This is a genomic window from Mesorhizobium sp. LNHC229A00 (assembly GCF_000502415.1).
Classification (GTDB): domain Bacteria; phylum Pseudomonadota; class Alphaproteobacteria; order Rhizobiales; family Rhizobiaceae; genus Mesorhizobium.
Window position 1 is genome coordinate 1 of record NZ_AYWQ01000015.1, and the last position, 56,489, is coordinate 56,489.

Sequence of the window (56,489 nt, forward strand, 5' to 3'; positions counted from 1 at the left end):
GTCAGCCTATATCGCCGGTTCTTGAACGCGCCCATCGTCTAGCGGTCAGGACACCGCCCTCTCACGGCGGGAACAGGGGTTCGATTCCCCTTGGGCGTACCAAGCAACGGTCCTGTCGTTGACCTCCAGACAATCCTGCAGTTTCGGACCCTTTCCGCATGGGCTCCGCATACCTCGAAAGAGCACGCAAAGCCTGCGATAGCGGGGGCTTCCCATACCCCGAATCCAACCCAATTTAAGTCAAGCCGCGACGCTTGAAAGTAGTGCGTTCTTGAGACTTGGGGCGCGGGGATAGCTTTCGCGGCAACCCGGGTCTTGGGTCGGGTAGAGTTTGGAATGGCCTCTGTTAGGACGACATGCACGCACTGTCATGGCGGTGGAAAGGTTTTCGATTGCTCGAGATGGCGTGCTTCAAAAGGGTATTGCTGCCCGCACTGGACACATCAAAGCGGTTGCCCGGGAAAGACCATGATATGCGCGCAGTGTGCCGGGCTTGGAACGATACCAGAAACCGAGTTCAGGGCCGTCGCATAGGCCGTTCTATCGCGACAATCGTGGGCTTCGCGGCCATCCATTCCTGGCATTGTGGGCAGGGGCGGCGGGCAGGTTAAGGTTTGGTTCACCAATAGCCTGTCTACTGGGGACAATTCGCTTTGGGCCTGCGACCACGGATGTACTGGCGCAGCTGTCGAGGCGGAAAGGAAAGGTCGGCTCTGTGCCGGCCTTTTTGTTTTCGGGCTACATCGCTCGCATCGGCCAGGCGCCAGGGCGGCTCCGGAGTCGGCTCTCTTCGAACAACTTTTTGGCAGGGATATTGTCATTGCCCGTGTCGGCTCTACCATCGATCCCAGCAGTCCGGCGCGGGTTGCCGGACTGTTCGTGACGATGAGGGCTTGCGGTGAAACATGTTGCAAAACTGGCGATTGCGGGTGTGATATCGGTGGGTATCGCATGCGCATGGGCCGCAACGCTCAACACCATGGACGATGTCGGGACCGCGATCCAGTCCTGCTGGACACCGCCTGCCGGTGCCGGAGATTCGACTGTAACCCTGAGTTTCAGTTTCAAGCGCGACGGTACTCTGATAGGGCCGCCGCGACCAACCGCCGCCAAGGTGGCTGGCGACGACAAGGCGCGTAAGGCGTTCATCGATGCGGCAATAGCGGCGGTGAAGAATTGCACGCCGCTGAGTCTATCGCCGCAGCTATCGCAAGGAATTGCCGGCAACGTGTTTACGCAGCAATTCGTTTCGCCCAAGCACTAGCGGTATGCCCAAAAAACGCCTGCCATGGAATGGGCATCGGCACGGGTGGTTCGTCGGACCGGAGAACCTGGTCGGGCGTCTTTCCCGCGCCGCGGATCAATGGCTCAGGCGCCGTGCTTCGGCATGCCGTGCCAAATCCGGAGTCTCGAAGACGTAGTCGCTCCAGGCGGATTCCGGGATTTGCCCGGCCAGATAGCACTCCAGCAACAGGCTTTCCTCGGGACTGAGCGGCCGTGGGGCACGCCCGTGATCCAGCCCGAGAGAGTGAAAAAGATTTCTTGTTAGCTCCGATACGGTGAAATGCATCGACATCCCGCGTTCTCCTTTGCGCTTCAACGCAGCAGCACGGGCAAAGGTTTCAGCACCAGACACCGTAATGCCTGATTGATCGCAGGCTCGACGGTGCGTGTGGTCGGCCCCGCCTTTTTCCCGGCTGAATGACCCACGAGTGTTTTCGCGGGAACGTTCGTCTTCGGAACGGGGTCCGCCTCCCGGCGTTGTGGTCGATATCAGGCAGGGAGAACGCCATGGCCACGTTCAGGGAAATGCGGGTACTGGAGATCGTCGAAGACGCCTCACTGACTACCGACCAGAAGATCGCCGAATTGCGCAAGATCGAATCCGAGGCGCGCGGGCTGCAACGGGCGGCGTCGGAGAGCCCGATGGGCGACGATGACGGCTGGCAGGACGATCTGCGCCAGGTTCGGCTTGCGCTCGACAAGCTCGGCGCCAAGGAACCGAGGAAGGGCGCGGCATCGCTATAGACCGTTCTAAAGCACGTCGCGTCGAAGCGGATTCAGGCCTTTGTTTTATGCATTAATCGCAAACCATGCGAACTCTTTGACCGGGAGCGCTTACGTTCCTGCATGCCAATTGTTTTTCGGGGCCCGATGACGGAGGAGAGGGCGGTGACACCCTGGCCTGAGACCGTCTGTGGGGCGCAGGCTTAACCACCCTGCGCTCGTAAAACCGCCCGGGAGGCTGGGGTGGACCCGGGAAGGCGCCGTTGTCGACCGGCGGCTGGTAATCGACATTGGGCGGCGGCCGGTCCCAGATCCGCCTGGCGTCGAGCGGCCGCGGGATAACCACCGTGCCGTCATAGCTGCGAGAGCAGCCGCCGCCGAAAAGCAGCGCCACGCCCAGCAAGAAAGGCCCTATCCGTCCGTACATTAGCAACACCCCTGCGCATGCTTATAGCGCGGCCTTGCTCCGCGCCACAACCGGACGGAATAACGCAGCAGGAACAGGCCGGTTGCGCCGTTAAGGTTAGCGGATCGTTAATGCTTCTGCGGCACATTCCGCCGACGAACCGCGGAGGGAGGGTTCGGCCTTGATTTTCGGGGTGGGGACAGCATGGCGGAAACGGACGAAGCAATCGGCGCGCGGGGCAAGCGCAAGCCCGGCAAGGCAGCCGCGCATGGCGGCGATGGGTCATCCGGCGTCGACATGGATTGCGTCGACGCGCTGCGCCAACTCGTCGAAGCGGGCTCGGACTGGATTTGGGAAACCGACGCGGAACTGCGCTTTTCCTGGCTTTCCCAAGATTATCAGGCGGCAACCGGTATCGATCCGGCAATCGTGCTAGGCCGGTTCCGCTTCGACTTTCTCAACCAGGTCCTGCAGGGCAACCGCGGTGCGGCGGCGCATCTGGAGGATTTGCAGGCGCACCGGCCGTTCCGCGACTTCGTCTACGAACTGAAGGGAGGCCGCCCCGACTGCCGCTGGGTGCTGACGTCAGGCGTCCCGCGTTTCGACAGCGAAGGAAAATTCGTCGGCTATCGCGGCCTTGGCCGCAACGTCACCGCGCTGGTGGCCAGCGCCTTCGAGTCCATGCAGCCGGCGGCTGGCGGCGACACCGTCCAGCATCTCGCCGATCTCGAGCGGACGATGGATGCCATGCATATGGGCGTCGTGCTTCTAGACGCCAGGCTCGATACGCTCATCGTCAATAAGGCCTATCGCGATCTCTCCAGGATTCCGGATGGGGCCGTGACGGTAGGCGCGCCGTTCAGCCTGCTGATGGAACTCAATCGCCGCAACGGCATCTATGGCGACATCGACGAAGAGCAATGGCAGCGCTACCTCGCCACGCGTATCGAAGAGATCAAGAACGGTACCGTCGCGCCTCGGGAGTTTGTCCACACCGACGGGCGCACCATGATGTTCTCCGTCACGGCTCTGTCGGGAGGCAAACGCCTGCTGACCTACTATGAGGTCACCGAGGTCAAGCGGCGCGACGCCGAGATCGAGAACGCCAACGCAAAGATAGCCGAGACTTTCGCCAATCTCCGCACCATGGTCGATCAGATGCCGATCGGTGTTCTCGTCCTCGATGCCGACATGCGCGCCGAGGTCATCAACCGCGCCTTTTACGATTTCTGGCAGATCGACGCCCGGCGCGCCGAGACCGGCTGCAGCTTCCGCGATCTGATGGAAGCCAGCCGCGACATCGACCCGTATGGTTCGGACGACGCGACATGGCAGCGGCATGTCGCCGAACGCGAGGCTGAAATCAGGGCCGGCACAGCTGGAGCGAGGCAGTTCCCGCGCAATGACGGCAGGACGCTGATCTCGTCGATGGCGCCGCTGGCCGGCGGGAAGCGGTTCATTTCCTATGTCGATGTCACCGACATGAAGGATCGCGAGGCCGAACTTGCCGAAGCGCTCGAAAAGGCGCGGCTGGCGGAATCAGTAATCAACGGGGTCAAGGATCCGATCTTCGTCAAGGACGACAATCTGCGCTTCGTGTTCGTCAACAAGGCCTTCGCGGCGCTGTTCAAGCAGGCGCCGCAAGCCATGCTTGGCAGGCCGGGAAGCGATTTCCTCGGGCCGGACGAGGTCGCGCTGTTCGAAAGCAGCGAACGCGAGGTGCTGGCCGGGGGACAGCAATACGAAGTGGAAGAAAGCTTCGAGGCCGGCGGCGGCACCCGTTCGCGTATCGTCAGGAAGAACCGCGTCCGCATGGCAAGCGGCCGCGACTATGTCGCCGGCTTTCTCTTCGACATCTCCGACATGAAGCGGCGCGAGACCGAAGCCGAAGACGCGCGCAAGCATCTCGCCAGCGTGCTGGAATCGCTGCCGGCGGGGGTCATCATCTACGACCGCGACGACAAGTTCGTCTTCGCCAACCACAGACTGCAGGATACGTTGCCGGCGCTGAAGCCCTTCTGGCAGCCCGGCCGCACCTTCCGCGAAGCGCTGGAGTTCGGCCATTCGGTGGGTTATTTCCGTTCGAGTGGCGATCCTGAGATCGACAGCCTGTACGAAGCCGATTCCGAACGCTGGCTTGACGGCATCCTGGCGCGTTACCGTCTGCCGAATTCCTCCTATGAGCGCCTCAACGCGGATGGCCGCTGGTACCAGGTCTACGATATGCGCACAGGCGACGGCACGTTCATCGGCGTGCGCGTCGACATCACCGACCTCAAGAGCCGCGAGGCGGCGCTTCATGACTCGATGCGCCAGATCGATCTCTTCCGTCATGTCATGGACGAGTTGCCGGTGGCCGCCTTCATCAAGGCGCAGGACCTGAGCATCGAATTCGTCAACAAGGCCTGGTGCGCGCTGACCGGTCTCGCCAAGGACGATGTCATCGGCCGAACCGACCGTCAGCTGTTCAGCGGCGAGGAAGCGGAAGGCTTCAGCCAGGACGACACCGATGTCGTGACGAACGGGAATGTGCGCGAGGTCGAGGAGCCCGTCACTCATCGTGACGGAACGGTGCGGCAGTTGATGACGCGCAAGAGCCGCCTGGTGGCCACGGACGGATCGGTGCATCTGGTCGGATCCAGCACCGACATCACCGACGTCAAGGCGCGCGAGCAAGCTCTGGAAGAGAGCATGCGCGAGAACGAGGTGTTCCGCAGCCTGATCGACAACGTGCCGGTGTCGATCTACGCCAAGCGCTCCGATCTCAGGCAATTCTATGTCAACAAGGGCTGGTGCGATCTCACCGGCTTCAGCAAGCAGGAGGCGATCGGCAAGACCGACGTCGAGATCTTCGGGCCGGATGGCGAGGCCTTCGTGGCCAGCGATCTCGCTGTACTGCGTACAGGCGAGACCCAGGAGATCGAGGAGACGGTGCGCCTTGCAGACGGCAGCGTCAGGCATCAGTTCGCGCGCAAGGGCGCAATGATCGCCTCCGACGGTTCGCTCTACCTGATCGGTTCGACCACCGATATCACGGAACTCAAGCAGCGCGAGGCGGAGCTCAGCGAGGCGCGCCAGCGCGCCGTGCTCGCCGACCGCGCCAAGTCGGAGTTCCTCGCCAATATGAGCCACGAGATCCGCACGCCGATGAACGGCGTACTGGGCATGGCTGAACTCCTGGCCAAATCCAATCTCGATCCGAAGCAGAAGACATTCACCGACATCATCGTCAAATCGGGCAACGCGCTCTTGACCATCATCAACGACATCCTGGATTTCTCCAAGATCGATGCCGGCCAGCTGGTGCTCGACCCGGCGCCTTTCAATCTGGCCGAGGCGATCGAGGACGTGGCGACGCTGGTTTCGACACGGGCCAAGGAAAAGGATCTCGAGCTCATCGTGCGCATCGAACCACGGCTCGAAAGCCTATTCATCGGCGATGTCGGCCGCATCCGGCAAATCGTCACCAACCTGCTCGGCAATGCGGTGAAGTTCACCGATGAAGGCCACGTGCTGGTCGACGTGACCGGCGAACGGGTTCCGACGGGAACCAGGCTGACGATCTCGGTCACCGACACCGGCATAGGCATCCCCGAGGAAAAACTGAAACTGGTGTTCGAGAAATTCAGCCAGGTCGATACGTCCTCGACAAGGCGCCACGAGGGCACCGGCCTTGGCCTTGCCATCACCTCGCGCCTGGTCGACCTGATGGGCGGCGACATTGGCGTCGAGAGCGCCGAAGGCAAGGGGTCGACCTTCTGGTTCACCGTAACGTTGCCGGGGGCCGGGCAGCAGAGCGGGCAGCGCATCACGCCGGTGGACGTGACGGGCGCACGCGTGCTGATCGTCGACGACAACGCCGTCAACCGCGCCATCCTGACCGAGCAGATGATCTCGTGGACGTTCGATTCCTGCGCGGCCGAAAGCGGCGCCGAAGGTCTCAAGGTGCTGATCGCGGCCGCCGCCTATGGCGTGCCTGTCGATTGCGTCGTGCTCGATTACCAGATGCCCGAGATGAGCGGCGCCGAAATGGCGCGCATCGTGCGCAACACCGAAGGCCTCGCCGACACGCCGATCATCATGCTGACATCGGTCGACCAATCGCTTGCCAACACCAGCTACCGCGATCTCGGCATCGATGCCCAGCTGATCAAGCCGGCGCGTTCCTCGGTGCTCCTGGAAACGCTGGTCGCGACCATCCAGCGCCATCGCCACACCACCAGCGGCCACGCCGTTCAAACGCTCGCGGAAGAGGCGCCCGAGGCTTCCTGGCCGCCGCCCCTGGCGCCATCGGAGCAGCGCGCGCAATTGCAGCCGCCACAGGTTCGCCCGAGGCTGCCTGCGACGGCCGGCGGGCACAGGCTGGATATACTGGTGGCCGAGGACAATGAGGTGAACCAGATGGTGTTCACGCAAATCCTCGGCGAGACCGGCTATGGTTTCGAGATCGTCGGCAACGGCCGCAAGGCGCTCGACGCCTTCGGCACGCTCAATCCGTGCATGATCCTGATGGATGTCTCGATGCCGGAGATGAGCGGTCTCGAAGCGACGGCCGCGATCCGCCGGCTGGAGCAGGAGACCGGCACGCATGTGCCGATCGTCGGCGTCACAGCGCATGCGCTGAAAGGCGACCGCGAGCGCTGCCTGGAGGCGGGCATGGACGACTATCTGCCCAAGCCGATCAGCCCCAGGGCCCTGCTCGAGAAGGTCGAGCGCTGGGTCGGCGCCGGCCGTCAGGTCCACCGCAACGCGGGATAGAGCCCGCGTCGCCTCGATTGCAGGATCAGGCGAGGCAATCAAGGAATCAGCGGGAGATTCGCTGCTACCGCTGCGTGCAATGGCTATGGTGCGATCGCGCCATATCAAAGGCCGTGTCCAGCCGGAACAATAGCGAAATCGAATTCCGCTCTTCTCAGTTACGGGCGGGAGCAGCGACCGCCTGCAAGAAACAGTGTCACTCTACCCCAACGGACCTGTTTTTGGCGATGGCCCGGCCATGACACGCTCTGGCTGCGAGCAACGCGCTCCCGTCCGGATTTTCTTCATTTGGGAAAAGCCTGGTCGAGTACGGGGTGATTCCAGCCGTCGGTCGGCTCAAGCCCCTGATTCCGGCGGTAAACTCGGACCGCGCCGCGAGCGCCCGAGATCAGCGTCTTTCGCGTTGCCGGCAACGCGTTACCGGGCTGACATGAAACTGTCATGCGACTGTTATAATCGAAGGCTATTGGCCTCAGCGGGCGCCGGCTAGAAGTGGCGCCGAGAGACCATCTTCCGAACAGGAGCAGGCCACATGAGACATTTCATCCGCTCGGCGGCCGTTGCGATTGCAATGGCTGCGGCGTCCACCCTCACCCTTTCCGCAGCAATGGCAGCTGACCTTTCCGGCGCCGGCTCGACCTTCATCTATCCGGTGTTCGCCAAATGGGCCGACACCTACAAGAAGGATACCGGCATCGGCCTCAACTATCAGTCGATCGGCTCGGGCGGCGGCATCAAGCAGGTCATCGCCAAGACCGTGACCTTCGGCGCCACCGACAAGCCGATGTCCGACGCTGATCTGCAAAAGAACGGCCTCGTGCAGTTCCCGATGGTGATGGGCGGTATCGTGCCGATCGTCAACCTCACGGGCATCAAGCCGGGCGAACTCGTCCTCGACGGGAAGACGATTGCCCAAATCTATCTCGGCGCCATCACCACCTGGGATGACGCCGCGATCAAGGCGCTGAACCCCTCCCTCACCCTGCCGTCGACCGCTATCGCCGTCGTGCATCGTTCGGACGGCTCGGGCACGACGTTCAACTTCACCAACTACCTGGTGAAACTGTCACCCGACTGGAAGGACAAGGTTGGTTCGGACACGGCCGTCGAATGGCCGACCGGCGTCGGCGCCAAGGGCAGCGAAGGCGTTGCCAACACCGTCAAGCAGACCGACGGCGGCATCGGCTACGTCGAATATGCCTATGCCAAGCAGAACAATCTCTCCTACTCCAAGATGCTGAACGCCGCCGGCAAGGTCGTCGAGCCGTCGCTCGAATCCTTCGGCGCGGCTGCTTCGAACGCCGACTTCAAGGGCGCCAAGAACTTCAACGTCATCATCACCAACGAGCCCGGCGACGCCAGCTGGCCGATCGCTGCCTCGACCTGGGTGCTGATCCACAAGGCCCCGGACGATGCCGCGGCCACCGGCGAAGCGCTCAAGTTCTTCGCCTGGGCCTACAAGGACGGCAAGGAAACCGCCAAGGCGCTCGACTACGTGTCGATCCCCGACAGCGTCGTCGACCTGATCAAGGCTTCGTGGAAGGCCGACATCCAGGCCGACGGCAAGCCCGTCTACGCCGGCGAGTAACATCTCTCTGGAGGAGCGCCGCCCCGCGGCGCTCCTTTTCAATCAACACAAAGAGCCGAGCTTGACATGAGCGCTGCCCAGGAAGCCTTGCCAGCCGTTCGAGGTTCACGTGACGCCACCGTCAGACGGTTCGCGTTGACCGATTCGATCTTCCATGGGCTGACCCGCGCCGCCGCCATTCTCGTGTTGGTGCTGCTCGGCGGCGTCGCCATCTCATTGTTCGCCGGTTCCTGGCAGGCCCTGTCGACCTTCGGCTTCTCCTTTCTGACCACCGAGAGCTGGAACCCCGTCACCGAGAAATTCGGCGCCCTGGCGCCCATTTATGGCACCATCGTAACCTCGGCCATCGCCATCCTGATCGCCGTGCCGCTCGGCATCGGCATCGCCATTTTTCTCACCGAGCTTTGCCCGCGTCCGCTCCGGCGCCCGATCGGCATGGCGGTGGAACTGCTCGCCGGCATCCCTTCGATCATCTACGGCATCTGGGGCCTGTTCGTGTTGGCGCCGTTCCTGCAGACGACAGTGCAACCATTCATCATCAGCGTGTTCCATGGCATTCCCGGCCTTAGCAGTCTGTTTGCCGGCCCGCCCTACGGCATCGGCCTGCTGACCTCGTCGCTGCTCCTCGCCATCATGGTGCTGCCCTTCATCACCTCGATCACCAAGGACGTGTTCGACACGGTGCCGCCGGTGCTGAAGGAGTCCGCCTACGGCATTGGCTGCACGACCTGGGAAGTGACGCGCCGCGTCGTCATCCCCTACACCCGCATCGGCATCATGGGCGGCGTCATGCTCGGCCTCGGCCGCGCGCTTGGCGAAACCATGGCGGTAACCTTCGTCATCGGAAACGCGCATCGCATCTCTACCTCGCTGTTCGCGCCGGCAACGACAATCTCCGCGACCATCGCCAATGAATTCACCGAAGCCGTCGGCGATCTCTACACGTCGTCGCTGGTGGCGCTCGGCCTGATCCTGTTCGTCATCACCTTCCTCATCCTTGCCATCGCACGCTACATGCTGATGCGCATCGACGCCCGCACCGGAGCCTGACCGATGTCGACAGCCTCGTCGCTTCACAGCCGCCGCAAGACCAGAAACTCGGTGATGATGACGCTGTGCGTCGTCGCCGCGGGCATCGGGCTTGCCTGGCTGGCACTGATCCTCGGCGCACTGGTCTACAAAGGCGCCGCCGGGCTGTCCCTTGACGTCTTCACGCGGATGACGCCGCCCCCCGGCGATGCGGGCGGCCTGCTCAACGCCATCTATGGCAGCGTGGTGATGACCGTCATCGCCGTCATCGTCGGCACGCCGATCGGTGTCCTCGCCGGCACCTACATGGCCGAATATGGCCGTTTCTCCAAGCTCACCACCGTGGTGCGGTTCATCAACGACATCCTGCTGTCAGCGCCGTCGATCATCATCGGCCTTTTCGTCTACGAATTGATGGTGCGGCCGATGGGGCATTTCTCGGCCATCGCCGGCGCCGTCGCGCTGGCTATCCTGGTCATCCCCGTGGTCGTGCGCACCACCGAGGACATGCTCAACCTGGTGCCGAACGCCTTGCGCGAAGCCGGCACCGCGATCGGCGCGCCGCGCTGGGTGGTCATCAAGTCGGTCGCTTACCGCGCGGCACTGTCCGGCATCGTCACCGGCATATTGCTGTCGATCGCCCGCATCTCCGGCGAGACCGCGCCACTTCTTTTCACGGCACTGAACAACCAGTTCTGGTCGAGCAACCTCAACGCGCCGATGGCCAGCCTGCCGGTCACCATTTTCCAGTTCGCTCTCAGCCCCTACGAAGAATGGCAGCAACTGGCCTGGACCGGCGCACTCATAATCACATTGACGGTTCTCGCGCTCAGCATCTTTGCGCGCAGCCTGACCGGACGCAGAGAGGACAAATGAGCCAGATGTTGTCTCCAGACATGACGATTGCCGCCGAGGCAGCCGCCAAGGCGAAGATCGAGGTCAAGAACCTCAATTTCTACTACGGCCAGTCGAAGGCGCTGAAGGACATCACCTTGTCGCTGCCCGAGCGCAGCGTGACTGCCTTCATCGGACCGTCGGGTTGCGGAAAGTCGACGCTGCTGCGCGTCTTCAACCGCATCTACGAGCTCTACCCCAAGCAGACCGCCGAGGGTCAGGTGCTGCTCGACGGCCAGAACGTTCTCGACCGCTCGCAGGACCTCAACCTGTTGCGCACCAAGATCGGCATGGTGTTCCAGAAGCCGACGCCGTTCCCGATGTCGATCTATGAGAACATCGCCTTCGGCGTCCGGCTCTATGAGAAGATCGGCAAGGCCGAGATGGACGGCCGTGTCGAGCAGGCGTTGAAACGCGCCGCGCTCTGGAACGAGGTCAAGGACAAGCTCAATGCCAGCGGCCTCAGCCTGTCCGGCGGCCAGCAGCAGCGGCTTTGCATCGCCCGCACGGTGGCGGTGAAGCCGGAGGTCATCCTGCTCGATGAGCCGGCGTCGGCGCTCGACCCATTGTCGACCGCGAAGATCGAGGAATTGATCGACGAGTTGCAGGCCGACTACACAATCGTCATCGTCACCCACAACATGCAGCAGGCCGCGCGCGTCTCGAAGCAGACGGCTTTCATGTATCTGGGCGAGCTGGTCGAATTCGACAAGACCGAGAAGATCTTCACGTCGCCTCGCGAGAAGCGCACGCAGGACTATATCACCGGCCGCTTCGGCTGATCTCACGCATACGAGGACCAGGATCATGGCCGAACACACAGTCGCAGCCTTCGACGAGGATCTCGGACAGATCAGCAGGCTGATCAGCGACATGGGCGATCTCGCCGGCATTATGGTCGGCGGCGCCACCAAGGCGCTGCTGAATTCCGACAACGCGCTGGCACAGCGCGTCGTCTCCGACGACGCCATCATGGACGCGCGCCAGCGCGAACTCGATGATCGCGCCATCACCCTGATCGCCAAGCGCCAGCCGATGGCCGACGATCTGCGTCATGTGGTCGGCTCGATCCGCATGGCGGGCGATCTCGAACGCATCGGCGACCTTGCCAAGAACATCGCCAAGCGCGTCGGCTCCGTCGGCCTCACCGCCACGCCGCGCGACCTGTCGCATTCCATAGACTCCATGGCGCAGCTGGTGCTGATCCAGGTGCAGGGCGTGGTCGAGGAATATGCGGCCGGCGATGCCGCCGCCCTCGCCAAGCTCAGGAATGACGACGAACGCATCGATGTCAAATACACTTCGGTCTTCCGCGAACTCCTGACCTACATGATGGAGGATCCCCGCAACATCACGGCTTGCACGCATCTTTTGTTCTGCGCCAAGAATCTCGAACGCATCGGCGATCATGTGACCAACATTGCCGAGAATGCGTATTATGTGCTGACCGGCACGCAACTGCCCGCCAACCGTCCGAAGCAGGACGAGACGGCGATGTCGGTGCCGGCGGCTTGACGGCAGGGATGATCAATCGATGATCGCGCCACGCATCATGGTGGTGGAGGACGAGGAGCCGCTGGGCGTGCTCCTCCGCTACAATCTGGAGTCCGAGGGTTACCAGGTCGAGGTGGTGACACGCGGCGACGAAGCCGAGATCCGCCTCCAGGAAAACGTGCCCGACCTCCTGGTGCTCGACTGGATGGTGCCGGCGGTTTCCGGCATCGAACTCTGTCGGCGCCTGCGTATGCGGCCCGAGACGGAGCGGTTGCCGATCATCATGCTGACGGCGCGCGGCGAGGAGAGCGACCGCGTGCGCGGCCTCTCGACCGGCGCCGACGACTATCTGGTCAAGCCGTTCTCGACGCCGGAATTCATGGCCCGGGTCAAGGCACTGCTGCGCCGCGCCAAGCCGGAAGTGTTGTCCAGCGTGCTCAAGGTCGGCGACATCGTGCTCGACCGCGAATCGCACCGGGTCTATCGCAAGAAGAGCGAGATCCGGCTCGGACCGACCGAGTTCCGCCTGCTCGAATTCATGATGCGCCATCCCGGCCGCGTATTCTCGCGCAGCCAGTTGCTCGACAATGTCTGGGGCGAGACGATCTACATCGACGAGCGCACCGTGGATGTGCATGTCGGCCGCCTGCGCAAGGCGGTAAACAATGGCCGCATGCCCGATGTGATACGCACCATCCGTGGCGCAGGCTACGCGATCCGCGAGGATTGAGATCAGGCCACGTTCTTGCCGGATCTCACCTGCACGCCCGGCGCGAAGATCTCCTGGTCGACGAAGGTGAGCGCGCGCATGGCGCAGCCCTCGCGGATCAGCGGCAATTCGTTCGGCTCTGTATCGAAGGAAATCGACGTCGAATGCTGGCCGCCGGCGGTCTGGGCGATGGCCTCGCGCAAGGCCGGCTCGATCAGATCGAAGGCGGCGGCGCTGACGCCGACCATCGCAACGGGCGCCGGATCGATCAGCGCGAACAGGCTGCCAAGCCCATAGCCCAGCGCCTCCCCGGCCTTGCGATAGGCCTCGCGTTCCGGTCCGTCTCTTTCGCGCGCCGTGGCCGCCAATGCACGCATGTCGGCGTCGCTGACGTCGACCGGTTTGGCGTCCTCACCCATCTGTCCTGCATTGCGCCAGATGGCATAGTTGCCGGCATAGGCCTCGACGCAGCCGCGCCGCCCGCAGCGGCAGAGCGCGCCGCCCGGGCGATGGATCATGTGGCCGAACTCGCCGCCCGAGGAATGGGTGCCTGTGAACAGCTCGCCCTTCAGCACTAGGCCCATGCCGATGCCGTGCGAGAGCAGGATGGCGATGAAGTCGTCGCGGTAGCGCTCGGGGTCGCGCCAGCGCAGCGCCACCGCCATCATGTTGCAGTCGTTCTCCATGGTGGCGGGGATGCCGAATTCGGCTTCGAGTATATCGGCGAAGGCAATGTCCGTCTGGGGCGTGATCGGCGACCACAGCATGGCGCGCGCCTCGGTGTCGGTGATGCCCTGGATCGCCAGCGCGATGCGGGCGATGCTGGCGACGTCGAGGTCGGGATCCTCGAGGCGGCGCCGGACGATGGCCACGCATTCGCCGATCAGCGCCTCGCGCGACATGGTCAGCGTGTCCAGCCGGCGCTGCTCCTCCGATATCACCTGGCCGGCGTAGTCGATGACGGCGACGGAGAGGAAATTCAGCGACAGCACCACGGTCATGACCGCCGCGGCCTCGGGGTTGAGGCCAAGGCCAACCTGCGGCCGGCCGCGTTTCAGTGAGCCGGCCTCGTTCGGCTTGCCTTCGCTCAGGATACCTTCGCCGATCAGGTCGGCTGATATCGCCGATATAGTCGAGTGGCTGAGGGCGGTGGTGGCGGCGATCTCGGTGCGCGAGGGCTGGCCACCCCGGCGCACGGCTCCAATCACCATTGCTCGATTGCGCCGGCGCAGATCGTCGTGGCGGATTCCGACCGACATGATTTCCCTCCCCGTCGCCGCGGTTCTTGACGCCTCCTCGAACACCCTCGGCAACAGGTCGAATACTGGCAGAAGCGGCTGGGGCTGTCATTTATTTATTGCGAGGCTCGAAAAAAGGCTTCCGGCACCTCAAAATCCGTCATAATCGATGTTGACAGGGTTCCGGCGATGGACCAGTGTTTTTTCGAGGCTCGAAAAAATAGGGCCTTCGTGCCGGCCTTGGGGCCAGTTTGGTCGCGCCACACGCGGGCGCAGGGAGGATATCATGAAGAGATTCACAGTCGCCATTCTGGCGGGTGTCGCCATGTCGCTGACGCTCGCGTCGGTCGCTCAGGGGAAGGACAAAGTGATCGGCGTGTCGTGGTCGAACTTCCAGGAAGAGCGCTGGAAGACCGACGAGGCGGCCATGAAGAAGGCCATCGAGGCCGCGGGCGACAAGTACATTTCCGCCGATGCGCAGTCCAATCCCGGCAAGCAGCTGACCGATGTCGAGAGCCTGATTTCGCAGGGCGCCAGTTCGCTGATCATCCTGGCGCAGGACGCGTCGGCCATCGGCCCGGCGGTACAGAAAGCGCTCGACGAGGGCATTCCGGTCGTCGGCTATGACCGGCTGATCGAGAACAAGGACGTCTTCTACCTGACCTTCGACAACAAGGAAGTCGGCCGCATGCAGGCCCGCGAAGTGTTCAAGGCGAAGCCTGAGGGCAATTACGTCTTCATCAAGGGCTCGGGCGCCGATCCGAATGCCGACTTCCTGTTCTCGGGCTCGATGGAAGTGCTGAAGGCAGCCATGGACAGCGGCAAGATCAAGAATGTCGGCGAAGCCTATACGGACGGCTGGCTACCCGCCAACGCCCAGAAGAACATGGAACAGTTCCTCACCGCCAACGACAACAAGGTCGACGCCGTGGTCGCCGCCAATGATGGCACCGCCGGCGGCGTGGTCGCGGCGCTGACGGCGCAGGGGCTCGCCGGCACCGTGCCGGTCTCTGGCCAGGACGGCGACCACGCCGCGCTCAACCGCATCGCGCTCGGCACCCAGACCGTGTCGGTGTGGAAGGACGCGCGCGAACTCGGCAAGAACGCCGCCGAGATCGCCTCGCAACTCGCCGACGGCAAGAAGATGACCGACATCGCCGGCGTGAAGGACTTCACGACGCCTGGCGGCAACACCGTCAAGTCGCTGTTCCTGACCCCGGTGGCCATCACCAAGGACAATCTCAACCTCGTTATCGACGCCGGCTGGATCAAGAAGGACGAAGTCTGCACGGGTGTCGCCGCCGGCAGCGTCGCGGCCTGCAACTAAGCTTGATCGCCTGAAAAGTCGGAAGCGCCGCGGCTCATGAGTCGCGGCGTTTTCTCAACGAGATTTGTGTTTCGCTAACTTCTGGGCTCTGGTCCGGCTCCGCGTCAGACGGCAAGCCGCTGGGAGGACATCATGACCGACACGACCTCAACCTCGCGGGCCGATACGGCGCGTGCGTCGGAACTCGGCGCGGTCGCCCGGTTCCTCAAGGCGACCGAGATCGATACCCGTATGCTTGGCATGATCGGCGCGCTGCTGTTGATCTGGGTCGCGCTGCATGTGATTTCGAGCCTGCGTCTTGGCGTCGATCCGCTCGATTTCGACAGCCGCACGTTCCTCACGCCACGCAATCTGTGGAACCTGTCGGTGCAGACGTCCGCGGTCGCCATCATGGCCTGCGGCATGGTCCTGGTCATCGTCATGCGCAACATCGATCTGTCCGTCGGTTCCGCCGAGGGCCTGATCGGCATGGTCATGGGCTTTGCCCAGGTGCATTTCCTGGTTCGCTTCGTGGGACTTGAACTTGGCGACCCATGGATCTGGGTCCTGGCACTGGTCATCGGTCTGGCGCTCGGGCTTTTGATCGGCGCGTTCCAGGGCTTCGTCATCGCCTATCTGGAAGTGCCGGCCTTCATCGTCACACTGGGTGGCCTGCTGGTCTGGCGCGGGGCAGCCTGGTGGGTCACGTCAGGCCAGACGGTGGCACCGCTCGACGCCACTTTCCAGTTGATGGGCGGCGGACCGACCGGATCGATCGGTGCCACCTGGAGCTGGGTCGTGGGCATCGTCGCCTGCCTGGCCGTCGTGTTCGCGCTGTTCAACGGGCGGGTTCAGCGCAAGCGCTTCCGCTTCCCCCTGCGGCCGATCTGGGCCGAGACGCTGCANCTGATGGCGGTCGCCGTCGGTCTGGTCATGACCTTCATCACCAACCGCACCCGTTTCGGCCGCTATGTCTTTGCCATTGGCGGCAATCCGGAAGCGGCCAATCTCGCCGGCATCAACACGCGCTGGATCACCATGAAGGTGTTCATGATCATGGGCGTGCTGGCCACGATCGCCGCCGCCATTTCGTCGGCCCGGCAGAACTCGTCGACCAATGTGCTGGGAACATTGGATGAGCTGCTCGTCATTGCCGCGGCCGTCATCGGTGGCACCTCGCTTGCCGGCGGATCGGGAACCATCATCGGTGCCATGCTCGGTGCATTGCTGATGCAGTCGCTGCAGTCGGGCATGGTGCTGCTCGGCGTCGACTCGCCGTTGCAGAGCATCGTCGTCGGCGCCGTGCTGGTCATCGCCGTCTGGCTCGACACCGTCTATCGCAAGCGGGTTTAGGGGTACGACCATGGCTGACAAAACCGCTCCCGTAACGGCCCTCACAACTGCGCCTACTGGCACGCCGCTGGTCGACATGCGCAACATCTCGATCGCCTTCGGCGGCATCCGTGCCGTCGACGACGCCTCGATCGATCTTTTCCCCGGGGAGGTCGTGGCGCTGCTCGGCCATAACGGCGCCGGCAAGTCGACGCTGATCAAGATCCTGTCCGGCGCTTACAAGCGCGATGCGGGGCAGATCTTCGTCAATGGCGAGGAGGCAGCGATCTCCAACCCGCGCGACGCGAAGAAATACGGCATCGAGACAATCTACCAGACGCTGGCGCTGGCCGACAACGTCGATGCCGCCGCCAACCTGTTCCTCGGCCGCGAGCTGATGACCGCCTGGGGCACGCTCGACGACGTCGCCATGGAGGCCGAGGCGCGCAAGGTGATGGGGCGGCTCAATCCCCGCTTCCAGCGTTTCAAGGAGCCGGTGATCAAGCTGTCGGGCGGTCAGCGGCAGTCGGTGGCGATCGCACGCGCGATCCTGTTCAACGCCCGTATCCTGATCATGGACGAGCCGACGGCGGCACTCGGCCCCCAGGAAACGGCACAGGTCGGCGAATTGGTCAGGCAGCTCAAATCCGACGGTATCGGCATCTTCCTGATCAGCCACGACATCCACGACGTGTTCGAGCTGGCCGACCGTGTCTGCGTGATGAAGAACGGCCAGGTGGTCGGCACCGCCCGCACGACTGACGTCACGCAGGACGAGGTGCTTGGGATGATCATCCTGGGCAAATGCCCTCCAGGTGCTATTCCGGGGCCGGGTGCGCTGAGGATCGCCGCCTGAGGCCGGCCAGGCCGTCTCGGGCAACGCCGTTGCCGCTCACGTGATATGCCAGTGATGACGATGGTTTGGCCTGACCATTGTGTTGGCCCGGCGACTTCCCCATAAAAGGTCTGTTTTGCTCATGGACCGCATCATCCGTTGAAGAAGCTTTTTCCAATCGTCGCCTTCATTGCCGTTGCACTGATCAGCATGACCATGGCGGGGTTCGCTTATTTCGCGACCCAGGAAGCCGCCCGCATCAAGTTCGAAGGGGCGGCCGATGACGCCCTCAACCGGATCGAGAGCCGTATCGACCTGCACCGGTCGCTGCTGCGCTCGACCCAGGCCCTGTTCGACGCGCGCAATGGGGATATTTCCCAAAACGAGTTCAAGGCATTCTTCAAGGCGCTGGATGTCGACAACAATTTCGCCGGCCTGCGAGGCATCGGCTTCCTGCGGCTGGTCAGGACGGGCGACGAGGCTGCGGTGGAACGCGACATCCTCCACGATTTCGGCGCCAGTCATCCGGTCTATCCGGAAACGACGCAGGCCTGGCGCGCGCCGATCGCGCTTTTCGAGCCGCTCGATCCGTCCAACCAGACCATCATCGGGTACGACATGTTCAGCGAGCCGGTGCGGCGTGCGGCGATCGAAAAAGCCATGGCCGACGACCAGCAGCATGCGAGCGGGCTGGTGCAACTCGGCCAGGGCACGGGCGTGGCGCAGACGTTCACGGGCTTCCTGGTTTATGTGCGGCTCAACGTCGAGACGGCACCGGAGGTCATCAACGCATCGCGGTCCTCGACCGCCGGCTTTCTCTATGCGGCCTTTCGGGCCCGGGACCTGTTCCAGATCGCGCTTAGCCGTACGCCGCTGCTGCCAGTCAACACCGAGATCTATGATGGAGCGGTGAACGGCGACAATCTGTTGTTCCGCTCGGAGACGCCACCGGCTTCGTCCTTGGGAGACCGGCTGCTGGTCACCCGCAAGATGACCGTGGCGGGACGCCCTTGGACCGTGTTGTTCAGGCCAACCAGCGCCTTCTCGCAGCCCTCTTCGCGCGCCATCCCCGTAATGCTGGGGCTGTTCGGCCTGCTCCTGGCAGGCGCCATCGCGCTGGTGGCGCGCTATCAGGAGCGAGCCTATGACGCAGTGTCGGCCTTGCACGAGACGATGGAAAAAAGCCTGCTCGAAAAGGACCTGATGCTGCAGGAGATGAAGCATCGCATCAAGAACTCCATCACCAGGGTGCTGGCGATCGCGCGGCAGACGGCTTCGCGGGCAACCGACGTCAATGAGTTTTCCGCTTCCTTCTCGGCCAGACTGCAGGCGATGGCCGCCTCGCAGGACATGTTGACGCGCTCGCGCTGGCAGAAAGCCGACCTTGCCGATCTGCTGCGCATCGAGCTTGGCCAGGTGTTCGGCAAGGAACTGCCGGACGGGCTCCTGTCAGGCCCGGAGGTGCTGCTCGATGAAACCACGACGCAGGCGCTTGGCCTGACCTTTCATGAACTCGCCACCAATGCGCTGAAATATGGCGAAGCCGGCAATTTCGTTGGCGCTCTCAAGGTGAACTGGTCGCTGGAAGGGCGCGGGCGCGAGCGGACGTTGGCGCTGAACTGGCGGGAGGCGGGGAAGAAGAGGGTAGAGGCGCCGTCGCGGACGGGATTCGGCACCAAGCTGATCGATCTCAATGTCACGCGCGAGTTGCGCGGCACGATTAGACGCGATTTTCGGTCCGATGGCCTCAAGGTGGAAATCAAAATTCCACTGACCGGCTGAAACCCACCCGTCAGCGGGCCTAGCGGCAGACTCCCAGCCACGAAAATCCGGAGGCCGTTGAGCCTCCGGATTTTGTCTTGTTATCGCTGAATTAGTTACAGCGTGCCGTGTAGATCCGGCCGCGATGGTCGCGATACTGGCAGTAGCCGTTGCGCAGGTTGCGAACCAGCAGGCCGGAGCCGGCACCGACGGCCGCGCCGATCAGGGCACCCTTGCCGCCGCCGACCAACCCACCCACACCCGCGCCGATCAAGCCGCCGCCGACGACGTCCTGCTCGGTCGAGGTACAGCCGCTGACGGCGACCACCGCAACCATGGCAATAAGTATTTTCCGCATAGAGTCACTCCTCACTTGTGTCCACACTTTGGTAAGCTCCAACAGCCATTTAGCACGAAATGACGGCCTTTGCTGCTGCATTTATTGTTGGCTAAGGTAGTCCTTTTCTGGGCGGATCGTGTTCGATGCCATGACGAAGTTGGATATGGCCAACGAAGCGTCAAGACTACCATCTGGCCGCACCTTCCAGACAATCTGATCGTAGTCATCCTCCAAGGCGGGATCGACCGCGAGGCATTTGGCGACGACATGCTGCGCCTGCCCCTGCACGTCGCCCAGTGCGAAAGGGCGCTCAGCGGTGCATTCGTCAGCAGTCGCAAAAACACTGACAGGGACCTGCAATTCCCGACATTCGGCCATCGTGTTCGAGCAACCGATCACCAGTAACAACGCGGCTATGTGTTCCATGACGAATGTTCCTCTGGCCGCATTAACGGCCGGCATCGTCAAAAAGTTCCTGTCATTCCAACAGCGTTACGCGAATAGTTAGCAGAAAGCCGCGGCTCCTCACGGTTGGAGGTGCCGCGCTTTTTGACCCGCCCGGCGACTTCGACTGGCGCGAACAGTGAGGAGGGCTGATTTTATCAGGTCAAGTGCCAGAAAAGGGCCAGCACCATGATCGCGGCCGCGGCAAGAACGATCCCTTTCATCAATCCCCTACCTGCAGGGAGTGCCTCCACGGAGGGTTCGGAATCAAGAAATTCACCCATCGAAATGCGGGCGGCTTGTTCCAATCTGTTGATATCGGCAACCGTCAAGACATTCCTCCCGTACCGTGCTTCAAGCCTGCCAACAATCTCCGAAGGCAGGGCAAGGTTCCGACGGCATCTGGCAAAAACAGAGTCCCATTTATGGTGAACAGCCGGTTAAGGATCGTTGTTTGCCACGCTCTCACTGCGTCTCGAAATTGCTGTGCGGCACGACAAGGCGATATTCGAGGTGACCCTCGCCGATATCCAGGTTCGCGGTTCCGTTCAGGGATGCCGGCACCACCCGCTCCAACGCGACGCTGCCGAATCGCCGTTGACCGCCGCCACCGCGATTGGCTTCTATGGTTTCGGCCCATGTCAGCGACAGGGCAACCTCCCCCGTGGCAGCAGCGTCGAGTTGGGCGGTGACCTCGACGAAGCCACCCGGCCGGGACAGGGCGCCGTAACTCACCGAGTTGACGGCGAGCTCATGCATCGCCAGCCCGATATGCAGCGCGGCGTTGGGATTGAGGTAAGGATTGGCGCCGCGAAAACGGAGACTTTGCGACGGGTTCGCGCCATAGCGGCCGACCTGGCCCGCCACCAGTTCACGAAGGGCTGCCCCTCGCCAATTGGAGGATGTCACCAGATCCTGGGAGGAGGCCAGCGATTGCAGCCGGCCGCGGAAGCGCGTCAGGAAGTCGCCGATGCCGTCGGAATAGCGACCGGTCTGGGTCGCGATGCTCTGGATGATCGCCAGGAGGTTCTTCGAGCGATGACTGACTTCCCGCAGCAGCGTCGTCAGCGTCTGTTCGCGCCGCTTTTGCTCGGTCGTCTCGACCATGGTGGTGACGACGCCCTGGACATCGCCATCGTCGCCTCGGTCCGCGTCGACCCAAATCTGAAACCAGCGAACCCCATTCTCGACCGGGACACTGATTTCAAGGCGCTGGGGATTGCCGGTCGCGATCACATCGCGCTTGGCGGCGCCGATGCGGTCGGTCTGCGCCGTCGGCAAAATGCCGTTGCCATCGACATCGTCGGAGGCCCAAGGGGCGCGCATGTTGCGGGCCCATACGGTCTTCATCTCGCGATCCTGATAGAGGACGGAAATGCCGGCATTGTGGAGCGCGTGGAGAAGAGCCCGGCCAAGCTGCATGCCGCTCTCGGCGGGATGCATGGCGATCGCTTCATCGCCCCGTGCGCCTTCCTCTCTATTTGAAGTCCTCGAGCGCATCGGTCAACCTGTCCACCCAACTCAGACTGAACCGCTCATCTGCCACATCGGTTCCAAATGAATCTGGATAACTACCCCTTCTAAAGCGGTCCGCCGGACGGTGTCCATTAAAGGACACCGCCCGGCGGTGGCTGGAAACCGTTTGAGGGGTGCGGCTTCCAGTGTTCCTCTATTCAGCCGCCAGGCTCACGCCCGTCTGAAAAGGCCGGCCAACAGCGAAATGACCAGGAATGCGAGGAAGATGAAGAACAGAATCTGCGCGATACCGGCGGATGTGCCGGCGATGCCGCCGAAACCAAGCGCGCCGGCAATAATCGCCACGACGAGAAATACGAGCGCCCAGTAAAGCATGGTTCATCTCCTTCCTATGATACGATAAAAACGTGGGTAAATGCGGTTTGTTCCACCATTCGCCGAAAAAGGCGATGCTTGCAAACCGTTCCGCTAGCGTGGGCTGGAAATTCGCCGGCGGCCGATCCGGCTTGTCAAGAAGGCCACCGAATGCATCGCACCCAGTGGCCTTTTATGTCTTTGTCCGGCTCGCGAGGCCGCGACTTACGCAGCGGCCTTGGCCTGCCGGTCGAAGAACAGCGCCTGGCTGATCAGCGCCTTCACCATGTCGGGATTGAACGGCTTGGTCACGAGGAAGGCAGGTTCGGGACGCTCTCCGGTCAGCAGACGCTCGGGAAAAGCGGTGATGAAGATTACCGGCACCGATGTCGACGACAGGATTTCGTTCACCGCCTCGATGCCCGAGCTGCCGTCGGCGAGCTGGATATCGGCGAGCACCATCTTCGGACGGGTCTTGCCGAACATCGTCACCGCTTCGGCATGGGTACGCGCCGTGCCCACGACCCGATGGCCGAGGCTCTCGACCATCTCCTCTATATCCATGGCAATGAGCGGCTCATCCTCGATGATCAGCACGTCGGTCGCCACCTGACGGGAAATCTCGTTGCTTGCCTGGGCAAGCAGCTCGGAGAATTGCTGGTCGCCGACATCGAGGATCTCGGCCGCCTCGTCCTCGCTGAAACCTTCGACGGCAACCAGCAGGAAGGCCTGGCGGGGAAGCGGCGCGATCGCATTGAGATTGGCGGCCGCGCGCTGTTCCCAGCCCGCCTGCGTCTGCTCTTGCGGAACGCGGATGGCAACCGATGTGAAGAGCTTGGCGAAAACCTTGTATAGAGCGATCCGGTCACTCGACGCCTCCGGGAAGATGTCGACATCGGCAATGATAGCCTCCAGCATCGCGGCGACCAGCGCGTCGCCGCTCTCTTGCGATCCGGATACGGCACGCGAAAAGCGCCGCAGGAATGGCAGATGCGGAGCGATGGTGGCGGACAAGCTCATAATAGACGTCTCCCTCAGATGACGCATTGGACGGATTCGGGCTATGCCGATTGCAAGCCCCGTGGAAGACAACGCCGCTTTTCTGAAAAAGTTCCGCCGGTATGGAACGAATCAGCGGCAATGGCGTTTCAACGTCGGGATGGGCAACCAGACGAGGGTGCCGCTTGCCTTGTGTTGTGTTGTGAGCGGCTTGAGTTCTGGGAATACTAAGGGCGAAATGAAGGATATGACCAAAGATATTCTGGCTGGCGTCACGGGCAGGCGCCGGAACGGTGCTGGCGACCCGTTGGGGCCGAACTCCGAAATCGGACGCAAACTCAAACAATATTACGACGAGCTGGTCTCTGACAATGTGCCGGATCGCTTCGCCCAGTTGCTCAGCCAACTGGAACAGGCCGAACCCGCACAGAAGAAGGACTAGGACATGGCAGCGGTGTCCCAAGGCTTCAAGACCGATCTGCTTGGGGCAATCCCGAGCTTGCGGGCCTTTGCCGTGTCGCTGACGCAGAATGCCGACAAGGCCGACGACCTCGTTCAGGAAACGTTGGTCAAGGCCTGGGACAAGCATGAAAGCTTCCAGCCCGGCACCAACCTCAAGGCATGGCTTTTCACGATCCTGCGCAATGAGTTCTATTCGCAAATGCGCAAGCGCGGCCGCGAGGTGCAGGACAGCGACGGCATCATGACGGCCCGGCTTGCAGTGCACCCGGCCCAGCACGGCCAACTCGACCTCAAGGATTTTCGCGGTGCGCTCGAGCAATTGCCGGAGGACCAGCGCGAAGCCATCATCCTCATCGGCGCATCGGGCTTCTCCTACGAGGAGGCCGCCGAAATCTGCGGTTGCGCGGTCGGAACGATCAAAAGCCGCGTCAGCAGGGCTCGCACGCGCCTGCAGGAAATCCTGAAAATCTCAGGTGAGGACGAGTATGGCCCCGACGCGATCTCGGCTCAGGTCACGGGGACGGCCGCGCATTGAAATGAGGGCCGAATAACGGCGCTTCGGACGTGTCGCGTCAGTCTCGGCCAGGGGAGCCGCGACCATAGGCCAGCGCCAAGGCTTCGACGAGGTCTTCGCCCGAATAGGGCTTGGTGACCAGCCTCACCCCCGGGAAGGACGCCTTGATCTCATCCGCATCGGAGTAACCGGACGCAAACACGAACGGGACGCCGGTCTCACGAAGGCCCGCGGCAAATTCAAGCGTCGAGGCGCCACCCAGCATCAGGTCGACAATGGCCGCGTCGAAATCCTTCGCGACCTTCCGGCCGTCGACCTCGGCCAAATCGCGGGCAACCACCACCTCGCCTGCACCGTGGTCACGGCAGAGTTGCTCGACATCCATGGCGATGAGGAATTCATCCTCCAGGACAAGAATGCGCAATCCATCAAGTAATTGGGGCACAGGCAATTGCTCCTTGAAACGCCGGGAGTCATGATCGTAATTTGGTGTGTTGTCATTTAAAAAAGACATCCGCCGACAGGCCGATCTCGGCAACGCGCAAAAACAGACCTGCTCACGGCAGGCATTCGCAAGAGGGTCGAAATGCCAAGCCAGACCGGGCGCTCTTCCTCAAGCCGTCAATACCCGTGCGAGCGATGCCCGTTAAGGTCCCTGCCGGTGTTCCGGGAGTTCGAGAAGCCGGAGCTGGCCTTCATCAGCAAGCTCAAGAAGGGAGAACTCGCGGTCGACAAGGGTGCCACGGTCCTCGTGGAAGGAAGCCACAGCGCGCATCTCTACACGGTGCTGTCCGGCTGGGCGTTCCGCTACAAGCTGCTGCAGGACGGCCGGCGGCAGATCCTCAATTACCTCATGCCCGGCGATCTCATCGGTCTGCAAGGTAGCGTCATGGGGGAAATGCAGCATTCCGTCGAGGCGCTGTCGCCAATGCTGCTTTGCGTGTTCGAACGCGACAATCTGCTCGAGATCTACCGCAACCATCCGGGCCTCGCCTACGACATCACCTGGATCGCTTCGCGGGAGGAGCGAATGCTGGACGAGAACCTGCTCAGTGTCGGCCGCCGCAGCGCGATCGAACGCGCCGCCTATCTTGTCGCCTTCATCGCCAGCCGTGCCAAGGTCGTGGGCCTGAACGGCACGCAGTCCATCCAGATACCGATCACGCAGCAGCACATCGCCGACACGCTTGGCCTGTCGTTGGTTCACACCAACAAGACGATCCGCAAGCTGATGGACCGCCAGCTGATCGTCTGGCGCGACGGCGGTTGCGGGGTCGTCGATATTGAAGGCCTCAAACAGCTCGCCGGCTGGGAGGGGCTGGCCGAGGGCCGTCGGCCGCTGATCTGACCTGCACCTTGCCGGGGGCGGATCGGGTGCGCGTGACCGGGTTTTCGGGTAGTTTGTCCCGACATCGGAACCTTGAGACGCAAGGCGCGTTTGAAATCGAGCAATCACAAGGAGTTAAGCAATGGCCACCGTCGCAGGGAAGACAGCCAACGAAGCGCGGACGAATCCGGATCTGGAAGCCGACATCAGGCAGTTGAAGGCCGATATCGACAAGCTCACCAAACAATTGGCCAAGACCGGCGAACACGGCTATGGCACAGCGCGGCGCGCGGCGGCCGAAGGCGTCGACCAGTTGCGCGCCCAGGGGGAGGCCGCCTTCGACAGCTTGCGCGGTAACGCCAGGGATATCGAGGCGCAGATGGTGGCAAGCGTGCGCGAAAAGCCGGTGACGTCGCTGGCTATCGCCGCGGGCGTCGGCTTCCTGTTCGCGCTGCTCACGCGTCGCTAGTTCCGCCGAGATGGGACTGCTGGCATCGTTGCTCTCGGGTTTCGCCTCGGGCGAAACCGTGGCCGCCTTACGTCGAGCACGGACTGCGGCCATCGTCTATACGCTTGCCGCGCTGGCGGCGTTCTGTGGCATCGGCTTCCTGATTGGCGCGGCCTATATCTGGACATCGGCCCGCTACGGATCGCTGGCTGCGGCGCTTGGTTTCGGTGTCGGCTTTCTGGTCATCGCGGGCCTCGTTCTTTTGATCCATCGGCTGATGTCGGGCACGCGGATCCGCCGCGAGGCTAGGCGGCGCAAGACCGACATGAAAGCGATCGGCATTACGGCCGCGCTCGCTGTGCTGCCGTCGTTGCTCAAAGGTGGGCTCAAGGGAAAAGGTGGGCTCGGGATTATTGTGGGTCCGGCCGTGGCGCTCGCGGCCTATGCCATCTACCGCGAGAATGTGAAGTCCGACACCAACCACCACCCGGATGCCGGCGAGGGGTAGTCGCGCCAGCGGCCATGCTCACGTCATCTCGACAGATCTTCCAGCGGCATCGATATTTCGGCGAAGACCCCATCGCGCCGGAATTCGTGGGTTACTTCGCTCGAAATCACCTTGGCCAGACTGCGCCGGATGAGGATCGAGCCGAAGCCTTGCCGCTCGGGCGGCGTAACGTCAGGACCGCCGCTTTCGCGCCAGGTGAGCACCAGACGCCTGTCGCCATTCTTGCCTTGCGCTTTCCAGTCGAGATCAACCTTGCCTGACGCAACCGACAGGGACCCGTATTGCAGCGCGTTGCTGGCCAGCTCGTGCAAAATCAGCCCGAGGCCGACGGCCTGGTCGGGCGAGAGCAACAGATCGGCGCCCGAGATTGCCAGCCGCGGCTGGGCGGCGCTGTCGAAAGGTCTGATTTCGACCTGGACGAGTTCGCGGATGCCAATGCCGCGCCACTCGCGGTCGGACAGCAGACCATGGGCGATACCCAGGGCCTGAAGCCGCGCGCTGAAGGCTTCGAGGAATTCGCTCGGCTGGCGGGCATGGCGCACGGTCTGGGTCGCCAGCGCCTGGACCGTCGCCAGCGTGTTCTTGACGCGGTGGTTGAGTTCACGCAGCAGGAGCCGTTGCCGTTCGTCACCGAGCTTGCGTTCCGAAATGTCGTAGTTGACGCCGAAAATCAGCGTCGGCTTGCCCTCGCCATCGCGTTCGATGACACGGCCGCGCGTGGCCACCCATCGCGGTGGATGGAAGCCTTTCACCCGGTATTCGCCAAAATAATCGTCACTGCCGGTCAAGGCATCACGAAAGCTGGTTTCGGTCTGGTAGACGTCGCGTGGATCGATGGCCTTCAGAACGTCGCGGGCCCGCAACCGTGTCGAGCGCGGCAGGTTGAACAATTCCGGCAATCGGACGTCGCAGTCGATGACGTCGGTGCGGACGTCCCAGGCCCAACTTGCCAGCGAAGCTGCATCAAGGGCGATGGCGCGCCGCTTTTCCTCACGCGCGAGCGCGGCTTCGGCGACAGCGCCAGTGCGGGTCGCGTGCTTCAGGGTGAACAGGCTGCCGGCGAGGCCGGCGAGCGTTTTCAACTGGTCGAGCCTGGACCGGGACGGGTGGGCACACGGCTTGCGGTGCATGACGCACAGGGTTCCGATTCGCGCTCCCGCGACAATGATCGGGACGCCCGCATAGAAGCGCACATGATGCTTGCCGGTCACCAAGGGATTGGCGTCAAAACGCTGGTCGGCCCCTGCGTCCGTCACCACCATCGGCTCATCGCCAGCGGCGATGGCGTGCGCACAGAAGGAGATGGCTGTCGCAATCTGTGTTTCTTGCATGCCAGAACAGGATTTGAACCATTGCTGATCGAGATCGACAAGCGTGACCAGCGCGATCGGCGCGCGCATCACAGCGGCGGCAAAGCCGCCGATGCGGTCGAAATCCGAGTCGGGCGCCGTATCCAGCATCTCAAGCCAGTGCAGCACTGCCAGCCGGTGCTCGTCCTGCACGGCGCGCGCAACCTCGGCCGGCAGACCGGCTGCTGTTTCCACCCTGCTATTCAAACCAAGTTCCCGTGCCTTGCCTTGATGTCCTTGCCGTCGCCGACCCGAGACAGCCCTGCACCCGGAACCATCCTTGCGAGGGACCGTTACCCGAGCGTGATTTGCCGATCGCGTCAGCCGACGCGAAACCAGACGAGGACCCGCCATGGCCAGGAACATTCCCGAAAACAAAGCGCGTCAGGGGCGGTGGGGTTGGCATGGGTTCCGAATCCTGATCGCCGGACTGCTCCTGGTGCTCGTCGCCTGGGGCGTCGCCGAGATATACGGCGTGTTGATCAAGGCGCCGAACAGCGACGAGCAACATGTCCCCACGCCGCCGAGCACCAGTCCGGCGCCCTCCGGCTGAAGTCAGCACCTTGATGGCTTCACACCGCATCAGGCGGCCTTCACCTGGGCGACGCTGGCCGGTACCAGCACATTGAGCGCTCCAGGTTTGATTTCGATCGTCGTCTCGCGATCGAGCCTGACCAGTTCGCCGTCCATGACGGCACGGAACTTCCTGCCGCCGGAATGGATTTTGAGGGTCGCCCTGTCGGCCTGGTGGATTTCGACATGTTCGTTGTCACGCCACTTGCCACGCGCCACGTTGAACAAGAACTTGACCAGTTCGGCGCGTTGCTGAGCTACGGTGACGTAAATGCCGAGCACGCCACCGGCCGGATTGTCGGCATAGGGCAGGTGACCTTCACCGAAGAGATTGTTGGTCACGCCGAGGCCGGATATGCGGGCAGTCATCTCCGCTTCACCGATGCCGAGCGTGACGTTCATTGCCGGCGGGTTCTTGATCGTTGCCCAGGCTGCCTTCGCGGAAGCGCCGATCTTGCCCAGGCGTGAGCCGAATTCCATGCCCTGGCGCAGTTGCACCATCTTGGCATGCATGCCGATCGAGAACTGATGAACGAAAGGCTGGCCATTGGCCGTAGCCATGTCGACCGCGATGATTTCGCCGTCGGCGAAGGATTTCAGCGCCGCATCGAGCGACTGCGGAATACCAAGGCCCCGCGCAAACAGGTTCATGGTGCCGGCCGGCAATATGGCGAGCGCCTTTTTCCTGCCCATCAGCCTGGCGGCCGCGGCCGAGATGGTGCCGTCACCGCCTCCGGCGAGCACGACGTCGACAGCGTGGCGCGACGCCGCGCTGTCGAGGGTGTCCACAACGTCCTTGCCGCCAACAATGTCGATGCTGAGAGAGTGGCCCGCCGATTCCAGCGTCTGACGCATCCGGTCCGAAAAGGCGGCGAGATCGGTGGTACGCAAGGTGCCGCCGTCCCGGTTCAGCACCGCTGCGAACTTCATGCCCGGCTCCGCTGCTCAGTTCTAACCGGCCGGAGTACCCCAGCCAACGGCTGAAACGCGCCAAATCCGGAATGGTTCCGGCAGGCCGGAATCTCTGGCCAGCCCCAGGTTTTCGGCAACGGGCGGTCAGATCCGCTTCTTGGGATTTGGCTCGGCCACAGCGGATTTGTCGGAACAACAGCATGGTCACGACGTTGTGAACCTGCAGAGATGTCGCGTCCGATCCCCAGTGCGGGGCTCAACCGGGCGCGGCATGTACGAAATCAGGCACGAGGAGAGAGTATCATGATCCGCACCCTTTTAGCGACGACCGCCCTTGCGACAATGGTTGCAACCGGCGCCTTCGCGCAGAGCGCTGCAACCCCAGCCCCCGCGAACCCGCCCGCCGCCCAGGAGCCGGCCGCGACGGCGCCGGTACCGCGCGCTGAAGGCAGCATCGTCACCAACATCATCGGCGAAACCGTCTACAATGGCACTGGCGACAATGCCGAAAATATCGGCAAGGTCACCGACGTGGTCTTCGACAAGGACGGCATGGCGAAATCCGTCGTCATAGGCGTCGGCGGTTTCCTTGGCGTGGGAACCAAGAATGTCGCCTTCGACTACGACAAGCTGCAATGGGCCGAGAAGAACGGCGATCGCTGGCTGGTAGCGCAGACGACGAAGGACGAACTGAAGGCGCATCCGGAGTTCGACAGCAAGGCTTACGCCTCAGCCCCGGCCGCAGCGACGAACGCCCAGGCCCCGGCCACGTCGACGACCGCACAGGCGCCGGCCACGTCGACCGACACCGCACAGCAGTCCACTAACGCCGAGCCGGTCAAACCGGCTGATGGCAACCTGGCCACAAACATCATCGGTGAAAATGTCTACAACGGCACCGGCGATGACGCCCAGAAGATCGGCGATGTGAACGACATCGTGCTGACCAAGGAAGGCAAGGCGCAGTCGCTGATTATTGGCGTCGGTGGATTCCTGGGCATGGGCGAGAAGAATGTGGCCTATGATTTCGCCAAGGCGAAGTGGGCACAGAAGAACGGCGACCGCTGGTTGGTGGCGCAGACCACCAAGGAAGAGCTGCAGGCGCAGCCGGATTTCGACCGCAAGGCCTATGATCCGGCGCCCGCAACGACGGCATCCAATGAACCCGCGGCAACCGCGCCGTCCGCCACGACAGCTCCCGCCGCCGCTCCGGCGAACAAGACCGCGGCGGCGCCGGCTGACGCCACGGCTCCTGACCAGACACAGACCGCGGCCATCGACAAGTCCAAGCTTACCGAGATGCCGGTTGGAGAGATCAGGGGCGACGATCTGAAGGGCACGACGGTCTATGGCGCCAACGACGCCAAGGTCGGTGAGATCGGCGATGTGGTGCTGACCCCAGACAAGAAGACCGACGCCGTGATCGTCGATGTCGGCGGCTTCCTTGGCATTGGCGAGAAGGAGGTCGCGGTCGGCATGGACAATTTGAAGTTCATGACCGACAAGGACGGCAAGAAGTACCTTTATACGACCTTCACCAAGGAGCAGCTCGAAAAGCAAGCGGCTTACGACAAAGGCTCCTACGCTCAGAAGCGCGACGAGCAGCGTCTGATCGTCCGGTAGGATACGTCGACAGGTCAGGATACTTCGATAGGCAAGGATATTCGATAGGCAAGGATAAGGGCGGTAGGGGAATCCCCTACCGCCCTTATTGCGACTTGGAATATCCAGCCACTCCGTTTTCCGTCAGTTCCAAGAGGGCAAGCGACTGGTCGAGATGTTCGGCGCGCCAGGCGAGCAGCCTTTCGGCGAATTCCAGTCGGGTGGAACGATGTGCCGGGCTGCCGGCGAGGTTCTTCGATTCGCCAGGGTCGTCCTCCATATCGAAAAGCAGCGGCGGCAGGCCGCCGCCAAAATGCACGTATTTGAATTTCTTCGTGCGGATGACAGCGAGGTTGCACTGGCGCGAGGTGATGCCGAAGTGTCGTTCGGCTTCACCGTCCGCGATCGAGCGAAAGTCGAACTCCCAGTGCGCGGCGTCGCGCCAAATGGCGGGCGTTCCACCGCTCAGGAAGGGTTTCAGCGAGCATCCGTCAAGGTGCGGTTCGGGAGACACTCCCAGCAGGTCGATGAGCGTAGGCAAAATGTCCACCGCTTCGGTGAAGCGATCGACAGCACTGCCGGCAACCTTGCGGTGGCGTGGATCGCGGATGATCAGCGGGATATGGTAGCTGCCGTCGAAATAGCCGCCCTTGCCCAGCATGAAGTGGTCGCCCATCATTTCGGCATGGTCGGAGGTGAGCACGATGATCGTGTTGTCCCACGCGGCTTCGGTCTTCAGCGCTTGCCACAGGCGACCGAGCTGCGCGTCCACCTCCGAGATCATGCCGTAATAGATCGCCCGGATGCGGCGGAAATCATCCTCGCTCCAGTCGTGCACCTTGCCCGTGGCGCCGGGGCGGAACTTTGCTCGTTTTTGGCGGTCGAGGTCATAGGCGACGTAGGGGTGGCCCTGAGATTCGGCACGCCAACTTTCCGCGCGGTGAAAAGAGGGGCCGTCCGCGGGATCGTATTGAGTGTTGTACGGTTCCGGTACGATGAAGGGCGGATGCGGGCTGATAAAGGAAAGATGCGCAAACCACGGCGTGGCCTCGTCCTGCTCGCCCAGCCAGCGGATGAACTCGCCGGCAAGGAAGGCCGTCGGCGTCTGGTCTCTGGAGTAGACGGGTGGCGCCTCGGTCACCGCACCGTCGACCTCGCCCACGGGGCGGTGGATGTCAGGACTTCCAGCGCCGGCATCGATGCCCTGCTGCTTTAGCCAGGACAGCCACTGCTTCTGATGTTCGGGCAGGAATTGGCGCACCGTGAAGCCGGGCAGCACACCCTCATAGCTGTGCAACCGTGGATCGGCTGGTGCAAGCTGGCGCGGATCGAGCGACACATCGGTATAGCCGAACAAGGTCGGATCATAGCCGACGCTGCGCGCGGCGAGCGCAATATTGCCGTGGCGGGCGTCGAGCGGCGTGCCGTTGCGGCAGACACGATTGTTCATCTGATAGAGGCCTGTGTAGAGGCAGGCACGGGCGGGTGAGCAAGGCGCCGCGCCGCCGTAATGGCGCTTGAACAGCACACCGTCGGCGGCCAGCGCATCGACATTCGGCGTTTTCAACTGGGGATGACCGGCAGCCGACAGGCAATCGCCGCGCCACTGGTCGCAGGTAATAAGGAGGACATTTGGCCGCCTGCCTTTTCCAGTCACTTGCGCTACCCCTCTCCAGTACGTTCGAATGCGCACATGGAACCGATTCCATCGACCGCGCAAGACCAGCGTTGTTTGCTAAACGGTGAACAAGAGTCTTTTGATTGTTCTCTTTTTAGGCACAGTCCATCCTGTGTTTGCCGCCTTTGCCATACTCGCTCGTATTCTCATATTTGCGAGGACAGCGGCGAGGGCCGCACAAACACCAAGGGAAGGAGCAGAGACCATGCTCGACCAGATCAAGGGCTTGCATCACGTCACCTCGATGGCCAGGGACGCAAGGCAGAACAATGATTTCTTCACCCACAAGCTCGGCCTGCGCCGGGTCAAGAAGACGGTCAATTTCGATGCGCCCGACGTCTACCATCTCTATTATGGCGACGGGGCTGGCACACCCGGCTCGGTAATGACCTATTTCCCGTTTCCCAACATCGGGAAGGGCCGCCCTGGCGTCGGCGAAGTCGGCACCACGGTCTATTCCGTGCCGGAAGGCACGCTCGCCTATTGGGAAAAACGCTTTACCGACGAAGGCGTAACCAATGTCTCCCGCGAGGAAAGCTTTGGCGAGAACCGGCTCGCATTTGCCGGCCCGGACGGCGACGGGTTTGCCCTCGTCGAGGACAAGGCCGACGGCAGAGCGCCCTGGGTTAAGGGCGGTATTGCCGCGGACGAGGCGATCCGCGGCTTTCACTCGGTTTCGCTGAGGCTGAAGGATGGCGGCGCCACCGAGGAGTTGTTGAAGTTCATGGGTTACGAGGAGGTCGACAAGTCAGGCAATATCAGGCGGCTCGCCGTCAAGAACGGCAACGGCGCCGATTTCGTCGATATCGAAGCGCTGCCGACCGCACCCTTCGCCGATCTCGGCGCCGGCTCCGTCCATCATGTGGCCTTTGCTGTCGAGAACCGCGTCAAGCAGCTTGAAGTGCGCAAAGCGCTGATGGATACGGGTTATGGCGTGACGCCGGTGATCGACCGCGACTATTTCTGGGCGATCTATTTCCGCACGCCGGGAGGCGTGCTGTTCGAAGTCGCCACCAATGAGCCGGGTTTCGACAAGGACGAGGACACCGCCCATCTCGGCGAGGCGCTGAAGCTGCCGACCCAGCATCAGCATCTGCGGCCATATCTCGAACAGCATCTGCAGAAGTTGGAGGGCTGAGACGATGAGCAAGGGCGCTTACGCCCACAAGGTGCTGCCTGGTTCGCCGGGTGGTCCGCTGCTTTTGGTCGTCCACGGCACTGGCGGCGACGAGAGCCAGCTTGTCTCGCTGGGGCGCGATCTCGCGCCCCAGGCCACCATCGTCTCGCCACGCGGCGATGTGTCGGAGCAAGGTGCCGCGCGCTTTTTCCGCCGCACCGGCGAGGGCGTCTATGACATGGACGATCTGGCGCGGGCCACGGACAAGATGGCGGGCTTCGTCCAAGCCCATGTCGAGGCGGCGAAGCCGTCGGTCGTGCTGGGCCTCGGCTACTCCAATGGCGCCAACGTTCTGGCTTCGCTGGTGTTCGAAGCACCTGACCTGTTCGACGCCACGGTGCTGATGCATCCGCTGATCCCGTTCGAGCCGCAGGTCAAGGGCAGCCTCGCCGGCCGTCACATCCTGGTGACCGCCGGCAAGCGCGATCCGATCTGCCCGCCCAACCTGACCTCGCGGCTCGAAGCCTATTTGCGCGCCGACGGTGCCGATGTCACAGTTGAGTGGCACGAAGGCGGGCACGAGGTGCGGCCAAACGAAATCGAAGCGGCGCGGCGGCTTTTCGCCACTATCGCCCAAGGAGTGTAGAGATGCCCGATCAATTGCCAGAGATCGAACTTGAGGATCGGGGCTCCAAGGGTCGCTACGTCCTGCGCGGCGCCGGCGGTGCCGAGGCGGAGATGACCTTCACCAAAATCGGCGAGCACCAACTGATCATCGATCACACCGAAGTGCCGGACGCCTTTCGCGGCCAGGGCGCCGGGCTTCGGCTCGTCACCCGTGCCGTCGAGGACGCGCGAGCAGCAGGCAAGAAGATCATCCCGCTCTGCCCGTTCGCCAACGCCCAGTTCCGCCGTCACCCGGAATGGGCGGATGTGCTGAAGCGGTAGGTCCCGCAAGCACAAAGTGGATTTGTAGAACAGAGCAAAACGGGCGGCCATTGCCTTCCCGTTGGCTTTGTAGTTTGCCCCGGCGGCACATCTTGCCTAGATATGATACATCGCCCTGCCGACAAACAGACCGAATGATCCCCCAGATGACCGAAACAGACCTCGTCCCCGTCTTTGACGGCCACAACGACACGCTGCTGCGTTTGCACCAGGCGAAAGACGCGGACGTCGAAAAGCTGTTCATCGAAGGGAAATCGGGCGGCCATGTCGACTTGCCGCGCGCCAGGGCCGGCGGATTCGCCGGCGGTATGTTCGCCATCTTCCCGCCGCCGGTCGAGAAAGCGCGGCGCAGCGCCGTCCCTTCGGCGCCAAGCGACAGCGAGCCGCTGCCGCCCGAGGTGCCTCGCGCCGATGCGCTCAACTCGACGATCGCGATGGCGTCCATCCTCTTCCGGCTGGAGCGCGCCGGAGCGTTGGCGATCTGCCGCAGTGCCGGCGATGTGCGCAATGCCATGGCGCAAGGCACGATTGCCGCGGTGTTCCACATCGAGGGCGTCGAGGCGATCGATCCCGAACTCACCATGCTCGACGTGCTGCATGCCGCGGGCCTGCGCTCGCTCGGCATCGTCTGGAGCCGGCCGAATGCGTTCGGCCACGGCGTGCCGTTTCGCTTTCCGTCCTCGCCGGATACCGGTCCCGGGCTGACCGATGCCGGCAAAGCGCTGGTCAAGACCTGCAATGAACTGAGGATCATGATCGATCTCTCGCATCTCAACGAGAAGGGTTTTCGCGACGTCGCAGCGCTTAGCGATGCACCGCTGGTCGCCACTCACTCCAACGTGCATGCGATCTGCGGCCATTCGCGCAACCTCACGGACTGGCAGCTCGGCGCGATCCGCGACTCCGGCGGCATGGTCGGGTTGAACTTCGCCACCGGCTTCCTGCGCGAGGACGGCCGCATGAATGCCGACACAAGCCTCGACATCATGGTGCGCCATATCGATTCCCTGCTGCAGGCTTTGGGCGAGGATGGCGTCGGTCTCGGTTCGGATTTCGACGGCGCCATGATCCCGGCCGTCATCGGCGACGTCGCCGGCCTGCCGAAACTCATCGATGCGCTGGCGGCGCGCGGTTTTGGCCGGGCTCTGATCGAAAAGATTGCCTACCGCAACTGGCTAAGCATGCTGGAAAGAACGATAGGTTAGGTCGCCTTATTCGAAGCCCATGCGATTCAGCCATTCCTTGCCGACGCCGCGATCGCGAATGATCGGCAGCGGGTTTTCCGCATCGAGCCGAGCGCAAATGCGATAGACCTCCAGCGTCTCGGCGCTCATCTCGCCACGCTTGTAGAAGAACATGGCGGCGGCATAGCGCGCGCGGCCAGACCATTTTTCGCCGAGCGGCGTGTTGACCAGCTCCCACTGTTCGGCGGCTTCACCTTCTTCCTGCTGCTTGCCCGCTTCCTCGGTCATGGTCAGAAATCCGCCGGCGGATTGGCGGTACGGCGGTCGAGCTTGATGAAGGGTCGCGCCACCACCTTGGCCCGTTTCATCAGCTTCTGGTACTGCAGTTCGCGCATGGCGTAGATCTCGACCCAGAGGTCTTCCACGACAGTATCACCATAGGGCCGCGCCAGCGAGGCGATGGCGATGTTGCGCTTGGCCATCGGCGACCACATGGCGGCGCTGACCAGGCCGACCTCCTGGGTTTTCCTGTGATAGACGATCGCGTGTTCGGCCGGGATGTTGCCTTCGATCTCCAGTCCGACGAGGACATGCCGAAGCTTGCGTTTGGCGCGGGCCTCGAGGATGGCGCGGCGGCCATTGAAATGGCCCTTCTCCAGATCAACCATGAAGCCGAGCCCGATCTCGTCGGGCATGCGCAAGCGGTCGGCGCGGATGGCATGTTCGGCGGTGGTGAAATCGGCATTGGCGACGATCAGCCCAGCCTCGAGACGGGCACGGTTGAGGGCGGTGTAGCCGATCGCCCTGATGCCGCGCAGTTCCCCAGCTGTCATCAGCCGGTCCCACAGGCTCAGCGCCTTTTCGGCCGGAACGAACAGTTCGTAACCGAGATCGCCGGTAAAGCCGGTCCGTGAAATGATGGCCGTGCCGCCGTCATGCGGGAATTCGGCAAGGTCGAATATTTTCAGCCTCTCGACACCGGCGAAACCGGCATCGCGCAGCACGGCGAAGCATGTGGGGCCCTGCAAGGCGAGCCCGGCGACGGCCTCGGTCTCTTCCTCGACGATGACGTCGAAACCAAGGGCGCTGTCCAGCAGCCACGGCAGATGCCGCTCCTGCGAACACAGCCGGAAGCGGTCCGGCGAGAGCCGAAACAGTGTGCCATCATCGAGGACGAAGCCCTCATCGTCGCACCACGCGGTGTAATGCACCCGGCCGGGTTTCAGCTTTGTCACATCGCGCAGCGTGACCCGATCGAGGAAGGCTTCTGCGTGCGGCCCCTCGATCCGGTATTTGGTCATGGGCGAAATATCGAACAGCGCCGCCTGACTGCGGATCGCGAAATATTCGAGCTCCTCGTCCCACAGCGAATGCGGCGCGCGGTAGCCGGCCCAATTGTACCAGTCCTGGGTCTTGGCCAGTGCGTCGATGCGCGGCTGGAATGGCGTGCCGAGGCGCAGCGTGTGGAAGTGCGATTGGGCTTCGATGCGATCGGAAACGGCTGGATCGGCTGTCTTCGAGACGGGCTTCTTCCTGGTTAGCTGGACCATGACCTACCCCTTCATCGCAATGATGCGCCGCGCGGCGTTCAATCCTGGCGCACCCGAAACACCGCCACCAGGATGCGAACCCGCGCCGGCCAGGAACAGCCCGTCGAGCGGCGTGTCGTAACCCGACCAGCCGGAGACGGGACGCGAGATCAGCATCTGATCGGCCTGTAATTCACCATGGTGCCAATGGCCGCCCGGCATGCGGTAGCGCATCTCTATATTGGCAGGCGTCAGCAGCTCGGCATGGACAACGCTCTTGCCGATACCGGGTGCGTAAGCCTCGAACTGCGCCATGATCGCTTTTAGGAATTTCGGCTTGCCGGCATCCCAGCCCTCTTTCAACCGATAGGGCGCGTATTGCACCACGGCCGACAGCACGCAGGCGCCGTCGGGCGCGAGCGAGGGGTCGGCGAGGCTGGGTAGCGTGATCTCCATCACCGGCTCGGGTGAGAACTCGCCATATTTCGATGGATTGAAGGCACGCTCGACATGATCGGGGGAGGGCGCGATCACCAGTCGGCCCTTATGGCCGGCGTCGTCGACACCGGCAAACCGCGGCGGCCGGTCGAGCGCCAGATGGAGCTTGGCGGCATCGCCCCTCATCCGGATGTTTTTCACCTTGCGCACGAAGCCGGTGTCGATCTCGCGCGGTCCGACGAGGTCGAGGAAGGTGGTCGTCGGATTGATCGCCGAGACGATCGTTCGGGCGCGAAGTTCTTCGCCATTCTCGAGGGCGACGCCGACGGCGCGGCCTTTGTCGACAATGATCCTGGCGACGGGCACCGATGCGCGGATCGTGACGCCAGCCTTTTCGGCAGCAGTGCGGATGGCGGCGACCACCGCGCCCATGCCGCCCGTTGGCAGCAATTGCGCTCCGGCCGCACCGCCGCTCGCGCCGGTCAGACGATAATAGAGGCCGAGCAGCGAGGTCGGCGAGCGCGGGCCGAGATGGCTGCCGAGCGTTGCGTCGAAGGCGAGCAGCCCTTTCAGCCTGATATCGGCGAGCTGTTCGTCAAGCAGGTCGGCAACGTTCATCAAAAGCACGCGCAGGAAGTCGCGCATGTCTTCCTTGCCAAGTTTCTTCAGCGCCACCGCGGTATGGGCGAGCGAAGCGGCCTCCTGCAGCGACATGCCGCCGAGATCGGGCGGCCGGCGCGACAGGAAGGGTTTCAGGATGCCGGCATAGCGCAGCAATTGCGCGCGCAATTCCTTCCAGGCGGACTGTTCCGACGAACTGGCGCCACTCAGCACCTCGCCATAAGCACCATGCAGGACAAGCGGCGGTCCATCTTTCGACAATGCGACCGACGGCAGGAAGTCGGAGCGAGCGATCCGCAGCCCGTGCTTTTCCAGCTCCAGCGTTTTCACCACGTCGGGATGCAGCCGGTTCAACACATGCGCGATGGATGAAGCGCGAAAACCCGGCGCAAATTCCTCGGTCCGCGCGGCGCCCCCGAGTTCGGCTCCTGCTTCCAGCACCAGCACCTTACGGCCTGACTTCGCCAGCGTGGCGGCTGCGACAAGCCCGTTGTGGCCGCCGCCGATAACGATGGCATCAAATGACGTCATGGGCCGGGCTCATATGCGAAGTGGATTTTGCGAGATCGCGCAGGATTTCGGAGGCTGCGTTGCGTCCGGGTGCACCCATGACGCCGCCGCCGGGGTGGGTCGAGGAGCCGCACATATAGAGGCCGCCGACCGGCGACCGATACTGCGCGTAACCGGGCACCGGACGGTTGAACAGCAACTGGTCGAAGGTCAGTTCGCCCTGAAAGATGTTGCCTTCGGTGAGGCCGACCTCGGCCTCGATCTCGCGTGGCGTGCGCACCTCCATATGGACGATGCGGTCGCGGAAGCCGGGTGAATAGTCCGATATCTGCGCAATCACGCTTTCAGCAAAACCGTCACGATCGGCGTCCGTCCACTCGCGACCAGCGATCTTGGGCGGAGCGTACTGCACGAAGCAACTCATGAAATGTTTCCCGGGCGGCGCCATGGTCGGGTCGAGCGTCGTCGGGATGACCATGTCGAGGAACGGATCGGCGGACCAGCGGCCGGCCTTCCAGTCGTCATAGGCGCGCTCCATGCGCTCCATCGAATCGGTGAAATGCATGTCGCCGCGATAGACCGGCGAATCCTTCGGCAGCGCCGGGAATTCCGGCAGCGAATCGAGGGCTATGTTGACCTTTCCGGAAGATCCGCGAATCTTGAAGTTCTTCACCCGGCGCAGAAAGATGTCGGGCAGTTCCTTCTCCTCGACCAGCTTCAGGAAGGTGCGCTTCACGTCGGCATTGGAGACGACCAGCTTGCCGTAAACCTCCTCGCCGCCGGCCAGCACGACGCCCCTGGCCTTGCCACGGCTCACCAGCACATGGTCGACCTCGGCGCCGGTGCGGATGGTCCCACCCGAGGCCTTGAACGAGGCGGCCAGCGCCTTGGTGACGGCGCCCATGCCGCCGCGCGCATAGCCCCAGGCGCCGACCGATCCGTCGACCTCGCCCATATAGTGATGCAGCAGCACGTAAGCGGTGCCGGGCGACATCGGCCCGAGTGCCGTGCCGATGATGCCAGACAGGGCGAAGTTCGCCTTGATGACGTCGGTCTCGAAATATTCGTCGAGGAACTCAGAGATAGACATGGTCCAGAAGCGCAGCGTCAACGCCATTTCCTCGGCGGAGAGACCCGCGAATTTCTTGCCGAGATAGAGCAGCTCGCCGAGGTCGCGCGGGCGCAGGCTGGTCGGATCCGGCGCGGTGCGCATCAAAAGCGGCTGGATGAAGCGGCACTGCCGCGTCACGTCGCGGGCGTAGCGGTCATAGGCCTCGGCATCCCTTTTGGAGAAACGAGCGAATTCCCGCCGGTGCGCGTCGTGGTCGCGGTAGTTGGCGAGGTAGTCGCCATCCCGGGTGAACACCGCGCCGCCCTCATAGGAGATGACTTGCAGGCCGAAGCGGGGGAGCTCCAGATCGCGCATGATCTCGGGCCGGAACAGCGAGCAGACGTAGGAGCAGTTGGAGTAGAGGAAGCCCGGCGTCAGCTCGCGGCTGGTGGCCGCGCCTCCGACCCAGTCGTTCTTCTCCACAACCAGCACGTCGAGACCGGCGCGCTGCAGGTAACAGGCGTTGACAAGGCCATTGTGTCCGCCGCCGATGATGATCGCATCCCAAGCTTTCATTGTGGCCCAGTGCTCATCTGCGTCCCGCTTTCACTTCTGCGTGATTTGGTGTCGAATGCGCGGAATTTGGCACGGTACCAGCCATTGTGTCCAGCCTTACTGAATGAATGTTCAACAAATGATGTTGCGTTTTTCCGGGCGTGAGTTACGCTTTGCCGGCATTCGAACCCAGTAATCCGTCCGTGAGAACCGAGGCTGATGATTGAAATGGCAGACGTCACTTCGCAGTATGACGAGGCCGCCATCATAAGCTGGGAGGCCATGCAGAAGGTGCTTGACAGCGCGAGCACCGTCCCACTCATCTTCGCTGGTGGAAGCCGGATGCAAAGGGATAGCCGGCGATGCTGGAGACCTTCACACGCATGAAAACGGCAGACGCCAGGGACGCGCTTCTTGAACCGGCGCGGAAAGCCGAATCCGAGAAGCGCGGGCGCAAGGCCTCGAAGGAGGTCAGGCAGCTTCAGCTCATCGAGGCGACGATCGATTCGCTCGCCAAGCGCGGCTATTCGGAAACGACGATGGCCGATGTCGCCGACGGCGCCGGCCTGTCGCGCGGCATTGTCAATTTCCATTTCGAGAGCAAGGAGAAGCTGCTCGTCGCGACGCTACAATATATGTACGACGAGTATTCCGCGCACTGGCGCAATGCCTTGCAAAAGGCAGGAGACGACCCCGCGCGGCAACTCCAGGTCCTCGTCGCGGCCGATTTCGACCGCTCCATCTGCAACAAGCGCAAGCTTGCCGCATGGTGCGCCTTCTGGGGAGAGGCCAAGTCGCGGCCGACCTACCAGGCGCTGAGCAGCGCGCGGGATGCCGTTTACCAGAATATTTTCATCGACCTGTGCGCGGCTCTGAAACAGAGCGGCGGCTACGCCTATGAGCCGCAGGTCATGGCGCTGGCGCTCAGCGCCATGCTGGAAGGCTTGTGGCTGCGGTTGATGATGGGAACCGAGGACACCACGCGGGAGACCTCCTTGCAGGCGGCCAATGAATTTCTGTCGGCGGCTTTTCCGAAACACTACCCGCTGAAGGCCGCCAGCCCTACGAGATCATAAGAAAGACGAAACCATAAGAAACGGCAGAGGATCAACAGCAATGAAGACACTGACAAGACGCCTGACGCTGACGCTCGCGCTAACGGGAACACTGGCGGCTTCGGCCGCGGCGCTGGCGATCGCGGCCGACAAGGATCTGATCGTGTTCGACTGGTCAGGCTATGAGGATCCGAGCTTCCACCCGAAATATGTCGAGAAAAACGGCGATTCGCCGACCTTTGCCTTCTTCGGCGACGAGGACGAGGCGTTCGAAAAGGTCCGTTCCGGCTTCAAGGCCGACCTTGGCCATCCCTGCTCGCAGAGCGTGACGAAGTGGCGCGAGGCGGGCCTGCTGCAACCGNCGACGGAGGACGGGAAAGCCTGGTTCATGCCCTGGGACTGGGGCAACACGCAGCTTACCTACAACTCCTCCAAGATCGACGAAAAGGACGTGCAGTCGCTGAAGGCGTTCGCCGACCCGAAGTTCAAGGGCCGGGTTTCGATCGGCGACAATGTCGACGATGCCTATGCGCTGGCGAGCCTTGCCATCGGCCTGAAGGACTGGACCAAGATGACCGACGACCAGTTCAAGCAGGCCTCCGACTTCCTGCGCCAGGTGCACAAGAACGTGCGCTCCTACTGGACCGATACCACCGACGTCGTCCAGCTTCTGAGCGGCGGCGAGGTCGATCTCGCCTGGGCCTGGAACGATGCGACCGTGCAGTCGGTTGCTGCCGGCGTGCCGATCAAGTCGAAGAAGGACACGGCGGAAGGCATCTCGACGTGGGTGTGCGGCTACGTGCTGTTCAAGGATGCGCCCGGCAATACCGACAAGGCCTATGACTATCTCAACGCGGTCAACGATCCTGAGACCGCCAAGGTGCTGGTCAAGGACTGGGGCTACGGCCAGGCCAACGCCAAGGGCATGGCCGGCGTCGATCAGGCCATCCTGAAGGAAAAGGGCTATGACGACGTGCAGAAATTCGTCGACAAGACACTGTTCCAGCAGCCGCTCCCGTCCGATCTCAAGCTCAAGATGATCGCCGAGTTCGAGAAGATCAAAGCCGGCTATTGAGCCGTTGTCTATCGTGCCCGTCCGTCTGCCGGCAGCATCGGCGGATGGGCTCGCCAAAGCGCTTGAATTTGCCTAACTTCGCTCTCGACATCTTTCGCGATGGGGGAGTTTTTCGCGCCATGAATTCCGTGCTTCGCCGCGTTGTCATCGCCGCTGCCTGTACGCTCGGTGCCGGCGCGGTTTACGCGCTCGCCGAAGGCGGCGGCGCCCTCGTCGTGTTCGACTGGTCGGGCTACGAGGATCCCCTGCTGCACCCGGCTTACACTGCCAAGTATGGCGCCGAGCCGACCTTTGCTTTCTTCGGCGACGAGGACGAGGCGTTCGAGAAGATGCGGGCAGGTTTCAAGGCCGATATAGCGCATCCCTGCTCGCAGAGCGTGGTCAAGTGGCGCGAGGCCGGCATGCTGCAGCCGCTCGACACGTCCAGGATCGCCGGCTGGAAGGATCTCAACTCCGGTATCATGGCGATGAAGGATCTCGCCGTCACCGCCGACGGCAAGGCATGGTTCATGTCATTCGACTGGGGCAACACCTCGCTGCTCTATCGCACCGACAAGGTGACGGCCGATCAGGCACAGTCGCTCAAGATTTTCGCCGATCCGCGTTTCAAGGGCCGCGTCACCATCGGGGAGAATGTCGACGACGCCTATGCCTTGGCGAGCCTGGTCATTGGTCTCAAGGACTGGACCAAGATGACCGACGGCCAGTTCAAGCAGGCGTCCACTTTCCTGCGCGACGTGCACAAGAACATCCGTTTCTACTGGACCGACCGCCAGGCAAGCTCGACCAGGCCTATGATTTCCTCAGCGCCGTCAATGCGCCCGGCGTGTCCGACTATATGGTCAAGACCTTCGGCTATGGCCACGGCAACGACGCCGGAATGGCTGATATCGACCACAAGGTGGTGGCCGACAGCGGCTTCGACAATCTCGAAAAATTCCTCGACAAGACCCTGTTCCAGCAGCCTGTCGCGCCCGAGTTGAAGAAGCGCATGATCGACGAGTTCGAGAAGATCAAGGCTGGCTATTGAACGACCAGACAGAAAGAACCGACGTCGTCATCGTCGGCGCCGGCTTCACCGGCCTGTCGGCGGCGCTTGAGCTGAAGAGGGCCGGCGTCGGCTTCCTGCTGCTCGAGGCACGCGACCGCGTCGGTGGGCGGGTCGAGGCCCTGTGGAACGGGCTTGGCGAGCGCATCGACAGCGGCGGCCAGTTCCTTTGCGAGGACATGCCGCAGCTGATGGAACTGGCCCAGGCTCGCGGCAGGACCTTCGTCGAGACCTACGTCGAGGGCGATTTCATCACTTACCCGTCAATGTCGGTCGGCCGGGCCGAGCGGACCTATCAAGCCTCGATGGCGATCCGCGAACGCATGAACAGCATCGAGCCCAACGATCCCGCCATTGCCGGATCGACCGTTGCCGAGTGGCTGGAGAGGCAGGATGACGTGGGCGAGGCCAAGGCGGCCTTCCGGTCGATGATCGAGGGCCTGTGGTGCCTGGCGTTGGAGAAGGTGCCGCTCTGGTATCTGATCGACAATGACCGCCGTATCACCAACGAGGTGCCGGAGCTGCAATATTCCCTACGCGAGACCATGCAGTCGTTGGCCGATGATCTGGCGGAGGACCTCGGCGACCGGGTGAGGCTCGGCGAACCTGTCATCGGCATCGAATACGGTCCGGCAGGGGTTCGTGTCGTCTCCAGCAATAGCGTGATCGAAGCGCGAGAAGTTCTGGTCGCCGTGCCGCCGGCGACAGCCGCGAAGCTCGATTTTACGCCCGCCTTGCCGGCAGCCCTGGAAACGGCGCTCGGCGCCTGGGAAAGCGGCGCGGTGATCAAGGTCCTGGTGCGCTATCCCAAGCCATTCTGGCGCGAGCGGGATTTGAGCGGGATGGTGATGTGGCGCGGTCTGCCGGGGCTGTTTGCCTGCGACGCGAGCAGGGATCCCGATCATGCGGCGCTTGTCGTCTTCGTTGGCGGACCGCTGGCGCTGCGCTGGCACGAACTCGGCGAGTCGGATCTGCGGAGACAGGTGACGAGGAAGCTTGTGGAGGCGCTGGGTGCGGAGGCGGCGGATGTTCTCGATTTCAGCCGCCGCGACTGGACGCATGACCGCTGGAGCGGGGGCGCCTATAGCGACGTGATCGTCGATGTGTCGGCGAGGGGTGCCGAGCGCACCATTCTTGCCGGCGCACCGCCGGTGCATTTCGCGTCGTCGGAATTGTCGCCCTCATTCCCGGGCTATGTCGAGGGCGCGATCGTGGCCGGGCGTATCGCGGCGCGCAGGATCATCGCCGGAGTTCAGTCGGCCATCGCGACCAGCGCTTCCGGATCATAGGCAAGGCGGATCGAGGTGCCGACTGGAATGTCATCGGCGCCGAAATCGTTGGTCTCGGTCACCGAGAGCGGCTTCTCAAGGCCAGGGATCTCGACGATCAGATGGGTGATCTCGCCGAAATAGTGGCGTTCCACCACCTTGCCGGCGACCTCGAACTTGGCTGTCGCGTTGTCCCATAGCACGCGCAGGCGCTCCGGTCGGATGCCGAGCGTCGCGCCGCCGCCATTGCGCACGAAAGCCTTCGGCTTGTCGGTCTTGACGCGGCCGAATCCGAGCGTATCGAGAACCAGCGAGGTGCCGTTCTCCTCGACGATGTCGGCCTTGACGAAATTCATGCCGCCAAGGAAGTCGGCGACCTGACGGTTGACCGGGCGCTGGTAGATTTCCTTCGGAGAGGCGACCTGCGCGATCCTGCCGCCGAACATCACGGCGATGCGGTCGGACATTGCGAGCGCTTCATACTGATCGTGGGTGACCAGGACGAAGGTGATGCCGACGGCCTGCTGGAGGCGGCGCAGTTCGACCTGCATCTGCTCGCGCAGCTTCTTGTCGAGCGCCGACAGCGGCTCGTCGAGCAGAAGCACCTTAGGTCGCATCACCAGGGCGCGGGCGAGCGCCACGCGCTGCCGCTGGCCGCCGGAAAGCTCCGTGCCAAGCCGCTTGCCGAGGCCGGTGAGCGAGACCTGCGCCAGCGCTTCCTCGACCCGGCGCTTCTCTTCGCCACCCCGCAGCTTCAACCGCTTCAGCCCGTAGGCGACGTTCTGCTCGACATTCAGGTGCGGGAAGATCGCGTAGCTCTGGAACACCATGTTGGTTGGCCGGCGGTTGGCCGGTATGCCTTCCATGGGCTGGCCGCCAACCGCGATCGAACCGCTGGTCGGATTATCGAAGCCGGCGATCATGCGCAAAAGCGTGGTCTTGCCGCAGCCCGACGGGCCGAGCAGCGAGAAGAACTCGCCTTCCCTGATGGTCAGGGAGGCGTCGTCCAGCGCCTTGAACGCCCCATAGCTGCGGGTGACATTGCGGATCTCGATCATCGATCTTTCGGAATGGATCCTGTCCGCGTGAGATAGCTCGATCCGCGGCTGCTCAGGCATAGAGGCCTCCCTCGTTCTGCGTGCGTCTGGCCGCGCGGCGACGCAGGATTTCAGCAATTGTCATCAACAGGAAAGAGGCAACCAAAAGCAGCGTGCCCAGCGCCAGGACGCCGGGCAGTTTCGAGGCGAAACGCAACTGACCCCAGATGTAGATCGGCAGCGTCGCCTCGGTGCCGGTAAGGAAGAAGGCGATGATGAATTCGTCCAGCGAGATGGTGAAGCAGACCAGCAGGCTGGAAATGATCGCCGGCGCCACCATCGGCAACGTCACGCGCCGGAAAGTGCCGACGGCGCTTTCGCCGAGATCGGCGGAGGCTTCCTCGAGGCTGCGGTCGAAACCTTCGAAGCCGGAAGTCAGCACCGTCATCGAATAGGGAATGCAGACCAGGACGTGGCCGAGCACGACGGTGAACAGCGAAAGACCGAGGCCCAACTGCAGCAACACCAGCAGCATCGAGATGGCAACGATCACTTCAGGCAGCACAAGCGGCGCCATGATCAGACCGTTGATGGCGCGGCGGCCGGGATAACGGTAGCGGGTGATCGAGCGAGCGGCGAGGATGCCGAGTACGGTGGAGAGGATGGCCGCCGAGACGCCGACGATCAGGCTGTTCCAGGCGGCATCGAGCAGCGCCGGCGTGCGCGGCAGGTCTTCGTACCACTGCAGGGTGAAGCCCGTCAGCGGGAATTTCGGCGTCGCCGCCATGTTGACCGAGAAGATCGGCAGGAAGATGACGGGCAGATAGAGGAAGACGATATAGAGGAACGCGTAGGCCGATAGCCAGCCGCCCGGCAGCAAGCGCCGCGCCTTCATCGCGCCATCCTTTGCAAGCCGCGGATGATCAACACCGTGGCGCCGGCCATCAGGGAGACGATCAGCATGGTGGTGACGGAAAGCGCGGCACCGAGCGGCCAGTTGGCGGCTTTGCCGAACTGCGCTTGGATGGCATTGGCGATCATGACCCCGTCCTTGCCGCCGACGAGCTTTGGCGTGACATAGTCGCCGACCGTCGGGATCATGACGATCAGCGCCGCGGAGATGATGCCTGGCGCCGACAGCGGCAAAGTCACGCGCAGGAACGATCGGAAGGGGCTATCGCCGAGGTCGGTGGCCGCTTCGACTAGCGTGCGGTCGACCTTCTCGAGGGACACGAAAATCGGCAGGATGGCGAAAGCCGCCCAAGCATGGGTGAGCGTGATGATGACAGCGCTCGAATTGTAGAGCAGGGCGGTCGACGGTTCGTCGATGATGCCCAGACCCATCAGGCCGGAATTCAAAACGCCGTTGTAGCCCAGGATGACCTTCCACGACATCACGCGCAAGAGATAGCTGGTCCAGAACGGGATGGTGATGAGGAAGAGCCACAGGCTCTTGTGACGGCCGCCATGGAAGGAAATGAAATAGGCGATCGGGTAGGCGAGGACGACAGTGAACAGGCTGACAGTCAGCGAGATGTAGAGCGAGCGCCACAACAGATCGCGGTAGATCGGCTCGGTCAGTGCGACGCGATAGTTTTCCAGCGTGAAGGTTCGGTCGATGGTCAGGTAGTGCTGCGTCCAGAAGGAATGGGCGATGACCACCAGGATCGGCAGGACCAGAAGGATGAGAGCATAGAGAAAGGTCGGGCTGATCAAGGCGAAGCCTTGTACAGGCTCGGATTGCAGAAAGGCATTTCTTCTGGCCCGCGTCATGCCGAACCAGGGCGACCCTTCCGCAGTCGCCGTCATTGCCAGACCCTGGGGGGACGGGCTCCGGGTGTGATCTCGATTGCTGGCCTGGATCGTCCCGCCATACGGCATCCCTTTGGGCTGGCGCCGGCTATTGTTCCGCTTGCCGGCTTTCTTTCATCATGCGCGCATCCGCGGATTGAAATCAAGCGGTAATTCTGCAATATTGATTGAACGGACATTCAAAATCACGTGAGCAGGGTGCCGATTTCGGCCATGGCGAACCGGATTGATGACCGGAAAATTCGGGGATGATGTGGAGGCGATGATGGCGGCTGTGAGGGATCTGAAGGCACGCGAAACGGCTGGCCTTGGCGGCGACGATGCGGTCGAGCTGGCCAAGCGTCATCTCATCCAGCCCTGGCCCTACGCCGGTTCCGTCGGTTCGGAGGCGCGCGCGCTGATCGGCGAGGGCGATGGCATCTACATCACCGACAGCACCGGCAAGCGGCTGATCGACGGCCCGGCCGGCATGTGGTGCGTCAATGTCGGGCATCGCCGCGAGGAACTCGCCAGGGTGATGTACGACCAGGCGATGGCGCTGTCCTACAACACGCCCTGGTACACGATGAACGCGCCGTCGGCGGAGCTCGCCAAGCGCATCGCCGGCCATGCCCCAGGCGATCTCAGCCATGTCTTCTACACCACGGGCGGTTCCTCGGCGGTCGAGACGGCGCTGCGCTTCATGCAGTTCTACAACAATGTGCGCGGCCGGCCGGAAAAGAAGCTGATCCTGAGCCGTGGCGGCGCCTATCATGGCTCAACCTACCTCTCGGCTTCGCTCAATGGCCGCCCACGCGACCGCGACTGGATGGATGGCGCCGACGAGCTGGTGGTCAAGCTCGCCTCCCCCGACCCGTTCCGCCGGCCGAAAGGCATGAGCATCGCTGCCTTCACCGATTTCCTTGTCGATCAGTTCCGCGATACGGTCGCGCGTGTCGGCGCGGACAGACTAGGCGCCTTCGTCGGCGAACCCATACAGGCGTCCGGCGGCGTCATCATTCCGCCGGACGGCTACCTCAGGCGCATCCGCGAGATCTGCCGCGACAAGGATATTCTCTATATCTCCGACGAGGTGGTGACGGGCTTCGGACGTCTGGGCCATGTCTTTGCCTCGGGCGACGTGTTTGGCATCGACCCCGACATGATCACTTTCGCGAAGGGCGTCACCTCGGGTTATTTCCCGCTTGGCGGCGTCATCATCTCGGAGCGGCTGCTGGAAGAGTTGCGGCGTTCCAATCATCCCGACGCGATGTTCGGCCATGGCCTGACCTACACCAGCCATCCGGTCGGCTGTGCCGTGGCCTTGAAGAATCTCGACCTGCTGGAAGAAAGCGTGCTTGCGCATACGCTTGAGGTCGCGCCCTATTTCCAGGCGCAGCTCAAGACGCTGGAAGAGCTGCCCCTGGTCGGCGAAGTGCGTGGCGTCGGGCTGATGGGTTGTGTCGAATGCGTCGCCGATCGCGAAAGCAAGGATCCGCTGCAGCTCGACAAGGATGTCGGCAAACGCATCGACGCCCACTGCCACGAGCTTGGCCTGCTGGTGCGGCCGCTGATCAACATGTGCGTTATGTCGCCGCCGCTCGTCATCACGCGCGAGCAGATCGACGACATGGTCGGCATTCTGCGCGAAGGCATTTCACGCACGATGGAAGATCTCAGGAAAGAGGGTGTGTGGCAGGGGTGAGTTTCCTCCTTCTCCCCATTCACCGGAGAAGGAGCCCGAACGGCGGATGAAGGGCAGCGCTGACGGTAAGAGGGGCGCTCGCATCGCGGCTTTGGCCAATCACCAGGGTTGTTACGCCCGGCTCCGCAGCGCGTCGTTCAAATTCCACATGTCCTTTTCTTCCGGCGCTGTTTCCAGGCCGAGCACCGGAACCTGCTTGCGCAGGTGGTCGTGGTGGGTGCGCACGCCATATTCGAGGTCGGAGAGATAAAAGCCCTCGAAAGCCTCGGACAGCATGGATTCGTTCGACCAGACCGAGAGCTGCACATCTTCCGACATGGTGTCGCGATCGATGCGGAAGGAGAGGTAGCGGGCGGCGGCCTGCTCTCGGCTCTCGTCGCGGTAGCGATAGATGGCGCCGCGCAGCAGCGTCTCACCCGTCGATAGCGGGAACTCCTGATAGAACTGCACCGATTCCGGCATCACCGACAGAACGGCGTTGGGGAAAATGCCGTAATAGACCCAGGCCTTCCTGAGATGGTCCGGCAGATGCGTCGGCTCCGGCGCGATCTTGACGTAGTTCTTCACGCTCCAGCGGCGGCCGGCATACGGGTTGTAGGTGGCGAAGGAGCGCGAGACGCCGTTGACGAAGGGCTCGTCGAAATAGGTGGCGCCATAGAGATCCTGCAAGGCGGGATGCGCCATGGCGACGTGATATCCTTCATTGTCGACGTCGCGCACCGACTTCCAGTTGACCGGCGTTTTCTGGGTCCAAATACCCCAGGAAGGCACCATATCGGCGGCCTTGTAATGCGCGAATTCGGGTTCGATCGGCCTCAGCAGTTCGGCAACGGAGGGCTGTGGCCCGCCATTGCGGAAGCGGATGAAGATGAAGCCCATCCAGATTTCGAGATCGAGCGGCATCAGGCCGAACTCGGTCTTGTCGAGGTCGGGGAAGGAGCGCGGGCGGGCGGCGCCGCGCAGCGTGCCGTCGAGATTGTAGACCCAGCCATGGAAAGGACAGACCAGCGCGTTCTTGCAATTGCCCTGGCTGTCGGCGACGACGCGGCTGCCGCGGTGGCGGCACATGTTGTTGAAACCGCGCACGACGCCGTCCTTGCCGCGCACGATCAGGGCGCGCTCGCCAACGACATCCATGGTGAGGTAGTCGCCGGCGTCAGGGATGTCGCAGACATGGCCGACGATCTGCCAATGATTGCGGAACACATGCTCCTTCTCGAGTTCGAGAAGGGCGTCGGAATGGTAGCTCCAGCCCGGCAGTCCCCGCCGATCCCAATCGTTCGGGATTGCCACGTCACGGAGGTGCGGGTTCATAAAACGTCTCTTCTTTTTATTGAATAAGCATTCAATATAATCATATTTTACATTGAAATGCAATGGCTTGTGGAAATACTATGATTTCGCAGCGAAAACGTCGGCGCTCCTCCACGGGAATCCCGCGCCGTTGCGGGCTTCGAAAACCCCGGAAAGTCCGGATCTTAGCCAGGGTTCCGTAACGCCATCTATCGTCGGCTCGCGCCGCCAATCGTGCCTTCCGACAAGGTCTTCCGCCGGCAATGCCTCGACGTACGTGGCCCCCGGTAGTGCACGCCTTGCAACTCGCTCCTTGGTCCAAAACATAGTCCAATGACCGACCCTGCCCGTTTTTGCCCGTATGATGTTTCAATCCGGTTACATTGCCGGGCTCTCGTCACCTTTGCGCCGTTACAAGGCGCGATTAAATTCGTTTCATCGCAAAAAGAAAATCAACGAAGGGGATGACGATGCATGCGAAAGTCCAGATCACCAGCGGCAACCGCCTTGAAGCTCCAGAGCGCGCTGACCGTCGCCCGAAGCTGGCCCTTCGCCAGCGCGCCACCGACCACCCGATGGGAATGTTCATGGCGCTGGCTGCTTGCGCCTTCGCCGGCATGGCGTTCACGCCGACGGTCGGCCCAGCCTTCGCTTCGTTGAATCCGCCCGCCAACCTCGTCGAAGGCGCGCCGACCACAACCACGACCGCCCGCCTGCCCATGCCGGCAATCGATTTCGCCTGCAGGGGGCAGGCCTGGGGCGCCGAGAGCGTGGATTGCCTGCGCGCCATTGCCGAGCAGTCCGGAACACACAAGACCCGCGCGATCCGCATGATCGCCAACGCCGCGCCGCTGACCAGCGCGCCCAACATCTTCTGATTTCTGCCTCTGCGTTTCTGCCGGGGCATGATCCCGAAACCGGTTCCCGTTTGGGGATCATGCCCTACCTCCCCGAGCGCTTCTCAGCGCTCTCTTCGGCTCCCGCCGCGATATCGGCCGGGAGCCTTTTTATGCCTTCGACGCGGCCTGCTCGGCGATGGTCGAAAGCACGCTGCGTACATCCAGCGTGCTGAACGGTTTTTCGAGGATCTGTGGCCGCTGCTGCGCCGGCAAGGCTTCGACTTCCGCCTTCGCGCCGATCAGGTCGCCGGTGACGAGCACGAAACGCCGCGCCAGGTCGGGCCGCTCGGCGAGCAGTTCGCGGTAGATCGAAATGCCTGATATACCGGGCATGCGCAGATCCGAAAAGACGATATCGGGGGGCATGTGGCCGTCCAAGGTGGCGGCGCCCGATTCCCAGAGCGGCGCGATCCTCGACTTGATGCCCATCAGTTCGAGAATATCGGACAAGGAGCCGGCGACGTCAGGCTCGTCATCGATGATCAGCGCATGGCGCAGGCCGCTCGATCGTGGCTGGCTTTCGCCGGCGGCCGCGATTCCCGCGGAGATCGCCGGCAACTGGACGACGAAACGCGCGCCTCTCGGCAACACCTCCTCGAACCAGACATTGCCATTGTGCCGTTCGATGATCGATTTCGAGATCGACAGGCCAATGCCGGTGCCTACGCCGACCGGCTTGGTGGTGAAATAGGATTCGAAAATGCGCGAACGGATGGCTTCGGGAATGCCGGGCCCGTTGTCCTCGACCGAGAAGCCGGGATTGCCACGATCGCCGCGGAAGCTCCGCACCTTGATCAGGCGGTCGCCGGCGACGCCGGCCAGGGCATGCTGGCTGTTGATGAGGAAATTGGCCGCCACCTGTGTCACGTGGTCGGCATCGGCCATGGCGAGCAGCGGACCTGGCGCGAAATCGGTATCGATGACGATGCCGCTCGAGCGCGCGCCGTAGGCGGTCACTTCGAGAGCGGCGCGGATCACCTGGTTGAGATCGGTCTCGGCCTGTGCCGACGGATGGAGGCGAACCATCGACAGGAAGCTTTTGACGATGCGCCCGCAGCGCTCGGCGGCGGCACGCACCTTCTCGGCCCGGACCTTGGTCTGCGGATCCGAGGCGAATTCATGCAGCAGCGTCGACTGGGCCACGACGACCGCCAGTGGATTGTTGAGTTCGTGCGAGACGCCGGCAAGCAGCGAGCCCATCGCCGCCATCTTCTCGTTCTGGTGCAGCTTCTCGCGCTGCCGGTTGATCTCTTCCTCGGCGCGCAGCCTGTCGCGCAGGTCGCGGATCGAGCCAAAGATGAGGCGGCGGTCGGCGACCCGCATCTCGGTCGCCGTCAGTTCGATCGGAAACACCTCGCCGGCTGCATTCTGTGTCACGGTCTCGAGCCGCTGTCCGACCATCGGGGCGCCACGGCCGGACATGTAGTCGGCGCCCGAGGCATAGCCCTTGCGGTAATATTCAGGAACGACGGTGTCGAGCAGGTCCTTGCCGAGGATATCGCTGCGCAGGAAGCCGAACATCTTCTCGGCGGCCGGATTGAATTCGATGATCGATCCGGCCTCGTCGATGACGATAATGGCGTCGAGCGACGCCTGCAGCATGGTGCGGCGGATCACTTCGCTGGCATGGGCGTCGGAAGGGGAGTGTTCGATGGCGTCGCCGATGGCGAGAGCGATGATGTGCAGCGTCGCCTCCTCCTCGTCGGTCCATTCCCGCTCTTCGACGCAGTCATTGACGGCCAGCGTGCCCCACAAATGGCCGTGCGCGAATACCGACACCGACAGAAACGACTTGATGTTCTGCTTCTCGAAATCGGCCCTCAGGAATCCTTCGAGATCGCGCGTATGGCCGGTGAAAATCTTGCCCTGCCGCTCATCCTCGGCCAGCCGCTCAAGCAGCGGATCCGAATTGACGATCGACTGCATGATGACGGTCGGTGAGGCCAGTTCTCCGCCGAAGTCGGGATCGATCCAGTAGGCAGCGACCGACTGGGCGAAACCCTGGCCGGGCAATTCGCGCAGGCGGAACAGGATGCCGCGCTGGCAATCCATGGCGTGGCACAGCGTTTCCAGTATGCCGTCCATTTCGCGCTGCCAGTCGCCGGCCTCGCGCAGCCGGCGCACGACACGTACGGCGGCCATCGCCGCGCCCTGCCTGAAACCTTGCATGTCCGTGTTTGCCGTGTCGCCCGTCATTGTCAGCCATTAGTCCAGAGTCACGCCAATTCGATCGGCTGGCAACGGCTGCGGAGCGGAACCCCCGTGGGTCTGACGCTCAGTTGCCGTCGCCGGCCGGCAGCGAGAAGATATAGCCTTCGCCACGCACCGTGCGCAGGAATTTCGGGTTGGCCGGGTCCGCCTCGATCTTCTTGCGCAGGCGCATGATGCGGATATCGACGGCGCGCGACGATTCCGGATCCTCGGTGAAGCCGATAGCCTCGGAGATCGCGGCCCTGGTCAGCAGCCGGTTGGCGCGGGTCAGGAAAACCTCCAGCACGTCAAATTCGCTCTTGGCCATGTCGATCACCGTGCCGTTGGCGCCGGTGACCATCCTGCCGTCGAGATCGGCCTGAAAGGGGCCGAAAGCGACGGAGCGCCGATCCGTCCTGGCTTTCCTGTCCTGCGGCTCCGTCGGCTGGGGAACACGGCGCAGCACGCTGCGCACCCTGGCCAGCACCTCGCGCAGTTCATACGGCTTGACTATATAATCGTCGGCGCCGAGTTCCAGTCCGACGATGCGGTCGAGCGCGGTGCCGGCCGCGGTCGCATAGATGATCCCGATCGGCATTTTCGAGCGCAGCCAGCGGCCAAGCGACAAGCCATCCTCGCCCGGCATGGCGATGTCGAGGATAGCCAGATGGAAGGACTGCGTCTCGATCAGGCCGCGCGCGGCGGCCGCGGTTTCAGCGGTCGAAACATCGTAGCCGGCGGCGCCGAGATATTCGGCGACCGCGTCCCTCAGGTCGGGCTCATCCTCGACGATGACAATTCTTGCCCGCACGATGCTCTCGCTCCCACTTTCAGTGGAAAGTAGATTGGGTATAAACATGATGTCCAGCACTCATATCCGGTTGCAAGGGAACGGTTGGAAAACATGGCCGCACGAGCCGTCATCGCGCTTGTTTCCGTCGCCGAGGTCGTCGCGACCGAGCTTGCCGACCATCTGGAGCGGCGCGGCCATGACGTGCGCCGGGCGCGGCAGCCCTGGGAGGCGGAATCGCTGCTGGCGAGCGGCGGCATCGACGTTGTCGTCGTCGGGGACAGCCTCAGCCAGGCGGAAGGGCGGGATCTGCTCAGGCGTTTTGGCGGCCAAGCTGGGGGTAGCGAGCATGGACCGGATTTCATCCTGATATGCCGGCCCGCCGATCTCCTCGACAAGGTGCTGGCGCTCGAGCTTGGCGCCGCCGACGTCGTCGAAAGTCCGCTCAATGTCAGGGAACTCGCCGCGCGAGTCGGCGGCCTGCTTTCGCGGCGCGGCAGGGGCACCCAGGAACTGATCGTGCTGGAGAACGCGACCGTCGACCTGAGGTCGGCGATGGTCATGCACCGCTCCGGTACGCAGGAGCAGCTCTCGGCCGGCCAGGTGGCGCTGCTCAGGCTGTTCCTGGCGAGCCCGCGCAAGGTGCTGACCCGTGACGACATTATCGCCGCGGCGCCGGCCGAGAATGCCGACGCCTTCGATCGGTCGATAGACTCGCGCATCGTGCGGCTGCGCCGCAAGCTCGACACCGACACCATCACCACCATACGCGGCGCCGGCTACAGGTTCGATCCGCCACGGCAGTTCGCCGACTGACGGCTGTGTTTTCCCGCTGGTTCGCCGGATGAACATCGGGCTTCCGTTTCCCGCGCCGATGCCCGCGAGGTTCAGCGCACCACCAGCAAGGACGGGCCCGAGGCCATTTCGCCGCTGACGGCGAACCCGCTTGCGTGAGCGCGTTCCTTGAGCAGCACGGTGGCGAGTGCGGCAAAGCCGAGTAGGCCCTGCGCATAAAGCAGTGCGGAAAGCACGGAAGCCGCGAACTTTGTTTTCATGATCTGAATTCCCCAAAAAATGACTGTGTCGCGGATCGCTTCCCGAAACTCCCGAAGTGCCCGCGCCGCCCACGGAGCCCCCCGTCGCGGCGCGGGCCTTCGGTCCTCTCGGCAGCAAGTTGCCGGAGGGGCCGCGCAATGCCAGTTGCCGAAGGCCAACCCGCCAGAGGGCCTTCAACCGGGCGATGCGCAGGCTGGAAACGATCCAGACCGTGGCGCAAACAGGGCGACGTGCAGGGTCGAAATCTCACTCGAACTCATCGCCGCCAGCCCCGCACGGGGCCGCCGGCAATGGTGACGACGCCGCCGACAGCCGCCGCCGTGATGCTGATCCTGAAGAGCCAGGAGCGTATGTTCGTTTTCGTTCCCTTGGTCGTTGCCGTCTGCTTTCGTTGCGTCAACTTTTGCATCCGGTCGGTATCCGGATCATGCCGTCCAAAACCGCACTTTGTTGCAGATTGGTTTCGAATGGAGACAAACTCTTTCATCTAGGAGGCAACTCGAACTTTCGTTTCATGGTGAATGCCTGTGTGCTTCATCCTCAGTCCCAACTGTTCGGAATGGAGCGCCATCGAACAGGGTAATTGCCCTGTTAACCAGTGGAAACAGATTCGAAACACAAACGAGCATTTCGCGAAATCTTTCCGAAACATGCCGCTGGGATAAGCCGCCTCATCGAATTGGAGCCGGCCGGACCGGCAGAGAGAGGGGACATCATGCACACCACCATTTCCGCAAAGTTCATCAACATCACCGCCGCCGCGCTCATGGGCAGTGCACTTCTGTTCGGCGCCAAGGCCGCCCATGCCGCCAACAGCATCGTTGCCCGCGTTTCGCTGTCGCAGCAGGTCATGGAAGTCTCGGTCGACGGCCGGCCGACTTTCGCCTGGAAGGTTTCCACTGGCGACAGGGCGCACGTGACGCCGACCGGCTCGTTCAAGCCGACGCGCATGCATCAGATGTGGTATTCGAAGAAATACGACAACG

The 56,489-nt window shown here is 62.8% G+C and carries 55 protein-coding genes, 1 tRNA gene and 1 pseudogene (1 of these 57 running past the window's edge); 33 read left to right on the top strand and 24 right to left on the bottom strand.

The window, feature by feature from the left end:
- Positions 1-27 precede the first annotated feature (27 nt).
- Positions 28-102: transfer RNA gene (locus tag X742_RS146285), tRNA-Glu, on the top strand.
- A 796-nt stretch (positions 103-898) separates the two neighbouring features.
- The gene (locus tag X742_RS146280) at positions 899-1,264 is read left to right on the top strand and encodes a hypothetical protein (RefSeq protein ID WP_023774096.1); all 366 of its coding nucleotides are present in this window, start codon (positions 899-901) and stop codon (positions 1,262-1,264) included.
- Between the two features lie 96 nt (positions 1,265-1,360).
- Here X742_RS146280 and X742_RS1000000172905 read toward each other — a convergent pair whose 3' ends face one another.
- The gene (locus tag X742_RS1000000172905; RefSeq protein ID WP_084056335.1) at positions 1,361-1,576 is read right to left on the bottom strand and encodes a hypothetical protein; all 216 of its coding nucleotides are present in this window, start codon (positions 1,574-1,576) and stop codon (positions 1,361-1,363) included.
- 215 nt (positions 1,577-1,791) lie between these two features.
- Between X742_RS1000000172905 and X742_RS146270 the strand changes: the two genes are divergently transcribed.
- The 8 genes from X742_RS146270 (at position 1,792) to phoB (ending at position 12,906) form a co-directional block, all read left to right on the top strand.
- Positions 1,792-2,028, top strand: a complete 237-nt coding sequence (locus X742_RS146270; protein ID WP_023774098.1) for a hypothetical protein — start codon at positions 1,792-1,794, stop codon at positions 2,026-2,028.
- A 589-nt stretch (positions 2,029-2,617) separates the two neighbouring features.
- Positions 2,618-7,171 carry a PAS domain-containing protein gene (locus tag X742_RS146265; protein WP_023774099.1) on the top strand — a complete coding sequence of 1,518 codons (4,554 nt, stop codon included), beginning with the start codon at positions 2,618-2,620 and terminating at the stop codon, positions 7,169-7,171.
- A 532-nt stretch (positions 7,172-7,703) separates the two neighbouring features.
- Complete coding sequence (gene pstS, locus X742_RS146260) at positions 7,704-8,759, top strand: phosphate ABC transporter substrate-binding protein PstS (RefSeq protein ID WP_023774100.1); 1,056 nt, start codon at positions 7,704-7,706, stop codon at positions 8,757-8,759.
- A 66-nt stretch (positions 8,760-8,825) separates the two neighbouring features.
- Positions 8,826-9,809, top strand: coding sequence for a phosphate ABC transporter permease subunit PstC (gene pstC, locus X742_RS146255; protein WP_023774101.1), 984 nt, complete (start codon positions 8,826-8,828; stop codon positions 9,807-9,809).
- A 3-nt stretch (positions 9,810-9,812) separates the two neighbouring features.
- Positions 9,813-10,664, top strand: coding sequence for a phosphate ABC transporter permease PstA (gene pstA / locus X742_RS146250; RefSeq protein WP_023774102.1), 852 nt, complete (start codon positions 9,813-9,815; stop codon positions 10,662-10,664).
- Positions 10,661-11,464 (top strand): phosphate ABC transporter ATP-binding protein PstB, encoded by an 804-nt coding sequence (pstB, locus tag X742_RS146245; protein ID WP_015315386.1) that lies wholly within the window; start codon positions 10,661-10,663, stop codon positions 11,462-11,464. The genes pstA and pstB overlap by 4 nt, the downstream gene beginning before the upstream one ends.
- A 25-nt stretch (positions 11,465-11,489) precedes the next feature.
- Positions 11,490-12,197 (top strand): phosphate signaling complex protein PhoU, encoded by a 708-nt coding sequence (phoU, locus tag X742_RS146240; protein WP_023774103.1) that lies wholly within the window; start codon positions 11,490-11,492, stop codon positions 12,195-12,197.
- A 19-nt stretch (positions 12,198-12,216) separates the two neighbouring features.
- A complete protein-coding gene (gene phoB / locus X742_RS146235; protein ID WP_010911896.1) occupies positions 12,217-12,906 on the top strand; it encodes a phosphate regulon transcriptional regulator PhoB in 690 nt (229 codons plus the stop codon).
- Between the two features lie 2 nt (positions 12,907-12,908).
- Here phoB and X742_RS146230 read toward each other — a convergent pair whose 3' ends face one another.
- A complete protein-coding gene (locus X742_RS146230) occupies positions 12,909-14,144 on the bottom strand; it encodes an ROK family protein (RefSeq protein ID WP_023774104.1) in 1,236 nt (411 codons plus the stop codon).
- 265 nt (positions 14,145-14,409) lie between these two features.
- On the opposite strand from X742_RS146230, the gene xylF reads away from it, so the two are divergent.
- The 4 genes from xylF to X742_RS146210 all read left to right on the top strand — a co-directional run bounded on the left by xylF (position 14,410) and on the right by X742_RS146210 (position 19,378).
- Positions 14,410-15,450 (top strand): D-xylose ABC transporter substrate-binding protein, encoded by a 1,041-nt coding sequence (gene xylF, locus X742_RS146225; RefSeq protein ID WP_023774105.1) that lies wholly within the window; start codon positions 14,410-14,412, stop codon positions 15,448-15,450.
- Positions 15,451-15,582: 132 nt separating this feature from the next.
- Positions 15,583-16,782, top strand: coding sequence for a sugar ABC transporter permease (locus X742_RS146220; RefSeq protein WP_023774106.1), 1,200 nt, complete (start codon positions 15,583-15,585; stop codon positions 16,780-16,782).
- Positions 16,783-16,792: 10 nt separating this feature from the next.
- Complete coding sequence (locus tag X742_RS146215; protein ID WP_023774107.1) at positions 16,793-17,617, top strand: ATP-binding cassette domain-containing protein; 825 nt, start codon at positions 16,793-16,795, stop codon at positions 17,615-17,617.
- A 138-nt stretch (positions 17,618-17,755) separates the two neighbouring features.
- Positions 17,756-19,378, top strand: coding sequence for a CHASE domain-containing protein (locus tag X742_RS146210; protein WP_023774108.1), 1,623 nt, complete (start codon positions 17,756-17,758; stop codon positions 19,376-19,378).
- A 91-nt stretch (positions 19,379-19,469) separates the two neighbouring features.
- Here the strand turns inward: X742_RS146210 and X742_RS146205 are convergent, their stop codons facing one another.
- The 6 genes from X742_RS146205 to X742_RS146185 form a co-directional block, all read right to left on the bottom strand.
- Complete coding sequence (locus X742_RS146205; RefSeq protein WP_015315393.1) at positions 19,470-19,715, bottom strand: YMGG-like glycine zipper-containing protein; 246 nt, start codon at positions 19,713-19,715, stop codon at positions 19,470-19,472.
- A gap of 81 nt (positions 19,716-19,796) precedes the next feature.
- Positions 19,797-20,123, bottom strand: a complete 327-nt coding sequence (locus X742_RS146200) for a hypothetical protein (RefSeq protein ID WP_023774109.1) — start codon at positions 20,121-20,123, stop codon at positions 19,797-19,799.
- A 176-nt stretch (positions 20,124-20,299) separates the two neighbouring features.
- The gene (locus tag X742_RS1000000174915) at positions 20,300-20,473 is read right to left on the bottom strand and encodes a hypothetical protein (protein WP_023774110.1); all 174 of its coding nucleotides are present in this window, start codon (positions 20,471-20,473) and stop codon (positions 20,300-20,302) included.
- Between the two features lie 133 nt (positions 20,474-20,606).
- Positions 20,607-21,641: a sensor histidine kinase gene (locus X742_RS146195; RefSeq protein WP_023774111.1), complete on the bottom strand. Its 1,035-nt coding sequence runs from the start codon at positions 21,639-21,641 to the stop codon at positions 20,607-20,609.
- A gap of 186 nt (positions 21,642-21,827) precedes the next feature.
- On the bottom strand, positions 21,828-21,992 hold the full coding sequence (locus tag X742_RS1000000172920) for a DUF1328 domain-containing protein (RefSeq protein WP_010911886.1): 165 nt from the start codon (positions 21,990-21,992) through the stop codon (positions 21,828-21,830).
- 204 nt (positions 21,993-22,196) lie between these two features.
- Entirely contained in the window at positions 22,197-22,991 is a 795-nt protein-coding gene (locus X742_RS146185) for a response regulator (RefSeq protein WP_015315397.1), read from the bottom strand.
- A 217-nt stretch (positions 22,992-23,208) separates the two neighbouring features.
- Here X742_RS146185 and X742_RS146180 point away from each other — a divergent pair, with 217 nt between their 5' ends.
- Entirely contained in the window at positions 23,209-23,412 is a 204-nt protein-coding gene (locus tag X742_RS146180; RefSeq protein ID WP_023774112.1) for a NepR family anti-sigma factor, read from the top strand.
- A 3-nt stretch (positions 23,413-23,415) separates the two neighbouring features.
- Positions 23,416-23,967 (top strand): RNA polymerase sigma factor, encoded by a 552-nt coding sequence (locus X742_RS146175; protein ID WP_010911883.1) that lies wholly within the window; start codon positions 23,416-23,418, stop codon positions 23,965-23,967.
- A 37-nt stretch (positions 23,968-24,004) separates the two neighbouring features.
- Here the strand turns inward: X742_RS146175 and X742_RS06300 are convergent, their stop codons facing one another.
- Positions 24,005-24,391: a response regulator gene (locus tag X742_RS06300; protein WP_023774113.1), complete on the bottom strand. Its 387-nt coding sequence runs from the start codon at positions 24,389-24,391 to the stop codon at positions 24,005-24,007.
- Positions 24,392-24,532: 141 nt separating this feature from the next.
- On the opposite strand from X742_RS06300, the gene X742_RS146170 reads away from it, so the two are divergent.
- The 3 genes from X742_RS146170 to X742_RS146160 all read left to right on the top strand — a co-directional run bounded on the left by X742_RS146170 (position 24,533) and on the right by X742_RS146160 (position 26,229).
- Positions 24,533-25,294 carry a Crp/Fnr family transcriptional regulator gene (locus X742_RS146170; RefSeq protein WP_023774114.1) on the top strand — a complete coding sequence of 254 codons (762 nt, stop codon included), beginning with the start codon at positions 24,533-24,535 and terminating at the stop codon, positions 25,292-25,294.
- Between the two features lie 121 nt (positions 25,295-25,415).
- The gene (locus X742_RS146165; protein ID WP_023774115.1) at positions 25,416-25,742 is read left to right on the top strand and encodes a DUF883 family protein; all 327 of its coding nucleotides are present in this window, start codon (positions 25,416-25,418) and stop codon (positions 25,740-25,742) included.
- A gap of 10 nt (positions 25,743-25,752) precedes the next feature.
- A complete protein-coding gene (locus tag X742_RS146160) occupies positions 25,753-26,229 on the top strand; it encodes a hypothetical protein (RefSeq protein WP_023774116.1) in 477 nt (158 codons plus the stop codon).
- 23 nt (positions 26,230-26,252) lie between these two features.
- Here the strand turns inward: X742_RS146160 and X742_RS146155 are convergent, their stop codons facing one another.
- Positions 26,253-27,785: an HWE histidine kinase domain-containing protein gene (locus X742_RS146155; protein WP_023774117.1), complete on the bottom strand. Its 1,533-nt coding sequence runs from the start codon at positions 27,783-27,785 to the stop codon at positions 26,253-26,255.
- A gap of 145 nt (positions 27,786-27,930) precedes the next feature.
- On the opposite strand from X742_RS146155, the gene X742_RS146150 reads away from it, so the two are divergent.
- Complete coding sequence (locus tag X742_RS146150) at positions 27,931-28,131, top strand: hypothetical protein (RefSeq protein ID WP_023774118.1); 201 nt, start codon at positions 27,931-27,933, stop codon at positions 28,129-28,131.
- 29 nt (positions 28,132-28,160) lie between these two features.
- Here the strand turns inward: X742_RS146150 and X742_RS146145 are convergent, their stop codons facing one another.
- Positions 28,161-29,081 carry a diacylglycerol kinase family protein gene (locus X742_RS146145; RefSeq protein WP_023774119.1) on the bottom strand — a complete coding sequence of 307 codons (921 nt, stop codon included), beginning with the start codon at positions 29,079-29,081 and terminating at the stop codon, positions 28,161-28,163.
- Positions 29,082-29,366: 285 nt separating this feature from the next.
- Here X742_RS146145 and X742_RS146140 point away from each other — a divergent pair, with 285 nt between their 5' ends.
- Complete coding sequence (locus X742_RS146140) at positions 29,367-30,686, top strand: PRC-barrel domain-containing protein (protein WP_023774120.1); 1,320 nt, start codon at positions 29,367-29,369, stop codon at positions 30,684-30,686.
- A gap of 85 nt (positions 30,687-30,771) precedes the next feature.
- Here the strand turns inward: X742_RS146140 and X742_RS146135 are convergent, their stop codons facing one another.
- Positions 30,772-32,322 (bottom strand): alkaline phosphatase family protein, encoded by a 1,551-nt coding sequence (locus tag X742_RS146135; protein WP_023774121.1) that lies wholly within the window; start codon positions 32,320-32,322, stop codon positions 30,772-30,774.
- Between the two features lie 226 nt (positions 32,323-32,548).
- Between X742_RS146135 and X742_RS146130 the strand changes: the two genes are divergently transcribed.
- The 4 genes from X742_RS146130 to X742_RS146115 all read left to right on the top strand — a co-directional run bounded on the left by X742_RS146130 (position 32,549) and on the right by X742_RS146115 (position 35,613).
- On the top strand, positions 32,549-33,481 hold the full coding sequence (locus X742_RS146130) for a VOC family protein (RefSeq protein WP_023774122.1): 933 nt from the start codon (positions 32,549-32,551) through the stop codon (positions 33,479-33,481).
- A gap of 4 nt (positions 33,482-33,485) precedes the next feature.
- Positions 33,486-34,106 carry an alpha/beta hydrolase gene (locus tag X742_RS146125; RefSeq protein ID WP_023774123.1) on the top strand — a complete coding sequence of 207 codons (621 nt, stop codon included), beginning with the start codon at positions 33,486-33,488 and terminating at the stop codon, positions 34,104-34,106.
- 2 nt (positions 34,107-34,108) lie between these two features.
- Positions 34,109-34,408 carry a GNAT family N-acetyltransferase gene (locus tag X742_RS146120; RefSeq protein ID WP_023774124.1) on the top strand — a complete coding sequence of 100 codons (300 nt, stop codon included), beginning with the start codon at positions 34,109-34,111 and terminating at the stop codon, positions 34,406-34,408.
- Between the two features lie 146 nt (positions 34,409-34,554).
- Positions 34,555-35,613: a dipeptidase gene (locus X742_RS146115; RefSeq protein ID WP_023774125.1), complete on the top strand. Its 1,059-nt coding sequence runs from the start codon at positions 34,555-34,557 to the stop codon at positions 35,611-35,613.
- Between the two features lie 6 nt (positions 35,614-35,619).
- Here X742_RS146115 and X742_RS146110 read toward each other — a convergent pair whose 3' ends face one another.
- From X742_RS146110 to X742_RS146095, 4 genes are read right to left on the bottom strand one after another with little or no spacing between them, the layout of a single operon-like run.
- Positions 35,620-35,880 carry a hypothetical protein gene (locus X742_RS146110; RefSeq protein ID WP_023774126.1) on the bottom strand — a complete coding sequence of 87 codons (261 nt, stop codon included), beginning with the start codon at positions 35,878-35,880 and terminating at the stop codon, positions 35,620-35,622.
- Between the two features lie 2 nt (positions 35,881-35,882).
- Positions 35,883-37,142, bottom strand: a complete 1,260-nt coding sequence (locus X742_RS146105) for an aminomethyltransferase family protein (RefSeq protein ID WP_023774127.1) — start codon at positions 37,140-37,142, stop codon at positions 35,883-35,885.
- A 3-nt stretch (positions 37,143-37,145) separates the two neighbouring features.
- Positions 37,146-38,711, bottom strand: a complete 1,566-nt coding sequence (locus X742_RS146100) for an NAD(P)/FAD-dependent oxidoreductase (RefSeq protein WP_023774128.1) — start codon at positions 38,709-38,711, stop codon at positions 37,146-37,148.
- Positions 38,698-40,317, bottom strand: coding sequence for an NAD(P)/FAD-dependent oxidoreductase (locus X742_RS146095; RefSeq protein WP_023774129.1), 1,620 nt, complete (start codon positions 40,315-40,317; stop codon positions 38,698-38,700). The genes X742_RS146100 and X742_RS146095 overlap by 14 nt, the downstream gene beginning before the upstream one ends.
- Before the next feature lie 341 nt (positions 40,318-40,658).
- On the opposite strand from X742_RS146095, the gene betI reads away from it, so the two are divergent.
- From betI to X742_RS146080, 4 genes and pseudogenes are all read left to right on the top strand, one after another.
- Positions 40,659-41,372 carry a transcriptional regulator BetI gene (gene betI, locus X742_RS146090; protein ID WP_031248234.1) on the top strand — a complete coding sequence of 238 codons (714 nt, stop codon included), beginning with the start codon at positions 40,659-40,661 and terminating at the stop codon, positions 41,370-41,372.
- 40 nt (positions 41,373-41,412) lie between these two features.
- On the top strand, positions 41,413-42,426 hold the full coding sequence (locus tag X742_RS146085) for an extracellular solute-binding protein (RefSeq protein WP_023774130.1): 1,014 nt from the start codon (positions 41,413-41,415) through the stop codon (positions 42,424-42,426).
- Positions 42,427-42,545: 119 nt separating this feature from the next.
- Positions 42,546-43,456: pseudogene (locus tag X742_RS01000000170495) on the top strand (polyamine ABC transporter substrate-binding protein).
- Positions 43,453-44,763 (top strand): flavin monoamine oxidase family protein, encoded by a 1,311-nt coding sequence (locus X742_RS146080; protein WP_023774131.1) that lies wholly within the window; start codon positions 43,453-43,455, stop codon positions 44,761-44,763. The pseudogene X742_RS01000000170495 and the gene X742_RS146080 overlap by 4 nt, the downstream one beginning before the upstream one ends.
- On the opposite strand, the gene X742_RS146075 is transcribed toward X742_RS146080, so the two are convergent.
- The 3 genes from X742_RS146075 to X742_RS146065 are packed head-to-tail and all read right to left on the bottom strand — an operon-like array spanning position 44,727 to position 47,588.
- Positions 44,727-45,800, bottom strand: a complete 1,074-nt coding sequence (locus X742_RS146075) for an ABC transporter ATP-binding protein (protein WP_023774132.1) — start codon at positions 45,798-45,800, stop codon at positions 44,727-44,729. The two genes, X742_RS146080 and X742_RS146075, sit on opposite strands and share 37 nt — an antisense overlap.
- Before the next feature lie 52 nt (positions 45,801-45,852).
- Complete coding sequence (locus X742_RS146070) at positions 45,853-46,674, bottom strand: ABC transporter permease (protein WP_023774133.1); 822 nt, start codon at positions 46,672-46,674, stop codon at positions 45,853-45,855.
- Entirely contained in the window at positions 46,671-47,588 is a 918-nt protein-coding gene (locus X742_RS146065) for an ABC transporter permease (protein ID WP_031248236.1), read from the bottom strand. The genes X742_RS146070 and X742_RS146065 overlap by 4 nt, the downstream gene beginning before the upstream one ends.
- Before the next feature lie 268 nt (positions 47,589-47,856).
- Between X742_RS146065 and X742_RS146060 the strand changes: the two genes are divergently transcribed.
- Positions 47,857-49,275: an aminotransferase gene (locus X742_RS146060; RefSeq protein ID WP_023774135.1), complete on the top strand. Its 1,419-nt coding sequence runs from the start codon at positions 47,857-47,859 to the stop codon at positions 49,273-49,275.
- Between the two features lie 111 nt (positions 49,276-49,386).
- Here the strand turns inward: X742_RS146060 and X742_RS146055 are convergent, their stop codons facing one another.
- Positions 49,387-50,589, bottom strand: a complete 1,203-nt coding sequence (locus X742_RS146055; protein ID WP_023774136.1) for an aromatic ring-hydroxylating dioxygenase subunit alpha — start codon at positions 50,587-50,589, stop codon at positions 49,387-49,389.
- A gap of 449 nt (positions 50,590-51,038) precedes the next feature.
- Between X742_RS146055 and X742_RS146050 the strand changes: the two genes are divergently transcribed.
- A complete protein-coding gene (locus tag X742_RS146050) occupies positions 51,039-51,446 on the top strand; it encodes a hypothetical protein (protein ID WP_023774137.1) in 408 nt (135 codons plus the stop codon).
- 129 nt (positions 51,447-51,575) lie between these two features.
- On the opposite strand, the gene X742_RS146045 is transcribed toward X742_RS146050, so the two are convergent.
- Positions 51,576-53,663 (bottom strand): PAS domain S-box protein, encoded by a 2,088-nt coding sequence (locus tag X742_RS146045; protein ID WP_031248237.1) that lies wholly within the window; start codon positions 53,661-53,663, stop codon positions 51,576-51,578.
- 79 nt (positions 53,664-53,742) lie between these two features.
- Positions 53,743-54,516, bottom strand: a complete 774-nt coding sequence (locus tag X742_RS146040; RefSeq protein ID WP_198019234.1) for a response regulator transcription factor — start codon at positions 54,514-54,516, stop codon at positions 53,743-53,745.
- Positions 54,517-54,561: 45 nt separating this feature from the next.
- On the opposite strand from X742_RS146040, the gene X742_RS146035 reads away from it, so the two are divergent.
- Positions 54,562-55,263: a response regulator transcription factor gene (locus tag X742_RS146035; RefSeq protein WP_023774140.1), complete on the top strand. Its 702-nt coding sequence runs from the start codon at positions 54,562-54,564 to the stop codon at positions 55,261-55,263.
- Between the two features lie 71 nt (positions 55,264-55,334).
- Here X742_RS146035 and X742_RS1000000174920 read toward each other — a convergent pair whose 3' ends face one another.
- Positions 55,335-55,502 carry a hypothetical protein gene (locus X742_RS1000000174920; protein WP_023774141.1) on the bottom strand — a complete coding sequence of 56 codons (168 nt, stop codon included), beginning with the start codon at positions 55,500-55,502 and terminating at the stop codon, positions 55,335-55,337.
- A 257-nt stretch (positions 55,503-55,759) separates the two neighbouring features.
- Complete coding sequence (locus X742_RS1000000175915; protein ID WP_245273878.1) at positions 55,760-55,990, bottom strand: hypothetical protein; 231 nt, start codon at positions 55,988-55,990, stop codon at positions 55,760-55,762.
- Between the two features lie 228 nt (positions 55,991-56,218).
- On the opposite strand from X742_RS1000000175915, the gene X742_RS146030 reads away from it, so the two are divergent.
- Positions 56,219-56,489 carry the 5' portion of a L,D-transpeptidase gene (locus X742_RS146030; RefSeq protein ID WP_023774143.1) on the top strand. 185 nt of this gene lie beyond the right edge of the window, so the window shows 271 of its 456 coding nt (coding positions 1-271); it begins with the start codon at positions 56,219-56,221; the stop codon falls past the right edge of the window.

Bases quoted from the DNA above. Each gene is read 5' to 3' on its own strand.
- X742_RS146095 (WP_023774129.1), bottom strand. From the start codon at position 40,317: ATGAAAGCTTGGGATGCGATCATCATCGGCGGCGGACACAATGGCCTT.
- X742_RS146195 (WP_023774111.1), bottom strand. From the start codon at position 21,641: ATGCGCTCGAGGACTTCAAATAGAGAGGAAGGCGCACGGGGCGATGAA.
- X742_RS146180 (WP_023774112.1), top strand. From the start codon at position 23,209: ATGAAGGATATGACCAAAGATATTCTGGCTGGCGTCACGGGCAGGCGC.
- X742_RS146040 (WP_198019234.1), bottom strand. From the start codon at position 54,516: ATGTTTATACCCAATCTACTTTCCACTGAAAGTGGGAGCGAGAGCATC.
- X742_RS146200 (WP_023774109.1), bottom strand. From the start codon at position 20,123: ATGGAACACATAGCCGCGTTGTTACTGGTGATCGGTTGCTCGAACACG.
- X742_RS146265 (WP_023774099.1), top strand. From the start codon at position 2,618: ATGGCGGAAACGGACGAAGCAATCGGCGCGCGGGGCAAGCGCAAGCCC.
- pstB (WP_015315386.1), top strand. From the start codon at position 10,661: ATGAGCCAGATGTTGTCTCCAGACATGACGATTGCCGCCGAGGCAGCC.
- X742_RS146130 (WP_023774122.1), top strand. From the start codon at position 32,549: ATGCTCGACCAGATCAAGGGCTTGCATCACGTCACCTCGATGGCCAGG.
- pstA (WP_023774102.1), top strand. From the start codon at position 9,813: ATGTCGACAGCCTCGTCGCTTCACAGCCGCCGCAAGACCAGAAACTCG.
- phoB (WP_010911896.1), top strand. From the start codon at position 12,217: ATGATCGCGCCACGCATCATGGTGGTGGAGGACGAGGAGCCGCTGGGC.
- X742_RS146215 (WP_023774107.1), top strand. From the start codon at position 16,793: ATGGCTGACAAAACCGCTCCCGTAACGGCCCTCACAACTGCGCCTACT.
- X742_RS1000000172920 (WP_010911886.1), bottom strand. From the start codon at position 21,992: ATGCTTTACTGGGCGCTCGTATTTCTCGTCGTGGCGATTATTGCCGGC.
- X742_RS146070 (WP_023774133.1), bottom strand. From the start codon at position 46,674: ATGAAGGCGCGGCGCTTGCTGCCGGGCGGCTGGCTATCGGCCTACGCG.
- X742_RS1000000172905 (WP_084056335.1), bottom strand. From the start codon at position 1,576: ATGTCGATGCATTTCACCGTATCGGAGCTAACAAGAAATCTTTTTCAC.
- X742_RS146205 (WP_015315393.1), bottom strand. From the start codon at position 19,715: ATGCGGAAAATACTTATTGCCATGGTTGCGGTGGTCGCCGTCAGCGGC.
- phoU (WP_023774103.1), top strand. From the start codon at position 11,490: ATGGCCGAACACACAGTCGCAGCCTTCGACGAGGATCTCGGACAGATC.
- X742_RS146115 (WP_023774125.1), top strand. From the start codon at position 34,555: ATGACCGAAACAGACCTCGTCCCCGTCTTTGACGGCCACAACGACACG.
- X742_RS146230 (WP_023774104.1), bottom strand. From the start codon at position 14,144: ATGTCGGTCGGAATCCGCCACGACGATCTGCGCCGGCGCAATCGAGCA.
- X742_RS146105 (WP_023774127.1), bottom strand. From the start codon at position 37,142: ATGGTCCAGCTAACCAGGAAGAAGCCCGTCTCGAAGACAGCCGATCCA.
- X742_RS146075 (WP_023774132.1), bottom strand. From the start codon at position 45,800: ATGATCGAGATCCGCAATGTCACCCGCAGCTATGGGGCGTTCAAGGCG.
- X742_RS146150 (WP_023774118.1), top strand. From the start codon at position 27,931: ATGGCCAGGAACATTCCCGAAAACAAAGCGCGTCAGGGGCGGTGGGGT.
- X742_RS146045 (WP_031248237.1), bottom strand. From the start codon at position 53,663: ATGACGGGCGACACGGCAAACACGGACATGCAAGGTTTCAGGCAGGGC.
- X742_RS1000000174920 (WP_023774141.1), bottom strand. From the start codon at position 55,502: ATGAAAACAAAGTTCGCGGCTTCCGTGCTTTCCGCACTGCTTTATGCG.
- X742_RS146185 (WP_015315397.1), bottom strand. From the start codon at position 22,991: ATGAGCTTGTCCGCCACCATCGCTCCGCATCTGCCATTCCTGCGGCGC.
- X742_RS146120 (WP_023774124.1), top strand. From the start codon at position 34,109: ATGCCCGATCAATTGCCAGAGATCGAACTTGAGGATCGGGGCTCCAAG.
- xylF (WP_023774105.1), top strand. From the start codon at position 14,410: ATGAAGAGATTCACAGTCGCCATTCTGGCGGGTGTCGCCATGTCGCTG.
- X742_RS146035 (WP_023774140.1), top strand. From the start codon at position 54,562: ATGGCCGCACGAGCCGTCATCGCGCTTGTTTCCGTCGCCGAGGTCGTC.
- X742_RS146100 (WP_023774128.1), bottom strand. From the start codon at position 38,711: ATGACGTCATTTGATGCCATCGTTATCGGCGGCGGCCACAACGGGCTT.
- X742_RS146060 (WP_023774135.1), top strand. From the start codon at position 47,857: ATGGCGGCTGTGAGGGATCTGAAGGCACGCGAAACGGCTGGCCTTGGC.
- X742_RS146110 (WP_023774126.1), bottom strand. From the start codon at position 35,880: ATGACCGAGGAAGCGGGCAAGCAGCAGGAAGAAGGTGAAGCCGCCGAA.
- X742_RS146050 (WP_023774137.1), top strand. From the start codon at position 51,039: ATGCATGCGAAAGTCCAGATCACCAGCGGCAACCGCCTTGAAGCTCCA.
- X742_RS146175 (WP_010911883.1), top strand. From the start codon at position 23,416: ATGGCAGCGGTGTCCCAAGGCTTCAAGACCGATCTGCTTGGGGCAATC.
- pstS (WP_023774100.1), top strand. From the start codon at position 7,704: ATGAGACATTTCATCCGCTCGGCGGCCGTTGCGATTGCAATGGCTGCG.
- X742_RS146125 (WP_023774123.1), top strand. From the start codon at position 33,486: ATGAGCAAGGGCGCTTACGCCCACAAGGTGCTGCCTGGTTCGCCGGGT.
- X742_RS146140 (WP_023774120.1), top strand. From the start codon at position 29,367: ATGATCCGCACCCTTTTAGCGACGACCGCCCTTGCGACAATGGTTGCA.
- pstC (WP_023774101.1), top strand. From the start codon at position 8,826: ATGAGCGCTGCCCAGGAAGCCTTGCCAGCCGTTCGAGGTTCACGTGAC.
- X742_RS146145 (WP_023774119.1), bottom strand. From the start codon at position 29,081: ATGAAGTTCGCAGCGGTGCTGAACCGGGACGGCGGCACCTTGCGTACC.
- X742_RS146170 (WP_023774114.1), top strand. From the start codon at position 24,533: ATGCCAAGCCAGACCGGGCGCTCTTCCTCAAGCCGTCAATACCCGTGC.
- X742_RS146165 (WP_023774115.1), top strand. From the start codon at position 25,416: ATGGCCACCGTCGCAGGGAAGACAGCCAACGAAGCGCGGACGAATCCG.
- X742_RS146270 (WP_023774098.1), top strand. From the start codon at position 1,792: ATGGCCACGTTCAGGGAAATGCGGGTACTGGAGATCGTCGAAGACGCC.
- X742_RS1000000175915 (WP_245273878.1), bottom strand. From the start codon at position 55,990: ATGAAAGAGTTTGTCTCCATTCGAAACCAATCTGCAACAAAGTGCGGT.
- X742_RS146065 (WP_031248236.1), bottom strand. From the start codon at position 47,588: ATGACGGCGACTGCGGAAGGGTCGCCCTGGTTCGGCATGACGCGGGCC.
- betI (WP_031248234.1), top strand. From the start codon at position 40,659: ATGCTGGAGACCTTCACACGCATGAAAACGGCAGACGCCAGGGACGCG.
- X742_RS146055 (WP_023774136.1), bottom strand. From the start codon at position 50,589: ATGAACCCGCACCTCCGTGACGTGGCAATCCCGAACGATTGGGATCGG.
- X742_RS146160 (WP_023774116.1), top strand. From the start codon at position 25,753: ATGGGACTGCTGGCATCGTTGCTCTCGGGTTTCGCCTCGGGCGAAACC.